The sequence below is a fragment of the Halobacterium sp. NMX12-1 genome, from assembly GCF_040435975.1.
Classification (GTDB): domain Archaea; phylum Halobacteriota; class Halobacteria; order Halobacteriales; family Halobacteriaceae; genus Halobacterium; species Halobacterium hubeiense.
This window is the reverse complement of record NZ_CP159205.1, coordinates 115,343-170,563: the sequence shown is the minus strand read 5'-3', so window position 1 is coordinate 170,563 and position 55,221 is coordinate 115,343. Positions and strand designations below refer to the sequence as shown.

The window sequence follows — 55,221 nt, the reverse complement described above, 5'->3', positions numbered from 1 at the left end:
GCTCATCCAACTTGCCGACAACCGCGCCCATTCGCTGACGGGAGACCCAGCGAACGCGCTGCTGGCAGGAGACTACCTCAACTCGGCGGCCTACACGGCTCTCGCCGAAGCCGGCAACCACCACCTCGAAGACGCTCTCCAGGCGCTCATCGCCGTCTCGGAGTCACTCGTGGACGCATTCGACGCGAAGTACGTCCGATCAGTCGACGACCACTCGTTCCTTGATGACACGGTCGGCAGTATTGGTGAGGGCGCCGCGGTCATCGGCATCACGCTGGCAGGCGGGGATACCACCCGGAAAGAGGACTTTGCGACGCTTGGACGCGGATTCAGTACAGCATATCAGATCCGCCGAATCCTTAATGCAGACAGTGACGGCGCCGTGCCGACGATTGCGCCACCACGGTTCGATACGGCGGCACTCCGTCAGCACGGGGCACGACACTTCAGAGAGGCCACGCATGCTCTCGGCCGACTCAGCGATTCGGCAGATATCGAGCCACTTCGGAACTTCGTGAATACTCTCTGTGATCAGGACAACGGGTTTTAACGCGAAGCTGATGCTAGCAGAACGCACATGAGGGTCTTCTCCTCGCGTGAAAACCGACGGCGCGCGCTCTTCATCCTCGTTGTGGGTGTTGCCAGCCTGGCCGCCCTCTATGTAGCTATCCGTCGATATGCGCCGTTCGTGTTTGATGTCGTTGCACTCCGGACGTGGATCGGCCAGTTTGGTGTGTTCGCGCCGCTCGTCTTTGTTGTGGTTCAGGCCGTTCAGGTGGTTGTCGCGCCAATTCCTGGGCAAGTTGTGGCGCTGGCCTCAGGGTATCTGTTCGGCTCCATTCCGGGGACCATTTACAGTCTTACTGGCGTCCTGATTGGGAGTGCTGTCGCGTTCAGTCTCGCGAAGCGATACGGACGATCGCTTGTCGAAGAGATGCTCCACGAGGACGTGGTAACGAGGTTTGATGGGTTTGTGTCGCGAGTTGGGCTTCCGGGCCTGCTTGCGTTTGTACTCATTCCTGGCCTTCCGGATGACGTAATCTGTTTTCTTGCTGGGCTCACCACGTGGCGCCTCCGGACGTTTATCGCAGTCATCAGTATCGGTCGTCTTCCAGCGTATGTTCTGACGGTCTTTGCGGGCGGTGAATTCGCAGACGGCCAACTAACGAGTGGGCTACTCCTTGTGGGTGTGGTCGTTGCCCTCTCCGCAATCGGCTATCGTAACCAAGACACGATCCAAGACCTCGTCCAACAATTCGAAGCACGCCTCCCATTCTGACACTGGATTCAGCAGTGACGGATTCATCCCACGACTGTAGCCGTGGGTTTTCTCCTGTATCTCGTTTGAGCTACCCACCGCTAAAGCGGTGGGATTCAGCATGGACTCCCGTTCTGGCCGAAATCTCGGCAGGTGATTCATACTCACCGTTCACGTTCACCATCCCGCTGTTCAAGCGCACGCCCAAGGGTGCGCCTTCGTCACCCCCAGTTTGGTTGCGACGAAGATACCGCAAACCGATGTTCTTCGCGGCGTTGTAATCGGCGTGGTTCTCGTAGCCGCACTTCTGACACTCAAACGACGCACTCTCGCGGTTATCAGGGTGCGTGAATCCACAGTGAGAACACCGACGTGACGTGTTCTCTGGGTCCACCTGTTCCACCGCGATGCCGTACTCTGCGGCCTTGTATTCGACGTACTCGTACAGGCGATTGAACGCCCACTTGTGACCCCACGACGCGCCGGTACGTTCACGGATGTTCGTTAAGTCCTCGAACACAATCACCGAACACTCGTGATCACGAACTTCATCCACCAACTCGTTCGCTATCCGGTGAAGTGTCAACTTGAACCGTCCTTCCTCTTTGCGCCCGACAGCCTGCGTATTCTCATGCGCCCAGCGCGTGCCACACTCTTGTAGGTCACCACGTCGCTTCTCGTATTCGCGCCGCCAGTGGTCAAACTCGTCACCCGTCCAGAACGCGCCTGTTGAAGTGACGGCGAGGTTGTTCACGCCGAGGTCAACCCCGAGAACCGTTCCGTTCTCAGTGATTGCCTGTTCCGGCGTGTCAGACTCCATCTCCTTCTTGCAGTGGATGTGAAGTTGCCATTCGCCGTGCTTTCGATGAAGTTCTGCCCCGGTCGTCTCGTACTCGTCGGAGAAAAGGTACTCGGCGTGGGGTGTGTCGCTGTTTTCATCGGGTAGCACGTAGTCGGCTTCGATCCGACCATCCGTGGTGGCGAGAGACACGTAATCGTCGTGGAATGTGGCGGTGCGGTGGTCGTAGACGACGTGCGGTGAAGTCATACGCGGCTTCGACGCCTTCTTGTCGTTTTTCCAGCGTTCAACCACGCTCTTGCAACCTTCAGCGGCTTTGTTACGGGCGTTTTGGACCAACCCCGTATTCAGCGGCGTTTGCTCGCACACGTCGTCGTAGGTTTCGTCTTGGAGCTGACCTTTGCTTGTCGTGACGTATTCGCCTTGGAAAGCGTAGTCAACCACGTACTGTGCCGCGAACAGAAATTCGTCTACGGTGTCGCGGAGAAGTGCGTCGTCATCACTGTCCACGTCAAGCGTGACGGGGACAGTCCGGCGCACTTCCATAGATTAGATGTGATACGGGTGATTTATGAAGCTTAGGGAGTCAGGGTGGCTACGTCTGGTGGTTTGTGGAACGGCGCTTACGGATTCATCCCACGGCTAAAGCCGTGGGGTTTCTCCTGCATTTCTCTAAATCACTCCCGAATTTGATTATTCCTGGAGCGTTCCAATCACTGTAAGGTTGGAAGATGCCAATCGTACGTGACCGCGACTAACCGTATTCCGACAGTCACAACTGCACACGCGCCGGCAGCCGTACTGTCACTCGCGCCGACTACGCCGGTCAACCAATATGCCGCGCCACCCAGAACGGCGCAACTCGCGTAGAAGTCTTCGAAGAGGATGAACGGCACTCTATCAAGCAGTATATCAGCGAATGCTCCGCCGCCGACAGCGTTGATCATCGCGATCGCAACGACACCAAACGCTGAGACACCTGCATCAGTCGCGACGATAGCGCCCGTCGTAGCGAAGGCAGCGAGGCCGATTGCGTCTGCGACGAGCGTGACCGGATGGGTGTCCGGTGACTCTAAGACGACGCTCAGCACCATTGCTAACCCGACGCCGAGTAGTCCCAGTATGATCTCGATTGGGGACTGCAGCATTAACGGCACTCGTGTGACGAGCAGGTCGCGGGTTGCACCACCGACAAACGCCATCGCTAACCCCACGATAGCAATCCCGAACACGTCGAACTCTTCGCGAATCGCCTTCGAAGATCCGACGAGGGCGAACGCTACTAGCCCGATTGTGTTCATCACCGCGAACGGATCGCCGAAGAGAATTGAAATAATGCCCTGGCCCACTGCGCCCACCTATGATAGTGAGTATGTTGAGTGCGACGTATCAATACACTTCCTGTGGCGAACCTTGCTCAGATACCTTGTCCTCGGTTAGATCACCGTAGCTGATGATGTGAAGACACCAAGAGGACGTAGAGGCGCTGGGCTTGCTGCGCCTGTTGGGAACCGCAACACCTACTCGGTCGCTAGTCCATATCTTCTATATGGACCGGCGTCGGTTTCTGAAAACTGCGGGTGGGCTGGTTGGCGTGGCCGGCGTCTCCGGGTGTCTCCGGCGACTCGGGTTCGAGACGCAGTCCGCGTGGCGCGACCCCCCACTTGTCGAAGATCGACCGGATGGTGTCTACCACCCTGCGATTGTTGAAGGGATGGGCGTGTACGAAGCGACGACCATCGATGGTATCGGGGTCGCGTTGATGCACTCGTTCCCCCACCGATTCTGGACGGTGACCGGGACGAACAAAACAAAAGTCGTTGTCTCGTCGAACGACTCGCTACATTTGATGGCGAGCGTCTGGGATGCCAAATCCGAGACGGTGCTCCCGACCGCGGTGTCAGTTGATGTTCGGAATGAGGAGGGTCACGTCTCTACGACGAATCTCTGGTCGATGCTATCCCCAAATATGGGGTTCCACTACGGGGATAATGTGTCACTTTCGGGGAGCGGCGAGTATGAGGCGACAATCCGGATTGCGCCCGTTCAGGCAGCACGGACTAGCCCGTTCAAGGGTCGGTTTACGGAGATGCGGACCGCGCAGTTCCAGTTCACCTTTGAGCCGGCGGAGACGTACGACCTTCCGATTCGTCGGCTCAGTGAGAAGGCAGGCACCCGCGGGACAGTAGACTTGATGCAGATGGATGGCGTGCCAGCTCCGGTCGCGCCACCGAAAGAACGACTTCCCGGACGGCTACTTGGGGAAGCCTCAGCTGACGACGCGCTGTTCTACGCAACTCTCGTTACTGACGAGCAGCGATTTTCGAGAACGGATAGCTCACATCTCGTTGTCTCTCCGCGAACACCCTACAATCACGTTCTCCTGCCGGGGATGTCGCTCTCGATGGCCGTCGAACGCGACGGGAAGACCGTATTGGAAACCGGACTTGATGGTATACTCGACCCCGACCTTGGGTACTACTACGGAGCGACTGCGGATCGCGTCGAGCGCGGTGATACAGTCACAATCGGAATTGAGGCCCCGCCGCAGATGTCTCGCCACGATGGCTACGAAACCGCATTCATGGAGATGACCGCCGTCCAATTCTCGATCTGAAACCTACCAACGAACCCTACCCGAGATACGGGATCGTTGCGCCCGGTAATGAGAGCAGCCAGAGGCTGACGATGGTGTATCCAATCATCACAAGGACGAAAGGATACTGGCTGCGGATGGCGGCGAGCCGGCTTGGGAAGAGGTCGTATGCGGACGCGTGCGCCTCCCAGATGGCGAGTAAGTGGCCTCCGAGCACGAACGCGATGCTGAGGGCAGTGAACCAGTTGGGTGGCGCGAGTACGAGTGGATTCGCAGGCGGTGACAGCGGCGACACCACTGCCATTGTCAGCGCCGGACTCAACGAGACGAGCAGCCCTGCGTAGTGGGCGAGGTGGTATCCAGCCGCGATCGCCAGAAGCGGAGGAGCCAGCCGTAAGGCAATCGAGCGGCTCGTAACGTAGGTATTAGTGAGACGGCGAGCGATGGTACCAGCATACCAGTACGCCGCGAGGAAGACGACGTATCCGATAACGAGGAGAGTCGTATAGGCCAGGACAGCGAGCGGCGTGGCTGGCATCACCGCACTAAGCGGTGACCCAACAATCGTTGTGATGGTCTGTGCGCCGGCTGCCGTCGTGATGAAACCGCTGTACGTGAGCTCCCAGATGAGCGCGATGATGAAGGCGACGTCCGAGGAATCGGTTACGACATCTGATTGCGCGAGGTCGCTCCCCGGGAGTATAATCTCCGCGGACCCGTCACGTAGCTGGATAGGTGCAACGGCACCGTAGAACCGGAAGAGAACCGATATTGGGTCCGCGTGCTCGAACCAGGCGTCGGAGCCGAAGACGACAGCGCCAGCGATGGTGTACAACGAGTACCCGAGAATAGCCGTTGCGAGCACACGCGGAACAGTGCTAACAGGGAAGATGACCTCGACCCATACGAGCGTGAGGACGCCGGCGACGGCTGGCCACCTGCCGAACGAATCGGGGTACTCGTAGAAACCGGTTGGGAGAATCGTTGTAATGGCGCGCCAGGGATTCAGAGCGGGCCATGGGTTGCCGACGAGATACGCAATAACGGGGAGACCGGCGCGAATGCCGACGAATGTGACGAGGACGGTAAGACTAGCCGATGGCAGCTGTGGACCGGTGTACCCGAGGAACACCATGAGACATAGCCCGACCACGGCCAGCGTCTGGCCAAGGACACTAATCCACCGCCGAACCGCGGGCATTCTTGGAAGAGACACAGACTGGGAATGGAGCGAGTAGATGAACGCGCGATCAGTGACGAAGCTCGCAAGTAGTGCCGACGCGCCAATTGTCGCACCGCCCGTCGCTAAGTACAGCCATCGAGGGATAGCGAGCGCCTCACGTGGTTGCTTGGAGAGGGTCATCCCGTTCGCGGCGGCGACACTATCGGCGAGAACGGTCAGTATCGCTATCCAAGCCAGTACTTGCGCGCCGAAGCGGATGCCAAACGACGGCGTCGCGTTCGAATTGGTGTCTGCTGGAGTGGTCGTCTTCGGCGTTGGTTCGTCTGCAGTAGAGCTCTCGGCGCTAGATGGCATAGATGGCATAGAGGAACAGGAAGACGAAGTACACTGCGACGATACACGCGAGGGCCCGCAGCCGAAACGAATTGAGGGCGTCGCGTTCGTTCGCTCGCGCATCGTGGAAGGCGGTTCGTTCAGCCTCAGTGAGGTCTGACCAGTGGTTGAGGCCCTTGTGGAGAGTGAGGCGGTTCTCAGTCGGGAACGGCTCATCACAGTACTGGCAGACCGCTGGGGAATCGCCTGGTGGAACGGCTGATTGAACAGTGGACATACCCTCGATAGATCACGTTGTGCTACCGTACCTCCGCTTGAAATGGTTCTGCTTCTCGCCTGGCAGCCTTGACATCCTTCCCGATTTGACGGGCGGGGGATCCCGGCCGTCGTTGGGATATTGTTGGTCACGCTTTGTAATCAGTCCTCGTGGGGGCGAAACAGCCATCACGACGGTTGAATGACATCCTCCGCGCCGTAAACAGCGCGGTTTCCTCCGTGGGAGTCTCGGCTATGCCGATTCCCCGGACGCAACATTCCCGTTGTGGTGGACGGTACTCGGGTCTGTGCGCTGTTCTTTGGGACGATGAGAGTGTGATATCTCCAGCCATTCGTGGCTGTCCCACTGGAACCGCACGGGCCGTGCCATCGGCCTGACTGCTTTCTCTGTATGCCGCGTCAGGAACGTTTCTGACGCCGTAAGATCGGCGTGCCCCTCGAACCCACATGGACAGGTGAGTGTGTCCTGATGCCGTGTCGTTCGGTCTGCCGAGCCGCATTGCGGGCACTCCTGACTGGTCCACGCTTCCGACCGCACCTCGACCGAGATACCGTATTCCTCGGCGGTGCAGACCAGTCGCTCGGTGAATCTCTTGAATGCCCAGAAGTTGTGGGTCTTGGCGTTGGTTTCGACCGACCAGTGCGTTTCGAGTACGTCGGTCAAACCACCGATATACACCGTGTCCACGCCCTCGCCATACAGTCGTTCGAGCAGGTCACGACACAGTGCTTCTTGTGCGTGGTCGCGGCGACGAGTCCGTTTCCGATACAGTCGCCGGATGCGCTCGCTACTGTATCGGCCTTCCCGTAGCTTGGACTGTAACCGGGCGATTTCTCGCGTCGTCTCGCGGAACCGCTGGAACAACTCGCGGCCGTCGTAGAGGTATTGCTCGCCGGTCGTCGTGGTACAAGCGACGAGATTGTTCGCACCAATATCCAGAGCGGCCGTCTCTGAGGCCAGTGGAGTGTCCCGTGCATCATCAGACACAGTCACGGGTTGCGAAGCCCGGAAGGTGCAATCAGTCTCGTCGTACCACAATTCCAACCGGCTCTGATCTTCGTAGTCAGGCCAATTCGGGTCGCCAACGATTTCGAGCCGAAGACGGCTTTTCGGGCTGTTGTGCCTATCACGGAGTTCTTTTCCGACGACCATCTCAAGTCGAGAACGGTCGCCCCATTCGACGGTGTAGGCATCCTTTCGGACAACGCCTTTGAGAACACGTCCGTCGTCCTCGTTACCACGGAACCCCGGCGGTTCCGGGTGTTCCGTGACCGACGTGTTCGATTCGTCGTGATACGCCTTCTTGTTCTCGAAGAACCCGCGCCACGCTTCGGTGTTTGCTCGCCGGACAGTTTGAGCGGTAGACGCACCGAGAACGCCTTTGTATTTGCCTTCGAGAGCGCCGGTATCGGCGTCCCACACGTCTTCGCCCTCGAAGCCGTCCTCGTCGTTATAGCGCATGAGGCGCTGGTAGTTAATCTCGTTCCAGAGAGCGGCGGAAGCGTCCAACAGGTCGCGTAGCACCTGCTCACCATCGTCGGTGAGTGGTCGAACGGCGAACGTGTTGGTGCGCTTCATCCAAAGTATAATCAGTCCTGATGTCTAATAAGTCCAACGATGAGGCCAAACATCGACATTGACTGGGCAATCCACGGACGAATCAAAGACTACGCAGAAGCGAACGACCTGAACCTCTCGGAAGCCTATGCAGAAGTGTTAAAAGCTGGTCTGGAAGCGTTGGAGACTCAAGACTAGCAGTGACGTGGCGGTTTCTCACCGGAGCGTACGCGATTCACTCCCGCCCTGTTCGCTCCTCGGTTCCGACTAAGCGTCGGAACGCTCGTCACTCACGGGAAGGGCGGGATTCTCTCGCTGAATCAAGATAGAATGCCGCCACACCAACACTATGCTTTCTGATCGGCTCCGCCCAAAAAATAACTAGAGGATTGATTCCGTCCATGTGTGCCCACATTCGCTACATTCGAAGAAATGGACTGCCTCCTCATCGACGGTCCCTTTCCCCGTCGTTTGTGCTAACGCGAATCCACATTCTGGGCAGTCGGACACAGCCACTACCTGTCGTTCGGGGAGCGACACGAAAAAACTGAATGGCCGCTTATGATAGATACCTGTCCGTTCTCACGCAGCCATAACGTACGGCCTACGGTACCGAAGTATCGGATGTCATGACACCCTCAATTAGGCTCGTTCATTTGGGCGAGCGTTGGAGTGTGTTGTTCGGGTGACTGCAATCCGGCAAACAAGCGTCACGAGCACGGCTATTGCGACTCGCGTAACGGTCGCCAGTGAGAGGCTTGCGAGTGAAGCCAGCGTGGTCGTCAATAAGAACATGACGACAACAGGTAGCACCCAGCTGACGGCCAGCATCCATGGCGTAGCGAACCCACGGAGGCGGCCAGCGCCAGTCTGGAATTCCGCGACGGCATCGTCGCGGAGTATCCAACCGGCGATCGCGAGGAACGCAAACAGGCCAATCGTCAGCATCACGTCGACGACTGGGCCGGAGACGAACCGGAACATTGGTCCGGCAAGTGCTAACCCACTGCCAGTCACCGCAATCATCAGCGTCATGAGCAGCGTTGCCCGTCGCCGGGACATCCCATAGTTGTCGACGAGCGTCGCAACGGGGGTTTCGAGCAAACTGATGCCGCTTGTTACAGCTGCGAGCAGGACGGTGAAGAAGAAGACGGTTGCAACGAGGGCGCCGCCGGGCAGCGAACCGAACGCAGTTGCGAGTGCAACGAACAGCGCGCCAGGGCCGCCCTGTCCGGGGCTGATCCCCTGGGAGAACAACAACGGCAGAACAACGAGCCCGGCTAGGACACCGATGACCGTGTTCGAAATCGCGATAACGAGCGTGTCACGCGGGAGAGAAACCTCCTCGTCAAGGTATGAGGCGTACGTAAGCATCGCGCCGGCACCTAACGAGAGCGTGAATAATGCCTGTCCAGCTGCCGGGCCGAGGACGTCGAAGAAGTGTGCCGCGAGATAGTTGCCATCGAAGTCCAGATAGAAGGCATAGCCAGCAGCGGTGTTGGGCTGAGTGGCTGTCCAGACGGCGAGGCCACCAAGTAACACGACGACTGCGGGAAGCATAATTTTCGAGACGCGTTCGATCCCCCGACTCACGCCGAAATAGACGATGATGGCGACAATCGTGAGAAACAGCAAGTGGAACCCAACTGCCGGCAGGCCGTGGCTTGCGTGGCTAAAGTACTGCTGGGGCTGCGTGAAATATACGCCGGTCGGTGACAGTAATGTGTATCTGAGAATCCAGCCGCCGACGACCGAGTAAAACGACAGCATTACGACGGTTGTGATGACGTTGAACGCGCCCAGTGGCGTCCCCCATCGAGAGCCGATGAGCGAGCGGAGCGCACCGATTGGGGTTTGGCGGCCACGTCGTCCAAGCACGAGTTCAGCGAGCAACCCGGGAACACCAACGCCAACGACGAGCAGCAAGTACATTACGAGGAAGGCGCTGCCGCCGTTTTCGGCAGTCAACCACGGAAACCGCCAGATGTTCCCCAAGCCGGCTGCGCTGCCGACGGCTGCAAGCATGAATCCCACGTTCGAAACCCACGAATCACGATCCATCAGTGTACATAACTGGCTCCTGTAGCAGGAAGTTCGTGTCGATTCAGTCGCTTAGAAGAACCTTAGATATCAGCACACCGCACCCAGATCAAGTTAGTTTGGTTCCGATCCAGAGAAGAACTAGAATGGGAAGCAACGGTAGGAGTAGAACTCCCAATGCCGTAGCGATCAGATACCCGACGACGCTCATCTCAGCGTTCGAGTAATCCGTTCGACGACGACTTACAGCGGTACTGTTCAGATAAGGTCTGAAGGATGAGGCGGTCTAAGATGTGAGTGGCTAATGCTCGATCCTGACCGCCTCACCGGGAGTATCGGCCAGATCGAGTTAGAGTTTGTGGAGCGAGAGGCGACACCGGAGCCGCTGATGAAGCTCAGTATCCACCTCCATTCGGCTGGACTATCACTTTCAGATACTATCTCAGTCTTAGATAGTTTCGGTGTCGAACGAGCTCGATCCACCGTTCACAACTGGGTGCAGAAAGCCGATCTACAGCCCACGTCAGGACGCGATCCGGATCACGTCGCGCTTGACGAAACCGTGATCCAACTCGACAACGAACAATACTGGCTGTACGCTGCTGTCGATCCCGAAACCAATGAATTCCTGCACGTGAAGCTGTTTCCGACACGAAACACTGCACTCACAAAGCTGTTCGTGCAGGAGCTTACCGAGAAACACGACGTCGAAGACAGCCTGTTTCTCATCGATATCGCACCGTGGTTGAAGACGGCACTGCACGATTTCAACCTCCGGTTCCAGACCGAATCAAACGGGAATCGGAATGCCGTCGAACGTGTTTTCAAAGAACTAAAACGTCGGACGAAACAGTTTGCAAATCATTTCAAACACGCCGAAGCTGAGACCGCCGAAAATTGGCTGCAAACCTTCGCCTTCACATGGAATCAGCTAATCTGAACAGTGCTGGTCAAATCAAGAGGAGAGTTGAAGACTGACTACAATACGTGTAGATTCAGGTGTGAGTGGTAATAACTAGCTGCTTAGTGCCCGCCCGAAACAGCATGTAGACCAACGATCCCGACGACAATCACACCGATGAATGATATGCGGGCGAGAGCGGCGGGTTCATCAAATAGAATGATTCCAAGCGTGGCCGTCCCGACTGCACCGATACCTGTCCAGACAGCATATGCTGTCCCGATTGGGAGGTCTTTGACTGCTTGTGCCAACAGTACCATACTGATGACGAGGGCGACAACAGTGCCGACCGTTGGCACTGGTTTCGTGAGTCCGTCCGAATATTCAAGTCCGACTGCCCAGCCGATTTCGAACAGGCCTGCGAGTATGAGAATATACCACGACATTACAGCTTCGCCTACCTATCCAATCAGTCTATAGCTTCTGCTATCCATCAGACAAGACAGATTTAGCCATATCTATCCGTTTTACCGATGGTGCGACGCTCGGTTTAAATCTCATCTGAACCCGGATGTCCTACTTCTACCGAATCCAACAGAGACAGTATTGGCTTATTAGAAGCGGGTTGATGGCTGGGCCTGACGTGGCAGTGAGCGTTCATACTTTTTACAGGGCTCGTCAGGGGGTAGTAATACCAGGTGAACTAGAATATTCGCTACCCCGGCACTGTCTAGTTGAGTTAGTTTGAGAAGTGAGCAGGTCGTTGAGTAACTTGTTCAGAGATGCTCGCAGACCTGCTCAGTGAGAGCTATGCGGCGGATTTAGAAGAATCTTGGGAGAATGAGCGGACGGCGACGCCCGTTAGGGCGTTCGCCGTCCGCCTCCACCAGACCGGTTGTTCGCTCCGCGAGACAACAACGATCTTAGCGGAATTAGGCGTTGAACGCTCGCATGGAGCGGTTTGGAACTGGGTACATCGGCTAGCTGACAGCGACTGCGACCCGCCTGAGGCGCAGCCGAAGCGGGTCGCCGTTGACGAGACTGCTGTCAAGATTAACGGTGAGTGGTCTTGGTTGTATGCTGCAATAGACATCGACACAAAATTGATCCTGGATGTCGCGTTATTTGGGCGGCATGGCACTGATCCAGCGGCTGCATTTCTGCAGAAACTCCAAGAGAAATATGATCTCTCGGAGGCTGAGTTTCTCGTCGATCAATTCGGTTATCGGACTGCCCTTGCTCGATTAGGATTGAGCGGTCGGGTCAACTATACCGACCGAAACCTCATCGAAAAGTGGTTTCACACGCTCAAAATGCGGGTCGACCGCTTCCATAACTCGTGGGTGGGCAGTCGGTCAAGCGTCCGAGAGTGGCTTGAACAGTTCATGCATTACTACAACTGCCACAGACCGCATCAAGGTCTTGATGGCAGAACGCCGATCGAGGAGGTCCAGAACTAGACAGTGCCTTCCAACGATCTATATCTCTATCCAAACATATCATTTAAAAAATATATATGGCGGTCCGGGTGCTACGTAGAACTGTGATGAACGAAACGACCCAACTCCGTGTGATGGACTTCGACTGCCCGACCTGCGCGAGCACCGTTGAACGCGCCCTCTCGAACGTCGACGGCGTCCAGAATGTGGAAGTCCACTACACGACCGGCCGAGTCGAGATCGAGTACGACGACGACGTCGCTGACCCCGACGCCTTCGCACAGGCCATCGAAAACCAGGGCTACACGCCCCAGCCCGCCTAGATCAATGAACGCACAAACGATAACACAGTACTACCGGAAGAACCGGAAAGCCATCGTTACGGCATCCAGCGGCCTGCTCTACGGTGGCGGCTGGAGCCTCGGCCACTTCACCGGCTTCGATACCGCGAGTGCCGGTATTCTCATCCTCGCGGCGATCATCGGCGGCTACGACATCGCCAAAACCGCCTACTACGAGGTCACCAACCGAACGCTCGGCATCAAGACGCTCGTGACCTTGGCGGCCATTGGTGCCATCGTCATCGGCGAATACTGGGAAGCTGCCGCCGTCGTCTTCCTGTTCAGCCTCGGCAGCTACCTAGAAGGCCGGACGATGCGGAAGACCCGGACGGCACTCCAGGAACTTCTGGAGATGACGCCCGACACGGCGACCGTCCGTCGCGACGGAGACCTCCAAGAAGTACCTGCCCGCGACGTCGAGGAGGGTGAAGTTGTCATCGTGAAACCGGGCGGCAAGATTCCGGTCGATGGGAGCGTCGTCGATGGCGAGAGTGCCGTCAATCAGGCCCCGGTCACCGGCGAGAGCGCGCCCGTTCACAAGGCCGACGGTGACGAAGTCTACGCGGGGACGGTCAACCAGGAAGGCGCACTGGAGGTCCGGACGACGGGTGCGGGCTCGGATACGACGCTCGAGCGCATCATCCGCCGCGTCGAGGAGGCCCAGGAGGCCCAGTCGCCCACGGAGAGTCTCATCGACCGGTTCGCGAAGTACTACACCCCAGCCGTCATCGTGCTCGCAATCGGCGCGTACGCAGTCACGCAGAACGCGATCCTGTCGCTCACCTTGCTGGTCATCGGCTGTCCGGGCGCGCTGGTCATCGGACCGCCGGTCAGTATCGTCTCGGCCATCGGGAACGCCGCCCGGTCGGGCGTCCTGATGAAAGGTGGCGAACACCTCGAACGTGCCGGCAAGATCGACCTCGTTGCCTTCGACAAGACCGGCACCCTCACGAAAGGTGAGACCACCGTCGCCGGTATCGAGGGGTTCGGCGTCGACGACGACGAGGTAATCTCGCTCGCGGCGACTGCCGAGAAGAAAAGTGAACACCACCTCGCCGACGCCATCGTCGACGCAGCACGCGATCGTCCGACCGCCGCAACCGATGGCGGAACTGCGATCGCCCATTCCGATGCCGCGAGCGCCGAACACCGGTCGGTTCCGGATCCGGATGACTTCGACGTGGTCGCCGGCAAGGGTGTCGTCGCCCATACGGACGGCCACGAGGTCGTCGTTGGGAACCGGGCGCTGCTCGACGACCGCAGCATCGACATCCCGGATCACATCGCCGAGTACGTCCGTGGCCGCGAGGAACGCGGTGAGACGGTCGTCCACGTCGTGCGAGACGGCAGCATCATCGGCGTGATCGCGATGCGCGACGAACTTCGAGAGGCCGCTCCTGGCGTCGTAGCGGCGCTTCAAGATGCCGGCATCGAGACGGTGATGCTCACCGGCGACAACGAGCGGACGGCAAGTGCCGTCGCAGGGGAGGTGGGCATCGACGAGTACCGCGCCGAACTCCTTCCCGAGGACAAACAGACCGTCATCGAAGAATACCAGGCCGACGGCCACGTCGTTGCGATGGTCGGCGATGGCATCAACGACGCGCCGTCGCTGGCGACCGCCGACGTCGGTATCGCGATGGGCGCTGCCGGCACAGACACCGCCATCGAGACGGCGGACATGGCGCTGATGGCCGACGACCTGGAACGCATCCCGTACGCGGTCGCACTCAGTAAGGCGACGCGCTGGAACGTCCTCGAGAACGTCGGGCTCGCGGTGCTGACCGTGACCGTCCTGCTCGCTGGCGTGCTCACCAGTTACGTCACGCTCGCCGCCGGGATGCTCGTCCACGAAGCCAGCGTTCTCCTCGTCATCCTCAACGGGATGCGACTGCTCCGACACTAATCACCACAACCAATGACAACAAATTCACCTGCGACTGACGCGACGCACACTAGCACCGACTGGCAGGTCGACTACGACGCCGACCCGATCGAAATCCGCGACCCCGTCGCGGAGGCCCTCGGCGTCCTCACATCAGGCGATCCGTTCGTCGTCACCTACACGGACGCGGTGAAAGAGGCCGGTCACTCCTGTCCGACTGCCTCGGGCGCCTACCGGATCGTCCAGCTCGGGCTCGATGCCCTGTATCCCGACGACTATCCAATCCGAACCGAAATCGAAGTCCAGGCAGCCGGCCCGCGAGACGATGCTGCGTACGGCGTGATGGGGCGCATCATTTCGTACGTGACTGGCGCGACCGAGGACGACGGATTCAGCGGGCTCGCCGGTGGTCATGGGGGGCGCCGTGACCTCCTGCACTTCGACGCATTCGATCCAGACACGGCGGCGCCGACGTTCCGGTTCCGGCGAACCGATACGAACGAGACCGTCGAAGTGACCTACCATGTTGGCGACGTTCCTGACGGGGGACCCGCAATCGGGAATCTCCAGGAAATACTGGATGGGTCAGCAAGCGATCAACAGCGGGAGGCGTTCGCTGACGCCTGGCACCACCGGGTACAGGTCGTCCTCAACGACGACTCGCTGTTCACCGTCGAAGTGGTGTGACCACGTCGGTCCACCCCCACACTCGAAAAAAATTACTCCGGTATACTATCGATCTCCTCGAGCGCCTCAGTGGCGACATCACCAAGTTCTCCAGCCTCAATATGTGAATACCGTTCTCGGACCATCTCTTCGGAGTTATCGAGATACCGGGCCGCCACCGTGTATCCGAACGCTCGGACAAGTACCTCGCCCATGCCACGACGGCCACCGTGCGGAGCAAGATAATCGTGTTTCGGATGGGCGATGTCGATTTCGGCGGCCTCCGAGAGTCGTTGGAGAATCGACCGTGCGCCGTCCGTCGTGATCGACGGCGGCCGAATGTCCTCATCGAGCGCCAGCAGCAGGTCGCGAGCGTACTCCGCTCGGCGTTCAGCGATTGCTTCTGGGCGTTCCCCTCGTTCGGCGAGGTTTTCCCGGACGAGCTCTGCGAGCGTCCGTTGGTCGAACGTCGGAAACACCGGCCAGCGCTCCGTTGGTGGGTCCATCAACTGGCGATAGCTTCGCAACGGCGAGATCACCGGATCGGGAAGGCTCGCGGCATCCCATTGCTGTTTCTTCCGGTAGACGTCCATACTCCCGTCGTCGACGGAGAGGTCCTCCCAGCGGACGCCGCGCCGGCGCGGGTCGTTCGGATCGCGGAGGAGTTCGCCAACGCGGACGGCGGTGTACGCGAGGACAAACACCAGCGCCCGGTCACGAGCCGCCTTCAACGCCGCGTAGCGTGCTCGCTGCTTGTCGAGGGGATCAGTATCCTCCGGGAGTGTCGTGTACGCCTCGACGGCGTCGCGGGCCCGTTCGTCGACGTGACGGGTGAGGGCGTGGCGCTGTTCGGACGTCCAGGCCTGCTGGTCGCCGGGCTTGCGACCGTCGTCCTCCGGCAGCGGCGCCATCGCACTCGCTCGCTGCGCGTAGTGGGCCTCAAGATATCCCTCGTTGACGCACCACCCACACCAGTGGAAGTTGAGACTACACCGGGTTTATTGGGCCTGTGATGCGTGGTTTCGGCTGAATCGACGAGTAGAAACTGCTTCAGATCGCTCTCTGAACGGCCATTCCTATCATATTTCCAATCGGACGGGCGAATTTCGTCGACTCCCGACAGTGTTACCACTCAGACGGCGCGGAAACCCTGGCTGAAGGCTTTATTACCCGATTCCGGTTTCCTTCTTCAGCAACGTCAGTGTATTGTCGGCCGTCACGAGTGGCGAATGCTCGTATTCTCCGGTCAGTTCGACCTGCACGAGCAAGTCGACAGCCCGCCAGGTCGAGTACAACAGGCAGGCAAATGCGAAGTAGAAGAACCGCAGCCCGAAATCCTTTGACGTCGTCGCGGCCATGAACCGCTTTATCGATCTGTAGCCGCTCTCAATCTCCCACCGATACCCGTACTCTATGAGATGACTACTCCCCCGATTCGTCATGAACACCGAGTACTGCCGATGATCGTCGTGCTCTGAGTCCTCTTTCTGCCGGTAGATCAGCGTCGTCTCGTGCCACTCGTTTTTCCCGAGGTGGAGCATCCGGTCGGTCTCGTATCGGTCCTGGTCACTCTGGAGCAACCGCTTGGCCTGGGCTTTCTCACTGGTCTGCATCCGCTTTGGCACGACGTAGGAGAGTCCGCGCCGGCTGATCATCTCCAAGACGTGCTGGCTATCGAACTCCCGGTCCATTAGCACGTTATCGACGTGAACGAGGTCCCCGGCGGAGTTGAGCAGATCCTCGACGATCTCCTTGCGTGACTCGCTTTCCGTACCGGCGGGCATCAAGGTCGAGCAGGTCGGCGACGCCGACGACGCGGAACTGCCCGCCGACCGGGAGGCCGCCGAGGTTGCGGTGCGACATCACGATGCCGGGCGTGACGACGAATGCGGATGGCATGACGGCCTTGATCAGCGAGAACTCGAACGCCTCGATGTCCGTCTAGAAGACATCCGACTTCGCCACCCCGGAGGCGGCGAATGCCGCGGCCGCCGACTGGGCGCCGTTCCCGCCGCCGCTCAGCGCCGCGAGGATGCCGGCACCGACCAAAAGCTCCGGGAGGAACGTCCCGCCGGCGAGCGCCGGCGCACTTTCCGCGACTCCTGTTTAAAACCCCCAGCGAAGATGTTCTGCCGCTTCCTGTCTGCGTAGAATTACGGACGGTCTACTATAGCGGGAACCTCCTCGCCCCACGTGTTGACACGGCGAGGAACCGACGACGACTCGCGACGCACAGTCCGACGCCTCGAACCAGACCCCGAACCCAACCATGAGACGTGAAACGCTCGTCATCGCACTCGTCATCGGAGTGGTGCTGGTGCCCATGTGGTACGTCGGCCTCCAGGGGGAGCCGCCCTCCGAGGAGGTCGAAATCGACCAGTCCGTCTCCGACATCCGGCCGCTCGGGAGTATCATCGACACACCGAACAAGCTGTCACCGAACCAAGTCGGTGTCATCGTCTGGGTGGCGCTGTTCGCGCTCGTTGGCGCGCTCGCGGCCGTCCACCGGTTCATGAACCGAGCGGTCAGGCCGCCCGAGCCGCCGACCGCCGAGCCCGGCGACGACGCCGCGGTCTCCCCGTGGTTCAGGACCGACGACAGGTGGCTGGCGACCTACCACGACGCGCCGGACAGCGTTGAGGGCGTCGCCGCGATGGGCGGGCTGACCGTCCTCGCAATCGTGTTCGCCGCGCTGTTCACGGGCGAGTACCTCACGCTCGCCCGCACGCAGTACTTCGGCACGTACGCCGCGGGCCTGTTCCTGTCGCTGGCGCTGCTGACAGTGAGCTACTACGCGTGGTTCCTCCCCCACGCCGAAGTCGCGGAGGAACGGGGGCACGGAGAATGAGCGACGACTGCGAGGAGTGCGAGACCTGCCAGAGCTGCGAGGACGCCCGGCCCGAGCGGCCGTCTATCTTCACGGACGCCCGCGCCGAGATGAGCCGCCGCGACTACGGGAAGCTGTTCGCTACCGTCGGCGGACTCACGGCCGCGAGCAGCCTCATCGCGCCGCTCGTCGGGCTCACACGGGTGTTCGAGCGGTCGTACACCGGCCCCGTCTACGGCGACGGCATCAACCTCGTGGACGGCGACGGCAACCGCGTCACCGAGGACACCCTGGACGTCGGCGAGAAGCTCACGGTATTCCCGGAGCCGCGCCCCGGAATCGAGCGCGCGCCGACGCTGCTGGTGCGCTTCGACGAGAGCGACTACGGCGGCGAGACCAACTTGGAGAGCACCGTCTCCGGATACGCCGCGTACTCGAAGGTCTGCACGCACGCCGGCTGCATGGTGTCCAATGAGGACGGCGATATTCTCGTGTGCCCGTGCCACTTCGGCGAGTTCGACCCGACGCAGGGCGCGTCGGTCGTCGGCGGACCGCCCGGCCGGCCGCTCCCACAGCTCCCGCTCACGCTGTCCAGCGACGGGAACATCATCGCCACCGGCGACTTCGAGGGGCCTGTCGGTCCCGGAGGTAGCTGATGTCTCGCCTTGACGACGCGTGGGCGTACGTCGACGACCGCCTCGACCTCGAACGCGACCGAGGATTCTTCGGGAAGGCGTTCCCGGCCGAGGACTCGTTCCTGCTCGGCGAAGTGGCGCTGTTCTGCTTCGTCGTGCTGGCGCTGACCGGCGTCTTCCTCGGGATGTTCTTCGAGCCCTCGACCAGCAAGGTGACCTACGAGGGGTCGGTCGCGCAGTTCCAAGGACAGGACATGCCGGAGGCGTTCGTGAGCGTGCTCAACATCACCTACGACGTCCCCTACGGGATGTTCATCCGGCGGCTCCACCACTGGGCAGCCCACCTCTTCGTCGCCTCCATCGGCCTCCACATGCTCCGGGTGTTCTTCACCGGCGCGTACCGCAACCCCCGGGAGCCGAACTGGGTCGTCGGCACAGGACTGGCGGTGCTGGCGATGGGCGCGGCGTACACCGGGTACGCGCTCCCGTTCGACGAGTTCGCCAGCACCGCGACCGGCATCGGCTACAACCTCTCCAACTCCATCCCCGTCGTCGGTGGCCTCGTCGGGAAGGTAGTGTTCGGCGGGGAGTTCCCGTCGAGCGCGACCATCCCCCGGCTGTACTTCCTGCACGTGCTCGTCATCCCGGTGCTCATCACCGGCCTCATCGTCGTCCACATGGCGATTCTGCTCCGGCAGAAACACACCGAGCGCGCCCGCGATGGCAACGTCGAGACCGAGCGCGGCGTCGTCGACGCTGACGACGACGACACCATCGTCGGCCTGCCCGCGTTCCCGAACCAAGCGGCGGTGAGCGCGGTGGTGTTCTTCCTCACGCTCGCGACGCTGTCCCTGCTGGCGGGCTTCCTGCCCGTGCACAACGTCGCCGCGTACGGGCCGAACAACCCCGCGGGGACGCCCGAGCTCATCATGCCGGACTGGTTCCTGATGTGGGTGTACGGGTTCCTGAAAATTCTCCCGCAGTGGATGGCGTTCACCGTCCCCGGCACCGGCGTCCACGTCTCCACGGAGTTCGTCGGCGGCATCGTCCTGCCGACGGCCGTCATCGGCGCCGTGGCGCTGTGGCCGTTCGTGGACCGCCACGAGGAGCCCACGCACTTCACCGCCGATCCCCTCGACCGGCCGTGGCAGACCGCGGTCGGCGTCGCTGCGGTAGTGTTCGTGATGGTCGCGTCCATCGCGGGCATGAACAATCTCCTCGCGGACGCCCTCGGGACGTCGACGGGCGTCGTCAACCCCGTCCTGCTTGTGGGCATCGTCGTCGCGCCCGTGGTCGGCGGGCTGCTGACGTACCGCGTCCTCCGGGACCGCGCGGGGTCGGCCCGGGGCTCGGAGGTGGTCGCAGATGAGTAGCCGCGAACTGCCGGCGACGCAGTACCGCCGGCTAGACCGCGTGAGCAAGCTCGTTGGCCTCGCGCTCGTCGCCGGCGGGCTGGCCGTCGGCGGCGACACCGCCGTGGGACTCGCGCTCGCGATGATTGGCGCTGTAATCGGCGTGCTGACCGTATTTATCGAGCAGTCATGACCGACGGAATCCAACAATCAGACGGACGGTCGAATCGGGACGCAGACGACGCGAAGCTGGCGCGCCGGGACTTCCTGAAGGGGGCCGGCGCCTCCGCAGTCCTCGGACTGACGGGGCTATCGGCGGCTGACGACGGCGCGATGAACGGCCTCGAGGTCATGGACGACCCCATCGGGTCGTACCCCTACCGCGACTGGGAGGACCTCTACCGCGAGCAGTGGGACTGGGACTCGGTCTCCCGGAGCACGCACAGCGTCAACTGCACCGGGAGCTGTTCGTGGAACGTCTACGTGAAAGACGGGCAGGTGTGGCGCGAGGAGCAAGCCGGCGACTACCCCCAGTTCGACGAGGACCTCCCGGACCCGAACCCCCGCGGCTGCAATAAGGGTGCGTGCTATCAGGATTACGTGGACGCCGAGCAGCGCGTCCTCCACCCGCTCAAGCGCACGGGTGAGCGCGGCGAGGGGAAGTGGAAGCAGGTGAGCTGGGACGAAGCGCTGACCGACATCGCCGAGCACGTCGTCGACGAGGTGGCGGCGGGCCGCTACGACGCCATCAGCGGCTTCACGCCGATTCCCGCCATGAGCCCGGTGAGCTTCGCCAGCGGGTCTCGGCTCATCAACCTCCTCGGCGGCGTCAGTCACTCGTTCTACGACTGGTACTCGGACCTGCCGCCGGGCCAACCCATCACGTGGGGGACCCAGACGGACAACGCCGAGAGCGCGGACTGGTACAACGCCGACTACATCATCGCGTGGGGGTCGAACATCGACGTCACCCGCATCCCGGACGCGAAGTACTTCCTTGAAGCCGGCTACGACGGTGCCAAGCGCGTCGGCGTGTTCAGCGACTACTCCCAGACCGCCATCCACACCGAGGAATGGCTCGCGCCCGACCCCGGGACGGACACCGCCCTCGCGCTTGGGATGGCCCGCACCATCGTCGAGGAGGGTCGCTACGATGAAGCCCACCTGAAAGAGCAGACCGACATGCCCCTGCTCGTGCGCGAGGACACCGGGAAGTTCCTCCGTGCGAGCGAGGTGTCGGGGCTCGGGTCTGGCGTCGACGACCCCGAGAAGACGTTCGTGTTGCTTGACGCCGACGGCGAGCCGCGGGTCGCGCCCGGGTCGCTTGGCGACCGTGACGGCCAGAACGACCCCACCGAGAGCATCGAACTGGACTTCGACCCCCGACTCGACGTCGATGCGACCGTCGGCGGCGTCGCCGTGCGGTCGGTGTGGAACCGGTTGAACGACGAACTGGAGACGTACACGCCGGACTACGTTTACGAGGAGACCGGCGTCGGCCGCGAGACCCACCAGCGCATCGCTCGCGAGTTCGCGGACGCCGAGAAGGCGAAAATCATCCATGGGAAGGGCGTCAACGACTGGTACCACAACGACCTCGGGAACCGCGCCATCCAGTTGCTGGTGACGCTCACCGGCAACCTCGGCGAGCAGGGCACGGGCCTCGACCACTACGTCGGCCAAGAGAAAATTTGGACGTTCCACGGCTGGCAGACGCTGTCGTTCCCGACCGGCTCGGTGCGCGGCGTCCCGACGACGCTGTGGACGTACTACCACGCCGACATCCTCGAGAACACCGACGAGGAGACGGCCGCCCGCATCCGGGAGGCCGTCGACGAGGGGTGGATGCCGGTCTATCCGTCCGAGCGCGAGGACGGCACGCGCCCTGACCCGTCGACGATGTTCATCTGGCGGGGCAACTACTTCAATCAGGCGAAGGGTAACGTCGCCGTCCAAGAGACCCTCTGGCCGAAGCTCGACCTGATAGTCGACATTAACTTCCGGATGGACTCGACGGCGCTGTACTCGGACTACGTGCTGCCGTCCGCCAGCCACTACGAGAAACACGACCTTTCGATGACGGACATGCACACGTACGTCCACCCGTTCACGCCCGCCGTCGAGCCGCTCGGCGAGGCGAAGACCGACTGGGAGATATTCCGCCTGCTCGCGGAGAAGATTCAGGAGGTTGCCCAGCAGCGCGACCTCGACCCGATTCCCGACCGGTCGTTCGACCGCAACATCGACCTCCAGTCGGTCCACGACGACTACGTCCGCGACTGGGCGTCCGGCGAAGAAGGCGCGCTCGCGGAGGACCGCGCGGCCGCCGAGTACATCCTCGAACACTCCGAGGAGAGCAACCCCTCGGATTCCGACAGCCAGATCACGTTCGCGGACACCGTCGAGGAGCCCCAGCGCCTCGAAGCCGCGGGCTCGCACTGGACGTCGCCCATCGAGGACGGCGAGGCGTACACGCCGTGGAAGAACTTCGTGCAGGACAAACAGCCGTGGCCGACGTTCACCGGCCGCCAGCAGTACTACATCGACCACGACTGGTTTCTCGAACTCGACGAGGAGCTGCCGACGCACAAGACGCCCGTCGACGAGAACGACCCCGACGAGTACCCGCTGCGGTACAACACGCCCCACGGCAGGTGGTCGATTCACTCGACGTGGCGGGACAACAAGCGCATGCTCCGCATGAACCGCGGGGAGCCGGTCGTCTACCTCAACCCCGAGGACGCCGAGCGCAAGGGCATCGAGGACGGTGACACCGTTCGGATGTACAACGACCTCGGAGAGGTACAGGCGCAGGCGAAACTCTACCCGTCCGGCGAGGAGGGGACCGTCCGGCACTACTTCTCGTGGGAGAAGTACCAGTACCCCGACCACCAGAACTTCAACGAACTCGTCCCGATGTACATGAAACCGACCCAGCTCGTCCAGTACCCCGAGGACACCGGCGAGCACCTCCACTTCTTCCCGAACTACTGGGGGCCGACCGGGGTGAACAGCGACGTCCGCGTGGACGTCGAATCCATCGAGGGAGGTGACGAGTCGTGAGCTCGAACACCCAGACGCAGGCCCAGACGGAGACGGAGCTCGCGGACGGCGTCGAGCACCAGGTCGCGATGGTGATGGACCTCAACCAGTGCATCGGCTGTCAAACGTGCTCGATAGCCTGCAAGACCCTCTGGACTGACGGCGAGGGGCAGGAGTACATGTACTGGAACAACGTCGAGACGAAGCCCGGCGAGGGCTACCCCCGCGGCTGGGAGGAGTCCGGCGGTGGTTGGAAGTCGGACGCCCACAGCGAGCGCCAGCCCGGCGACATCCCCGAGAAGGAAGACTACGGCGCCGCGTGGGAGTTCAACCAACAGGAGGCCATCGTCGAGGGGGACGCGCCGCTGCGCCCGCAGGGGACCGACCCCGAGTACGGCCCGAACTGGGAGGAAGACCAGGGCGCTGGGGAGTTCCCGAACTCCTACTACTTCTACGTCCCCCGCATCTGCAACCACTGCACGCACCCGTCCTGCGTGGAGGCGTGCCCGCGGTCGGCCATCTACAAGCGCGAGGAAGACGGCATCGTGCTCGTCGACCAGGACCGGTGTCGCGGTTACCGGTACTGCGTGGAGGGCTGCCCGTACAAGAAGGTGTACTACAACGAGGTGACCAAGACCTCCGAGAAGTGCATCTTCTGCTACCCCCGCATTGAGGGTGAGGGGCCGGATGGCGAGGTGCACACGACCGCGTGCGCCTCCGAGTGCCCGACCCAGCTCCGCTACGTTGGCTTCCTTGACGACGACGAGGGCCCGATTCACAAGCTCGTGAACCGCTACGAGGTCGCGCTGCCGCTGCACCCCGAGTACCGCACCGAGCCGAACGTCTACTACATCCCGCCGTTCGCTCCGCCCCAGCACGGCACCGAGGGCGAGACCCTCGACGTGGACCGCATCCCGCCGGAGTACCTCGAAGAGCTGTTCGGCGAGGACGTCCACGACGCCCGCGAGACGCTCCGCCGGGAGCGCGAGAAGGTCGAGCGTGGCGGCTCCAGCGAACTCATGGACATCCTCACGACCGACGACAACAGCGACCAGTACCGATTGGAGGTGTTCGACGATGCCTGACGACGCCCGGAAGCTCGCGGTCGCGGCGCTGCTCGTGTTCGGGATGGCGGTCGCACCGGCGCTGGTGAGCGCGCGGCCCGCTAACGAGATTCCCGTCGAGCAGGTCGGCGGCGACTCCAATCTCTCCGCGCCGACCGCGGACGCGTGGAGCGACGTCGCGCCGGTGCGCGTCCCGCTGTCGAGCGCGCCCAGCGGCGTCGTCGACGCCGGCGACACGTCCGCCTCGACGGCGCGCGTACGGGTCGCCCACGACGACGAGTCGCTGTACGTGCGTCTGCGGTGGCCGGACGGCAGCGCGGACGGGAACGTCTCCGGGCCGCGCGGGTTCGCGGACGCCGCGGCGGTCCAGCTCCCCGCGAACGCCAGCGATAACCCCGCCATCGCGATGGGAAGCCCGCGGGCACCCGTGAACGTCTGGTACTGGAACGCCGAGGCCGGCAGCGAGGAGCTGCTCGCGGGCGGCCCGGGCTCGACGACCGAGTTCGCGGATCCCGCCGTGCAGACGCGGACCACCCGCGAGAATGGGTCATACGCGCTTGTCTTCGAGCGGTCGCTAACCGCGGGCGGGCAGAACCGTACGAACGTCACGCTGGCCCGCGACGTCGACGTGGCCTTCGCCGTCTGGAACGGCTCGAACATGGAGCGCTCGGGGCGGAAGGCGGTCAGCGAATGGTACCACCTCCCGCTCGGCCCGCAGCCAAGCGGCCCGCCCTACCAGTCGATTCTGTGGGCGGTCGCGGGGCTGGCTATCGTCGCAGTGCTCGCCATAACCGTGGTCGCCGTCCGGAGGGCCGACGATGAGTGACACGAGCAGGCGGGACCGCGACTGGGACGCGCTCGCCGCCGACGTGGACACTGACGCGGCGGCCCGCGCGGCTGTGTACGAGCAGATCGCAGCGACGATGACCGAGCCCGACGCCGACCTGTACGCGGCCCTCGACGACGGCCGGTTTGGCGCGGAGCTGCGGGAGCTGGTCGGCCGCACCGCGCTTGACGTGTCGGTGCCCGAGGTGGGGACCGACGACGACTACGACACGGCGTGCGCGCGGTTCAACGACCTGTTCCACGTCGGGACCGGCAACGGCGGGCCGCCTGTCCCGCCGTACGAGACCAGCTACCGCGACGACGTGTCGTGGCGGGACGTGAACGTCGACCTCGCCCGCGCCTACGACTACTTCGGGCTGGAAGTGGATACGGAGACCCGCGACCACCACGACCACGTCCGCCTCGAACTGTCGTTCGCGGCCTACCTCTGCCGGCGCGAGGCCGCCGTAGGGGACGGCGCGGCCGACGCGCGATTAGACTTCCACGACCGCCACCTCGCGTCGTTCCTCGATGCGTTGGCCGACCGCGTCGCTGACGAGCCCGGTGCCGGTGTCTACGAGCCGCTGCTGTCGTTCGCGGCGGCGTTCGCGGACCGCGACCGCGCCGACCTCGCGGGGAGGGCGGGGCCGTGACCGCCGCTCACGCCGCGGGCCGACAGCGCCCGCTGCTCCCCGAGCAGCACCCGCAGCGCGTCCGCGTCGCTGCCGTCGCCGCCACGCTCGCGGCCGTCGTCGCGGCGGCCGGCCTCCGCATAGCGGGGAACGCGCCGCCGACCGCAGCGACAGTCCCCTCGGACGCACTCGACGCGGCGGCGACCACGTCACTGGTCATCCCCGCAGCGGCGGCCGTCGCGGTCGCTGTGACGACCGACGACAACGTCGAGCGCGTCGGTCTGCTGTCGGTCGGCGTGTTCGCCGGGCTGACCGCCGTGTCGGCGGCCGCGACTGTCCCGGCTGCGGGCGCCATCGCTGGCGGCGGCGCACTCGCTGTCGGGAGCCGCGGAACGTGGACCGACAACTGGCGGGCGGTCCGACGCGCGCTCGTCGCCGGCGTCATCCTCGCGTCAGTCGCGTTCTCGCTCGGCGGCGCAGTTGGCCTTGCACCGACGTTCTCGCGGCCGGTCGGGTCCGAGTTGTACCTTGTCGGCGTCGCCGGCGCCGTGCTGTTCGCGCGGCCGGGCCGCGCCGGCTGGATCGTCGGCGGCCTCGCCGCTGGTGCGGTCCTATACGCCGCGTCGGCTGCACCGTTCGCCGCCGGCGCCGCGGTGCTCGTCGCGGGGGCCGCCGTGGACGTGAGCGGTGCGCTCCTCGCGGCTGGCGTCGCCGGCGCGACGGCAGCGACCGTCGGTGGCCTGCGCGCGCGGAACGTGCCCGCGGCGGTCGGCGCCGCAACCGTACTGTTCGCGGGCGTTCCGGCGACGCCCGCGCGCGCCGCCGCAGTCGTCCTTGGCATCTCCCTGCTCGCGTGGGCGACCGACCCCGCGCCAGGAACGGGGGTGGGCGTCGATGAGTGACGACGTGCCCGAGGACGTGCGAGAGGCGATGGAGGAGTCCCCCGACCCTGACCTGTCGCCGGCGGCGAGCCCCGGGTTCGGGGAGGACGTCGACCTCGAAGACGTGGACGTCGGCCGCGACGTGACGCTCGGTGAGGCATCCCACGAAGAGATGACAGCCGCCGACACCAGCCCCGTCGAAGACGACGACGTGGCCACGCTTGTGGCGCGGCTCCGCGAGGGGGACGTGCCGGCGCGGCGGCGCGCGGCGCTCGCGCTTGCGGAGCGTTCCGAACCCGGCAAGGACGCGCTGAACGCGCTCGCAGCGGCCGCGACCGACGACGAGGACGATGATGTCCGACAGTTCGCTGTGGAGGCGCTCGGCGGGCTGGGCGGGGATCGCGCCCGGGAGGCCGCACTCGCGGCGGCCGACGACCCTGACCCGTGGACGCGCGCGGAGGCGTACGTCGCCCTCGACCACCTCGACCGCGCGGCCTACGAGGACGTGCTCCGCAGTGGGCTAGGCGACGACCACCACGCCGTCCGGCAGACGGCCGCCGTCTCGCTGTTCAAGCACCGCGGCGTCGATGCGGCCGACGCGCTGCTGGAGCTCGTGGACGACCCGAGTAGCAGAGTGCGCGAGTGGGTCGCGCACATGCTCGGCGGCGTCCCCGGGGAGCCCGCGGCCGACGCGCTGGCGACGCTCGCGGCCGACGACGACGACGTCGTCGCGCGCACCGCGGAACGCGCGCTCGACGTCGACACGGGAGCGTTCCGGCGCCAGTTCCGCGGCGCGGCCGCGGGCGGCGCGCCCGGAGACGACCCACTGAACCAGCCACCAGATCTCTGAGATGACACTCGACTACCCATCGACGCCGACATCGGACCGCGAAGCACAGCTCCTCGCCGCGTTGGAGGGCGTCCAGCGCCCCGACACGGGCGAGTCACTTGTCGACGCCGGGCTCGTCGCCGGGGTCGACATCGAGGACGACCGAGCGACCGTCGCCGTCGACCCGGACGCGCTCGCCGGGGAGGACGGCGAAGCGCTCGCTGCCGCGTCCGTGCGAGCCGCTCGCACGGTTGAGGGCATCGAGAGCGCTCACGTCGAGCCAGCGAGTGGCGGCGACAGTGAGACGGCGGCCCCTGACGACACGCGGACGACGGGCGTGGAGGTGTTCGACCACGTCGTCGCCGTGGCGTCGACGAAGGGCGGCGTGGGGAAGTCGACGGTCGCCGTAAACCTCGCGTGCGCGCTCGCCACCGACGCCGACGTGGGCGTGTTCGACGCGGACGTCTACGGGCCGAACGTCCCCACACTCCTCGACGTAGACGCGCCCGTCCACAGCACTGACGCGGGCAACCCCGTCCCAGTCGATGCGGGTGGCGTGGAGGTGATGAGCGTCGGGCTGATGGCCGACGACGCGCCGCTGGCGTGGCGGGGCGCGATGGCCCACGACGCGCTCGCGGACCTGTTCGCCGACACCGCGTGGGCGGCCGACGACGTGCTCGTCCTCGACCTGCCACCGGGCACCGGCGACACCGTGCTCACGACGCTCCAAGAGGTGCCGGTGGACGGCGTTGTGTTCGTCACGACGCCGTTCCACACGAGCGTCGCCGACACCGAGCGCAGCCTCGACCTATTCCACGAGAATGACGTCCCCGTGCTCGGCGTCGTGCGGAACATGCGGTCGTTCGAGTGCCCGTCCTGCGGGGACGAACACGCGATGTTCCCCGGCGAGGACACCGGCCTCGACGCGCCCGTGCTGGCGTCGCTGCCGTTCGACCGCGACCTCCAGGGCTCTCCGACGCCCGGCGACCCGCCGGCGGCGTTCATGGAGCTCGCCAGCGAGGTCGCCGACCGCATCGAGTCCGCGTGGGAGCCGGACGTGCCCGCGGACGCAATCGACCTGCGGTCGGTACCGCCGGACGGTCGCCGTGACCGCGTCCGAGAGGCCGTCGCGGCCCGCACGTCCGGCGACGACCTCGTGCTGGTGAGCGACCGCGACCCGACGCCCGTGCGGTCGTTCCTCGCGGACCTCGCGGACGTCGACCCGGAAGTCGTGGCACCGTTCGAGGTCGAGCGGGCGACCCCCGAGACGTGGGTGGCGCGCACCGAGCGACCATGACCGACACGTCCGTCCTCGTGGACGGCGACGGCGCCGTGCGCGTGACGCCGGACGGCGACTGGGAGACGACCACGCGCGTTGTCGGGTTCCGGTGCACCTCGGGCGACTGGGTGGAGGCGGCGTGGACGGGCGTTGACCTCGCGGCGGCCCTCGATGCCGCGGGCGTGCCCGCGGAGACCACGCACCTCGTCGTCGAGAGCGACGACGAGTACCGCGTCTGCCTCCCGGTGGCGGACTGTCTGGACGCGCTCGTGGCGTTCGACGGGGAGACCGAGCCCGAGTCCGACCGGCCGACCGCCAACGAGGGGACGTTCCCACGGGTGGTCGCGCCCGGCATCGACGGCCCACACACGCCGAAGAACGCGGCGCGAATCGAGCCCGTCGCGCTGGACGCCGGCGAGGACCGCGCCGACCGCGAGACACTTCCCTAGACACCCTTGCTCATGAGATGCGAGCGCAGCACATCGGCGTCCTTGTTCGCGGCGCCGGTGTTCAGGATGACGACCGTGTCATCCTCGCCGAACGCGCCGTCCTCGGCGAGCGCCGACGCGCCCGACGCCGCAGCCGCGCACCTCTATGAGGCGACAGAACTGGTCGATTCGGTCTCAGTCGACGACGGCGAGCCGGTAGTCAGCCACGAGCGCGGGGAGACACAGGGTTACGCGCTGCGGTTCCTGACCGGTGACATCGAAGGTGAGCGACTGGTGAAGGGCGTCAGCCGAACCGGCCTACTCAGCCTACCGGCCGATGCGGATCCGGGCCGGTACGAAACAGTGACCCACGAGGATCCCGAGTATAAATGAACGACGATAGTCGCCAAGACGACTGCAACCGCAGGGCCGTGTCGGCCACGCCTATCGTGCTCGCCGGCGGGGAGAGCGAGCGCTTCGGCCCCGAGCCGAAGGCGTTGGCGACAGTCCAGCACCGGCCGTTGATCACTCGTATCGTCGACGTAGTGCGGACCGCGACCGATCGGACGCCAATCGTCGCCGTCGGCAATCCAGAGAAACAGTCCGTCGTCGACCCGGCGCTCTCGGCGACGGTTCGATATCGATACGACGTCGAGTGGGGACACGGCCCGCTCGCGGGAATCGCTGGAGCGCTTGATGCAGTCGAGACGGACACAGTGTTCGTCTGCGGCTGCGATATGCCACGACTTGATCCTAACGCGGTCAAGTGGCTTATCGCCGAATACGCGAGCCAATCTGCCGCCGCGCTCGTCCCGACGAGTGGGGGCCGAAACCACCCGTTACATGCTGTGTACGACCATCAGGCGCTAGAGCGGTACTGTCGACAGCAACCCACGGACCTTCGCTTGCAACGACTCGTGTCCGAACTCGACGCGTCGAGGGTTCGGGCACAAAACACCCCTAAAGACATCCCACTTGACCATTCGGTGTCGAATACAAACACACAGGACGAACTATCCGCGATGCGAACGCAGATAGGCGATTGACCACGCAGGAACAATCGCTTTACTGGCATTTGTGTGCATGTCCGATTCCAGTCCAGCGAGCGAGGTCCGATCGTACAGCGGTGTCGAGTCGTACACAGGCCACTCAGCGCACGAACGCTGAGCGATACGCCGAAAACAGTTCGCTGAGAACTACGAGCCGATGCCTCACGCTAACTTGATCGAGGACGGAGAGGCCCGCAAGTTCGTCCTCGCTCGTGTTCTCGAAGACATCTCGGTCGATAGACATCGTTGAGCAGAGAGGCGTCGTCTACGGTGAAGAGTGTCAGGAGTGAAAACTACGAAAATATTGAAGGGATATTTCGTCCGTAGCCACGAAGCGATTCGAGAACCGTATGCATTGGGACAACCGGTCTCACCTATCGGCGGCTTCACGGAGTTCACAGTTTCGGAGGGTGGGCCGATATTGGTCGAATCTCCGGCGATTCTGTGTCTAACTCTATCAGAGCACTCAACTCCTGCCCATCCGGAACGAGATAATCGAGCGAACAGGAGGCGAATTCGGGTGCTCCTACAGAGCTATCGGGCGAGCGAAGTCTTCGAGATAATCAACAAGCCGATTGACCAACTCTATATTTTGGACCTGATCAGAGCGGGCCATATGCATTGAGAAGGGCGGCCTCACTACTGCATCTCCCGGGGCGCTGAGACGACAGTTAGCGCGTCAATCGAGGATCGAATCGAACAGGCGATGATGGTCGTCAAGCCACTCGATCTCGTGGTGGGTCACATCATACTGAATGTCGTATTCAAGCGGGAGTGGATCCGAACGGTGGGCTGTAAACGTGAGGTTGATTTCGACACAGGGGCCGTGCTCGGAGACGCATTCGAAGCCATCGTCAACGGGGTATACAACGCTAAACCAGCGAATCTGAAAGCCAAAGTGGTCACACACATCTCTGACGACGGCAGCGTCACAATAGGGCGTGTGGACCCACAGTTCCCCGCCAGCGTAGGCCTGATCTTTGACACACCAGACTGCATCAAAGAAGCGGAGAAACTCGGCAGCGCGATTGTAGTGCGCTTCAGTCAGGCGGTCCCACCAGTGGTACTCCTCGACGTCGTCAACGAGGAGCTGGAGGCAATCTCCACACACATCATACGCCCGCTCACCAAGAGAGACTTCGTGGAGTTTGTCGTACTGGGTGGTGTCACACGCATCGCACGGCGGGGAAGCACTACTACCCTGGCATCCAGTGGATGATCGCTGTTCGGTGTGGTTGGAACACCCGCTGTTTGCACTCCCTGGCTTCTGAGATTCGTTTGAGTCGATATTCTCGGTCATTGGTATCTAACCGAGAACCGTCAGTCACGCCGTGTGACTGGGCTCCCGGCTAGCACCGGACCGACGGTCGGCCACTCATCTATCGCCACAGAGAGCAGGTTGGTGTAAATATTTTCTGTGAATCCAACCGAGGACACCGGCCAGCACCCGGCTATCGACGACAGCCGATCCTAGACGATGAACGTCGTATGTAACCGTATCTCGAAGTGAGACTGCCGTGCCTGTGGGTAACACACCCTAACTAATTTTAATACAATTGCCACGATATTCCAGGTTGACGTCCGATACACCCCTCAAACCGAGAGAGTTCAACACGATGATCATCACTCGCCTCACCCCGCGGCGTGCTCGTTCTCACTTAGCCGCGGGTTCCGTGTTCGGCGAGTGCCTACAAGATCAGCGTGCGAAGAGCCCGGGCGCAAACCGCCGGATCCACGTCGACTTCGAATACGAGAGTTCGACGCAATCCGGCGACGTCCGGACACTCTCACCCGCATAACTCGGCCCCCATACGGACTACCCGTCACGGGTCGGGGAACACGGGATTGCCGCCTGCCTGTGCCCAGTACTCGCTCAGGACACAGCCTGATGTGAGTGCGGGGTGCCAGGCTCGCGGCTGATTGGTTTCCGTTCGTTCGATACAGGAGCGAGCGGACTTCGTCCGCGCTGAGCGTACGGAAGTCGTTAGCCAACAGCCCCGCAGCGAGAGCTGCGGCTACGTCGAGCCCCGGAGTCTCCGCTGGCGAGGGACGCCGGACTTTGAATCCGGAGGTCGCCGGTTCGATTCCGGCCGGGGCGACATGCCGACGTGGTGTAATCCGGCGAGCATACGGTCCTGTCACGGCCGTGATCCGGGTTCAAATCCCGGCGTCAGCGTGGATGCGTGGCGTGGCCACGTGGGGATACCCATCGAGGTAGGCAGCCCGTTGGTGCGATCAGCTGGATCGTTCCGACGATGCTGGGCCCAGCAGGGTCTGCAACCTACATGAGCCGGTGTGGTATTCCCGGGAGCACCCGAAGTACGCCCCCGCGATGAGACGCGCAACCACGACTACTCGGTCGCGGTTGCGCAGTTGGAAAGTCGTACAGATAGATAATCAACTGCCGAACGCTCGGCAGTCCAGTGAGCCGATGGTCCAGCGGACGACGATCTGTGCCTTGGGCGCACAGGACCGAAGTTTGAATCCGCGTCGGCTCACTGTGCCGCGACTGGGTATTGGGGAACCCAGCGGCCTGCTATGCCGTGGCCGTCTGCTATCGGTCTCCCGGTTCGAATCCGGGTCGCGGCGTCATGACAACGAATGTCTGCCCTACCTGCGAGGAGGAAGCGTTCCGTCACGTCCCGCTCGGTGAAACAACGTCTATCGACACGATTGGAAGCGTGGAAATCTGCGTCACCGAGGACGGCGCATACTTCCACGGAACGAGGTGACACCATCCCTGCCGTGACTGGATGCTGATGAACACATTCGCCTCGGTAGTAAAGCTCAGAAGCTGAGTAATGCGCGTCTTCCGGTGTCCTGGTGAGAAACGCGAGGCGGGCTCATCGGAGCAAGTTCCGACGGAGATGGTGAGACATGCGGATAGGCGACCGCGCTCGGTGTGAAACCGAGAGCCGCGGGGCTTCGGAGTTCGACTCTCCGTCTCACCGTTGGCGGGGTTTCCCTAGGTTGGTCAAGAGACTGCGTTGGAACCGTAGCGTCCGCAAGGACACGAGTGTTCAAATCGCTCTCCCGCCGCTGCGTACCGAAGTGATTCGCAGAGTCGCTGGCGATTCTCGAATTGCGCCGCCATGCCAGAGTGGTCAAACGGACACGGTCGAGACCCGTGTGGTTAGTCCTTCCCAGGTTCGAATCCTGGTGGCGGCATCCGGCCACCGTGCCGGGAGACGATTCTCGCTTCACCGTTCCGTCGCCGTACTCAAGTGGTCAACGAGAAGTGGCTCAGACCCGCTGGCGTAGGTCCTTCCGAGGTTCGAATCCTCGCGGCGACATTTTCTCCCTGTGGTCTAGCGGCTACGATACCTCCCTGTAGAGGAGGAGACGCACGTTCGAGTCGTGCCGGGGAGACTGCGGGACGGTGGAAGAGCCTGGCATTCACACACTCTCGCCGAATTTTCACCGGAGATCCGGTGCGACGGTGAGAGTTCCTTCATCTCACTTGTAACGAGAACACGCAGGTTCGAATCCTGCCCGTCCCACTGGCCGATGACCCTTCCAAGGAGAGGCCACCCCGCTCCAGTGGAGTAGCGGCCAAACTCACGGCCCTCTCACGGCCGAGCCCCCGGTTCGAATCCGGGCTGGAGTATTCTCCAACAGTCCGAGACCTCTCACTTCCAGCCGACGAAACTGAGGGACGGACAGCTGTGGAGAACTGAGAGATGTCCATGAGTGAGTTCCGAATTGTGTGCTGCGGGATAGGATAATGGCAGTCCACGGGGGTCATATCCCCGAGGCCTAGGTTCGACTCCTGGTCCCGCAATGGAGGACAACAATGGGACTATTCGATACAGTCGAACTCTACGACGACGTCCACCTGCCAGAGTACCCCGAAGGGATTGCTCCTGCCGAGGACGTCGACTGGCAAACGAAAGGCATCGATCGACCGACTATGACCACATTTCGGATTACGGCGGACGGTCGGCTCCTCGAAGAGGAGTGGCACACCGAAGCGGTCCCGCCGGAAGACCGGCCATACGCGAGCCGTGACGACGTCGACGAGGAAGATCTCCTCTACATGGCCGGCTGTCGGAACCGAGTCCACGACGGCTGGATCGAACGAGACGACTACCACGGCCGCTTCAAGCTCACACACTCCTTCGAGAATCTCGATACACTCGTCACGTATCAAGTGACGTTCACGCACGGGCAACTCGAGGGCTTCGAACGGCTGCAGTGACCCGTGCGTGCCCACACCTCGGTGCTTGATTTACTCTACAGCGCTCCTGGAGTCTCCGTTGGCGAGAGACGCCAGTTTTTCAAACTGGAGGCCAGGGGTTCGATTCCCCTCGGGAGCACTCGGGGGGCTGGCTCTGACAGCGTTTTCCCGTGTCTGACATAGCGGGCAGCCACGGATCCGTGACGCTGTCACGGTCGGCTTTCCCCAAGCGTGTGGTCGTCGAGGTGGTGCGTTTCTTCGCCCGCAAAGCACACCAACGGGAGCCATAGCCCGTCGCACCACCGGTTGTCCGACCGCACGTGGCGACCGTCGAGTCGGAGCGTTGCTTCGCTAGGAACTCACAGGTTCAAATCCTGTCGGTGGCGCAGTCCATCGAGAACATCCCGGACAAAGAGCGTACGAGAGGACGCTCGACACCGGTCCCGCTCCGACAGTTTTCCGGTCGCCGTGTCGCCAGTGGCCGTCGATCTGGAGCGCTACGTCGATGGCACTCTACGGGTTCGAATCCCGTCGTTCGCTCCAGAAATTGTCCGGCCACTCGTGTTCCCGTAGCTCAGTCAGGACAGAGCACCGGCCTTCGAAGCCGGGTGTCGCACGTTCGAATCGTGCCGGGAACGTCCAGCCGAGCGAAGCGAGGCTGGTTCGGGACGTGTCACTCCCGATACTCGCTGCTCACAGAGCGTGTGGGCAGCTGCGATCGGAGTCGCCTGTTACGGCTCCGGGTGATAGGATGGAATTCAACACGCCAAAGCAAACGGTCGCGGAGGCAACGCGGACCACCAACTACGAAGGTGGGGAAGCGTTCGAGCCTGCCGACCCCCGACTCGCACTGTACAAGCGCACGATCAACCAACTGCTGGAGGGCTCGTTCTACGAGACCGATGACGAGCAGCTCGCTGCTGTGGTTCGCCAGTTCGATGCCGCCGCAAACGAGAACCCGGAGTTCGTCCTGAAGCTCGCGGCCTATGCGCGCCAAGAGCTCTACTTGCGGGACATCCCACAAGTACTGCTCGTGCTGGCAGCCAACGACGACCGATTCAAGGACGACTCCCCCGAGTCGCTCATCCGCGAATGGGCGCCGGCGATCATCCAGCGGATGGACGAGACGGCCACCGCGCTCGCGGTACACGATCAGCTGTTCGGCGGGACTGCGCCGTGGCCGCTTCGACGCGGGATCGAGGACGCGCTGGTGGAGATGGCCGACGCCTACACGCTGGGCAAGTACGAGCTGTCGCGGCGTGAGGTGACGCTGCACGACGTCTTCAACCGCGTCCACCCCACGCCCGTCGACGCCGAGCAGGAAGCGCTCTTCGAACGGTTCATGCGCGGCGGCCTCGACGACTATCCCGACGTCGACCCGTTGCCGTCGCCCAACACCTGGGAGACGGTTATCTCCGAGCACGGCAACACCCAAGCCGCCTGGGAACGGCTCATCGAGGACGACGAGTACACGCTGCCCATCTTCGCGTCGATCCGGAACCTCCGGAACATGCTCGAAGCCGGCGTTCCGGAAGACACGGTCGTGAATCACCTCGACCTGGAGGCTGTCCGACACGCGCCGCTGTACCCGTTCCGGTACTACCAGGCCTACACCGCGCTGCAAGACGCGGATGTCCAGGCACCAGCGGTCGAGCAGTGGCTCGAAGACGCAATTGATGTCGCGGTCGAGACGGTGCCTGGCGGATTCGGCGATACCTTTGTCGCGGTCGACCTGTCGGGATCGATGGATCAGCCGCTGTCCGCGAACAGCACGCTCCGACTGAAGGAGATCGGTGCGTTGTTCGGTGCGATCCTGGCCGACCAGGGTGCCGACGTCGGCGGGTTCGGCGACGACTTCCAGACCGTTCCGATGCACGTCGACACGCCAGTACTACAGCGCCAATCGGCGGTGTTGGCGATCGACGAGAACGTCGGGAACTCGACGAACGGTTGGAAGGCGATCAAGCACCTCCACGACCGAGGGGATGCTGTTGAACGAATCGTCGTCTTCACCGATATGCAGATCTGGGACAACACGCCGTTCACGGCCCGCGATTCCCAGACGGTCAGGGACGCGTTCGATGCGTATCGGGACGAGGTGTCTGCGGACACCGCGCTGTATCTCGTCGATCTCGCGGCCTACGGCGACCTGGTGACGCCAGAAGGCTACGAGAACGTCTACAACATCTCGGGGTGGTCGGAGAACGTCCTCTCGTTCATCGAACACGCCGAGAAGCCGAAGCAGGTCATCGATGAAATCGAGGCGTTCGAGCCGACCTAGCCCTGTCCGTATCTTTTGTTTGAGGATGCGCGAGTGGTGGAGTTCGGAAACACGCGGTCGTGCCACGACCGGGACGGGCGTTCGAATCGTCCCTCGCGCACTCGGAGCACAGCTCGTGGACCAATCAGCCCGTGAGGTGTTCCTCTACGGAGATGATAGAATGGCTGTAACCAATACCAATGACTCAGCTTCGACGACAACTGCTGTCGTGATGATCCGCGTTCCCTGCGGCGCAGACGGTGATCTCGTCACCGATGCCGAGGAGCGCCTCTCACGGGTGGAAGACGTGAATGCGGTCACGATTGACGAGCTCCACAGTATCGATCCGAAGCTTTCGGCCACGATCATCACGGTCAAAATCACGCTTCACTGGACGGCGACGATGACGGATGAAGAGATCAGCGACCGACTTGCCGAGGTCTCCGGCCTGGAGTCAATCCAGTGGGCCAAATGAGTCCGTCGGCAAAGCCCCTCCTCAACTTCTAGTCTGTGTTTAGTAGGGAATGTGACAAGCTATAGAAATTCATATAGGTATACCTAAAGGCCAATTATGGCTCAATTTTGTAAACTGATATCCTGTATCGTTTATAAGTGTACAGTGAATATTGTTTCACAGTGCTCTCGAAGGGCGAACTCACGATCGTCGACGCACTCATCACGGGCCGTGAAGCGACTCCTGAAGAGCTCGCAACAGACACGGGGTATACACGCGACCACATCTACCATCTCCTCGACGAGCTGATCGACACCGGGCTCCTTCGTGAAACGCGCCGACATCACAACCAGCGAGTGGTCCAGATCACAGAGCACCCCGTTATCGAGCAATATCGGAAGCTCACAGCGGAATTCAGTCACGTCGACTGGCCGGAGCTACTCACTCCCGCGACGATCCGCATCTGTTGGTATCTTGATGAACCACGCCGTATCACATCAATTGCGGACCGGCTGGAGATCTCTCGACAAAGCGTCCACAAGGCGTTATCGCCGCTGAAGAACCGAGCGCTGTTGTCCCCAGCTGGCCCGGAATACGCACTCAGTGACAGCATTCAACCACTATTGGAATTCATCCAGGCAGTCGTGGTTCACGATCACCTGAATCGCGCTCGAAACCTCGCTCCCAGCACCACGGTCGAATGGTGTGACCCCCACCGAGCACTCATTCGTGTCCAGGAACGGCACGATACAGAGTCACTCTACGCGGCCGAAGAGTGGGAAGTAACCGGCCTAGCCCGGTTCAAGCAGTTCGGGTTACAGTTCTTCCTCGCTGGAGAGCCCGCGTTCTGGTATGCCCCAGAAGAGACGCTGACGCCGGCCGAAATCGTCTGCCATACCCTTGTCCTTGACAGCGGATCGCGACGAGTGAGTTACTCCCTCCTACTGATCGAGGCAGAAGCAATCGCCCAACAGGAGCTGATGGACGTCGCAGTGTGGTACGGGTTAGCGGATACTATCTCAGAGATGTATCGGTACTTAGCTGGTGAAAACGAGCCACCAGCCGCAGATGGAATTTATTTGCCGAGTCGAACGGAGTACGAAGCACTCAAAGAGCAGTACGGAGTGGCCTAGGTAGTGACCTTAGCGGTAGATCCAAAGTTTGTCCTATAGGATTTACTATTGCTAAAACTATAGGGAACTCTAGAGACCCTTTGTCGCCTGTTTCCGGGCCGCTTCGCGAACCGCTTCGAACTCCTTGGGAGCAGCTTCCTGGAATCCAAGGCGGAGGGCAAGGCGGAGGATTTCACTCCGGTCAACGTCACCCTCCTCGATATCTAGCTGCCGCTGAAGCGCGTGGCCGACTTCCTCCAAGCGGTCAGGATTTTCCTCCAGCGCACGAATGAACGCCGCAAGAGGCCCGTCCCACACGCTGATGGTCTTCTGTTTGTCGCCGGCGTCGATGGCCTCCAACTCATCGAGGATGTCCTCGACGAGATCACGCTTTGCGTCTTCGGCAGCCGCCTCTTCGATTCGGTCACCGTGGGACGTCTGTTCGCGAAGGGCCGTAAGATCGTCGTCGTCCTCAGCCATGGTGTTCACCTCCGAGCCGTTCGACAAGCGTTTCAGCGGCAGCGAGATACGCCTCACGGGCCCGGCGTGCTGTCGTCGACGGCTCTTCGAGCGCAAACGCAGTCTGGCCGCGGTCCGCAGCGTTCCGAATGTCTTGCGAATACGGGACGTAGTCGGGCGCGATAGCGTCCGGATACTCCGACTCAAACGCGTCCAAATATTCCTCGGCGAGATTCGTTCGGGTATCGACCTTGTTCGGAAGTACGAGCGCGAGCTCGATGTCGACGGCGAAATTGTCGGCGATCTTCCCGAGGTCGCGACGGAGGGCATCGGCCTGCTCGGCCTCGAACGGCCCCATCTCGACGGGCGTGATGACGTGGCGGGCGGCCCACAGCCCGTTGTACGCGACGTTGTTTGTCATCCCCGGGAGGTCGACCAAGACGACGTCATAGCCGAGCGGGTCCACGTACTCGTCGAGGAACTGTTCGAGACGACTATAGCGCTCACGCGCATCGTCGATGTTCCCGAGTTCAGCGTCAAGTGTGTCGAGTCCAGGGTGTGCCGGGATCAGGTCGGGTCCTTCGTCAGTGGAGACAACGAGATCAGCCAGAGTGTCGTCGCCGATCTTTTCGGCGATCGTCCCCCATGCGTCGTCGAAGACCGTGCTGATGTTCGGCCATGCCTCGTCGGCCTCGATCCGAGCCTGGTACTCGCCCCAGACGCCGAAATGCTTCGCGAGATCGCCCTGCTTTCCAGCGAGGTCAATAAGCAGGACCTCGTGACCGAGCTCCTCGAGGGCGACGCCGAGGTGGGCCACGGTCGTCGTCTTCCCAGTGCCGCCTTTGTCGAGGAACGCGGCGGCGCGCAGTGTTTCGCTCATCGTAGTACGCCTATAGTGTCTCCTATAGAGAAGCCTGTAGTCTTAAAACCACGTCAGACATCGGCCCTATTCAGACTATAGGATTACCTATAGACAATATGAAACAGTTCTTGCGCAGCTCAGTGGAACGGGAGCGTCTCCTTACTCACCGGCTGCGTTCAGCGCACTGTTCAGCTCGAAAAGCTCCTGAACAGCATCGCTCTTGGCGACTTGATACCGGCGGGGTGACGAGTTCGCTACTTCCTCAACGATCTCGGTTTCTACCAGAAGGTCGATGTACTTGCTCACTGTCTGCCGAGTAACGCCAGCATGATCCGCGAGCTCCGTCTTGGTGAACTCTCGGCCCGGGGGGAGCGTGAGAATGGCGTCGATGAGGATTGGGACACTCTCGTGCTGAAAGAGATACAAGACACCGCTCGGATTCTCCAGGCGGGCCTCCTTGGTGTCCTTCTCCGCTGCTGGGTGGTTCTGAGGTGATTCGCTCATACTGCTGGTTTACTGGTGATAACACATAGCTGTTGTCTCAGACGTGATTACGCGTTAACACACTTGTATGAGCGGGCCGTCAAGTAGTCCACCGAAACGGGAGCAACAACCACAGTTTGTGACGAACATTCTTGAACGGTGGCTCGACGAACACCCCGCCTAGCCAGCCAATATCTTCAAATTAGAACCCGAGGGCAGCCGGAATGACGTGCCGTGTCGATTCAAGATTTGCGTCAGTCACTTTCGAGAATGGCAACAATATCGGAAAGATCGAAGAGACGGAGGTCATCACGCTCGTCTACAGCTTCCTCAACGGAGCGTTTGAAGCCAGACCGACTGAACAGGGCGAATTCATAGGTCGGCTCATCACCTCCCTTGGGTGTCCAGTCGATGTGCTCCACGTCGTCTTCGAGATTCGAAAGCACATCATAGCCGAGGGGCGTGCTGGTGAATTTCGCTTCGCCAGCGATGAGCGTTGACTCATCAGTTGGAGCGACGACATCTACCTCTCGGCCCTTGTACCACCACTGGCGTGGCACCTGCGTGAGCTGGTAGTCTGCATAGAGCGCCGGCACCGCCTGGTGACAGAGCAATTCGAACGTTTCGCTGACGAAGTCGGGCAATTCCGGTTCGATGAGATCCGCGTAGGCGTTCTCGCCGTAGAGTTCGTACTGCCCCCCGCGGCCGTAGAGATACCGGAAGTAAAACCGGAATACGGGATCCCGAATCTGGTATCGCGTCCGCTTGCTGCGTGCCGGGTCGGCGAGTGCTGGATGGTGTTTCTCGATGATCTGGAGCGTTTCCAGCCGATCAAAGTAGTACGACGTGTTGGTACTCTCGATGCCGGCTCCCTGGGCGATCTCGTTTCGACTGCGGTTCCCGCTGGCCATCGATTCCAGTACCGAAAAGTACGTGTTCACCTCGTTGAGTTCCATCTGGAGGACGGTTTCAGGCTCATCGTGGAGTGGGCCATCCGGGTCGCACAGCAGCCGCGTGATGTTCTCCCCGAGGTTCTCTGATGGATCGAGTGGGCTGAGATATCGGGGTGTGCCGCCGAAGATGCCATAGACGAACACCCGTTCTTCGGGATCGTACGTCGGCACGAACTCTTGGATGGAGCGAAACGGCAGCTGGGCGAGTTCGAGACGGCCATTCGGTGTCTGAGATACCCGGCCGTAGAGTGGCGCACCGCCATCGAGGACGTGGGTATGAATCATACCGATTGCAGAGCCAGTGAGTACGAGCGTTGCCTGACTCTCGTCGACAGCCGTATCCCACAGGTGTTGAATGACCGACGGAAGCCCCTCATTCGATTCGATGAGGTACGGGAATTCGTCGATGACGATGATGGCGTCTCTGTCGGTGAGGTACGTCAAGAGCGGTTCCCATTCCTCTTTGACGGCCGTGATGTCTGGATAGGTCGTTGCTGCTGCCTCGACAAATCGCCTGAGCTGTGTCGTCGCCGTTCCCTGAACTGCCTGATAGTACACAGCATCGTCGCGGTCGGCAATCGATTGGCGGACGAGTTCGCTCTTGCCGATCTGGCGGCGCCCATAGATAATGGCGAGTTCTGCAGCGTCACTCTCGTAGAGGGCCTGCAACCGATCGAGTTCATCGAGACGATTGACGAACTGGTCCATACTCCCAGTCGTGGCGGAGAGAACATACGTGTTTCGAAGTTAGAGGTAGAACTATAATAGTCTGTACGATAATATTTTGAGCTCTAATTTAGAAGGCCAATGATTCGACGAAGGTCAGAATGCGCCTGTGTGGGCTCAGAAAACTCAACCAACAGATCAGAAAATACCACCCTTGCGTTGTTAACTAGTTAGAGCGAAGACAGTCGTCGATCATCCCCTTACAGACAGAGAATTATTATGCTAATTCCTCGTTCATTTACCTATGGACACCGGGGACGCGAATCCATTCGCAGAGCAACAGCGGTTATTTGAATTTCTCTCACAGGACACCCGACAGCTCATCGTCCAAGAACTCCTCGGCCACCCTACTCACCTTATGTCCCTCGCGGAACTCGAGTACATGACGGGAAAGAACCGTGCGACAATCAAGAATCATCTCGACACGCTTCGCGACGAAGACATCCTCGCACAGTACATATTCGAGCCGAACAAGGAAACTCGGGAACTCCCAGCGCAGTTCTATGGGTTCACGGAGCGTGGTGTCGAGATCCTTCACGACTATAAATACCTCCGAGGGGTTCCAGTTGCTCGAGCCCTCTATGAGAATACCCGGAAAACGGAGAAGATCCAGCGCCACGAAGCGGCGCCACGTCCGGACCTGCCGCCGGCTGTTGCGAAAGCACTCGAGTTTGACGAACCAGATCTCGACATCGACGACGTCGACGTCAGTACGGGTCGATAACTTGCCGACAATATAATGCGCTATCGGAGGTAGAATCCCTAAATGGTATCCTATAGGTTCTAATATAGAATTATCTATAGGAGAACCTATATAGACGAATTAACTGAAGAGAACCCTTCAAACGAGTAGAACCGAGAGCGTTCGTTACCAGATTGTCGTCGTAGGACGAAACGAACAAGGAGAGCCCAGTAGTCAAGCTCAGCGTCTGACTCGTTTCTCGACTTACTCGGTTACTTGTCCCGGACGTGGCGCTTGTGCATACCTATCGATCTCGGGCGTGGTATCCAGCCGCGTATACATATCCTGCAACGTTGCTTCGGCTCGCAAGAGGCCCGCCTCCGACAGCAACGCTCGTCCCTCCTCAGTAAGTCCAAAGAAGCGCCAAGGAAGATCACGCTGTCGACGGTCGTCGGGAAGCACCCGCTCTTCGACGATATCTTCCTCGATCAAGATCTCGAGATGCTCCCGGATCGTACTCTGGCTCTTGCTGGGGTTCACCTAATTTGAGGCGGAGGTCCCACCCTCAAGGAGCACCGGGCTTCCGACCCCGGCGGAAGCACAAGCGAGTAGAGTGGGGAGGAAGCCGACCCGGTAGTGACCAACCCCAGTCCGTAGCTCACTAACTCCCAACCATTAACCAACTACAAGGACATATGTGAAAATATTGTGGAGTACCGTCGTACCGCCGTTATCAAGCTCGATACACCCGAAGGAGCGGATACACACCTGCGGGAGACTGTCGAGCAGTTCCAATACTGCGCCAACACCGCGAGCGAGTGGTGCTGGCACGGTGACGACGGCTACCACGTTACATCGAAAGCAAAAGCCGAAGATGCACTGTACGACAAGCTACGCGCGGACACAGGGTTGACCGCGAATCTCGTCCAGAAGGGGATTTGCCAAGCCGTCGAAGCCGTCAAAAGCGGCGTCGAACGGCTCAAAAACGACCAAGATACGTCCCGTCCGACATTCACGGCTGATACCGCCGTCTATGACAAGCGAAGTGCCACGTTCCACCGTGACCACGTTTCGCTCTCGACACCGGACGGGCGTATCGAATGTGGCTACATTCTGCCTGACGATACCGACACACCGCCGACGAAGTATGTCGCCAACGAGGACTACGAGTTTCGGCGGGCAACACTCCATCAGCGCGACGGCGACTGGTATCTTCATGCGTCGATGCTCAAAGAGGACGACGACACCGAACCCACGACCGGGCACAAAACAGTCCTCGGTGTGGACCTTGGTGTGAATCAACTCGCAGTTGCTTCGACCGGACGGTTCTGGTCGGCAGACGAGTTTAACCACTGGAAACGAGAGTACGAAAAACGGCGTGGCGACCTGCAACAGTGCGGGACACGGGCGGCACACGACGTGATAGCAGGTGTCGAGCGTAAAGAGGACGGACGCTTCGAGATATTCCTGCATCGTGTGGCCAACGAAATCGTCGCCGAGGCCGTCGAACACGACTGTTCGCATATCGTGTTCGAGGACTTGACCGACATTCGTGAGAACGTGCAAGAGGCGTCGTGGCACCATCTATGGGCGTTCCGCCGTCTCTACGAATACGTCGAATACAAAGCCAGAGAACAGGGCGTCGAAGCCGTCCAAGTGGACCCACGGAACACCTCGAAGCGGTGTTCGACCTGTGGATTTACCCACGACGACAACCGCCACAGCGAGGACTTCGAGTGTCTGGATTGCGGCTACCAGAACCACGCCGACTACAACGCGGCGAAGAACATCGGCCTCCAGTATCTCCGTCGCCGGCAAAACGCAGACGACGGAGGCGCACCCGTAGACGTGCGCTTGAATCGCGGGACGTTGAACGTGAGCGGGGAGTACGTCCCCCCTGCCTCTGCTGTGGCATAGAACGGGAGTCCACGCGAAAGCCCTCCCCTCAACGAGCGAGCGGGGCGATTACCCCCGAGCGAAGTAGGGGAGGGTAGTTTACGTAGCTGAGTTCCTTCAGTGAGGGAAGCTGCTTCGGATGGGACAGGATATTCTGAATCAAAACGAAGCGGGTCTCCTGAGTGACGGTGTTGAGACGCTGGCGCTGAGTTTCAACGGTGCTGTCTAGATCGGAGATCGTCCGTGGCGTATCCGAGTTCGAGGGATCAGATGGCATAGTAGGCGTTCGGAATCATAGGCCGACTGTAGACTCACCCCAGGCTATGGCCGCTTGAACATTAACTACTTTGGCAAGCACCAAATTGGTATAGACCGAGCTAAACGGAGACGATCACTCCGTGACCGCTCCTTTGTACTCCCAGTCGAGACTGTCCCCTTGTCGGCGGACGATGTACTTGTAGGGGCCATGGAGCTCGCCAGATTGGCACTTACAGTTGTCTTTGCCACAGCTGACTTTCTTGATCACCACGGTCCCACCACCCGATTCTTCGACAGCTTCGATCGATTCACCCTCGCCGGCGTCGATATCCTCAGCGGCGACATCCTGGCGGTACTCGAGGAGATCGTCGATCCAGTCCTGAAGAGCACGCAAGTCTGTGTCGTCCTGCTTCGGGATGCCCTCGACGAGATATTGCGGCAACCCCTCTGGAGCTGGTGGCCGTGTCGGCATTATCTTACCAAACACTAAGCCCCGTTAAGAAATAAATGTTTGGTAAGATTCGGGAACACCCCTCCAGCGTTTCCGAAGTAAACACCGTTGACGTCAACGCTATCGTGTGATTATCACGAGTTTAGTAGCAGCGGAAGAGATGGATCCATCGGCTGAGCCACCCCTCCGTCGGTTCCGGAGCTAATGGTTGTGACGCTGATCCAATCGTTCCGAAGGCTGATGTGACGTACACAGTGACGGCTGTCGTCCAAGGAGTCGTTGACCTCGATGGAGACTCACACTCCCTGCCACGCAGTATGAACTGACTCGGAGCTGAGAGACGCTCGAGGGGAGAAGCCGCAGGACAAATCAGAGAAGATAGAGTCCACGAACCCTCCACTGTTTCCGAAGCTTTTGCTGACGGCCAGTAACGCGAACCCTCACTCCACCATTTCCGGAGCTATCCACGTGAAAAGGAAGGGGGCCACGACAGAGACGGCAGAGATTGCCGAGAAGACGATCCGCTCCACAAGTTCTGTCCTTTCACTCCAAACATATTCTTTTTCTAGAGTGTTGTTTTTGCGGTATTGCGGTTACTGTTTTTCGGTAAGTGTCTTAGTTCTTTTGTCTTGTATAGTGTCTCTGCTGAATGGTAGCCCCACGTCATTTCGATAGCTTCGGAAACAGTGGAGTGAGAGGGTATTATAAAGAAACGGAGCATCGGAACCGCCGGTGTGGTTATCTTTTTAAATGACCGAGCTTCGGACGCTCCGGAAACTAAGGAAGCGGTGGTTTTATTAGATCGTCCCGTGTGGCGGTTTATCATGGGGATGTTCCAACGAGACCGTCAGGTGTTCGCTGATGCCGAACCACTTGACGACTCCTATGAGCCCGAGGATATCCGGGAACGGGACGAGGAACTCGAGAAATATCAACGAGCCCTCCAGCCGATCATCGATAACCGCCCGACGTCGAACATCTTTCTGTACGGCAAGACTGGAACGGGAAAGACCGTCGCGACGAAGTTCATGCTGTCCCATCTCGAGAACGACGCGGCCGAGTACGACGACGTCGATCTCTCGACCGTCTGGGTCAGCTGTGAGAACCTCTCCTCGTCCTACCAGGTCGCCGTCGCTCTCGTTAACGAACTTCGCGAAAGCCAGGACAAGGACCGCATCAGCACCACCGGCTACTCTCAGCAACGGGTCTTCGACATCCTCTACGAGGAACTCGACGCGCTCGGTGGGACCGTCGTAATCGTCCTCGACGAAATCGACAACATCGGCCACTCCGACGACATCCTCTACGGGCTCCCACGAGCACGGTCGAACGGCTACGTCGACGACGTCCGCCCGGTAATCGTTGGCATCAGCAACGACTTCCAGTTCCGGGATAACCTCTCGCCGAAGGTCAAGGACACACTCGCCGAAAAAGAGATTCTCTTCCCCCCATACGACGCGAATCAGCTACGCTCGATTCTCAACCCACGTGCCGAGAAAGCGTTCCACGACGATGTCCTCGCCGAAGATGTCGTCCCGCTCTGTGCGGCGTTTGCCGCCCAAGACACGGGATCGGCCCGGCAGGCGATCCGACTGCTCCGTGAGGCCGGCGAGCTCGCGCAAGCCGCCGATTCTGACACCGTGACCGAGGAGCACGTCCGGGACGCCCAGGACGAGCTCGAAAAGAACCAACTCTACGAGGGGATGCAGGAACTCACGACACAGGGACACGCCGTCCTCTGTGCGCTCGCGTACCACCAGGCGCTCGATGACGTCCCCCTCCGCTCTCGCGATCTCTACGAACGATACGTGAAGATCTGCGACCGACTTGACGCCGACAGCGTGAGCGAGCGCCGTGTTCGCGACCACCTCTCGGATATGAATATGCTCGGGCTCATCAGCGTCTATGAACGGAACGAGGGGCTTTCGGCTGGCCGGTATCACGAGTATGAGCTTGACGTTCCGCTGAAAGCCGTGCTCGAGGTCCTCCTGTCGACGACCCGCTTCGAAGAACTCGCGAACATCATCGAGTCGACGGCCGACGATAACAACCTCCTCCAGTCGGATATCTCCGACTACTGAACCGGGATTTCGTGTTTTCTAACGTGGTACTGAGTTCCTGAAAGCTCCGGAAACGACGGAGGGTGAGGATTGTCCTAAAACTCCGAAAATAGTAGAGTGAGAGCGTATACCACTAGGAATATCTTACCAAACAACTTGAACCAATAGTGCTGAGGAGTTTGGTAAGGCTAGTCGAGATGTATAGTGGAAGCTTCGGAAATGGTGGAGGGGTAGCAAAGCTTCGGAAACACCGGAGGGGGAGTCCTCATTTCGGTCAATTTGAAGCAGTACGTATAGAGACCGCAAGACAATCGACGTACGGGCTGGCCGTGTTGTATTCTGCTGAATAAGATGTCCGGGACGTCTTGTCGGAGATCTTTCGCGTGACGCTGAATGGGAGGTTCTAATAGAAATAGGCAGATCACACCCACACCACCGTTTCAGGAATTCACCCAGAGTAGAGAGTGGGCAAGTACCCAACGGCTAGCCAGCGTGTCTTGTACTGTATCGTGTGTTTGATCTAAAATCGACCGACTCCACCCTTTCCCACGGGAATTGCTGAAACGGTGGTGGGGGTCCCGAGGCCATTCGTAACTTCAGCTTCGAGTTACGCACTCAATCTGATTCTGGAGTGTAATGTTCTTCCAGCTAGATTAATTCCTGAAACAGTGGTGGGTGTCTCGCGGATCTGTCCGAACTCGTTCCTTCTGGCTCGGAACAGAATTCGTGAACTGACGGTGTCTCCTTGAAGATTTGTCTCCCCGATCTTCTGATCGACACTCTCGCCAAATTCGTGAAACAGTGGTGGGTATGTCTTTCCAGATTGCCATCGATCTGTGGGAACCACACACCACTTTTGCAAGTGAAGACCGGAGATATACCGGCTCTATCTACGATTCTCAATCAGTTTCACTTGCAGCAGTGGTGTGTCTGCCGAGATACTCACCTTTGACTCTCATTTGACGCACTTCACTTGCGATAGTGGTGGGCCTCTCACTACGATTGCACAGAATCTTACCAAACAGACTGACTAGAGGAGACGTGATTTGTTAGGTAAGAATGCGAGCCGCTGATAAGCTTCTGAAACAGTCGGTATTGAATGGGAAGCCCGTCAAACGCGTATGAACAGTAGCGATGGTATCGCGGCTAAGCGGTCGAACTGTCGTACATCTCTTCGAAGGCCTGCTCACCTCGGATCAACTCGTCGACGCCGTCAGTGAGCGTCACCTCGCCGAAAACGGTCGCTCGATAATACGTGTACAGGCCGTCCTGTCCGCGCTCCGTGCGCTGGCGTTTCTCGACGAGGCCGACGTCGACGAGCTTGTTGAGATGGTAGTGGAGTGTACTGTCGTCGATGTCGAGTGCGTCCTCGAGTTCCTTCGGACTCATCTCGCCGCTGTGGACGAGCCGATAGAGGATCTCATAGCGGGTGCGGTGACCGACAGCCGCGTGCATATCGAGGTACTCCTCAAGGCTAAGAATGCTCTCCTCGGGGAGCAGATCTGCCGGATCGTCCGGGGCGTCGCCGTTAATCGTCCGCGTTTGATCCGTCGCCATCGTACGTCACGCTATGCGTCGGAGACGCTTAGTCGTTGTCAAGCCGAGAATTCTCAAAAACACCGTCTTTTATATGTTCTTGCTGAATAGGACCGGCTATGCCCGTCGAAATCACGCGCGAGCTGATCGCTGACCGGCTCGGGCGTGTGACATACGACCGGTTTCTCTTCTATCTGATGGGGCCGTACAAGTCGTTCAACCTCAACTACGTCCTCAGCGAGGAGGATCGTCGCGAGATCGACGTCGACGATCTTCCTGGGCCGTTACGCCGGCTCTTCAGGAGCAAGGACGACATCAACGCCGCACAGGGTCTCTTACGACGTGTACAAGGGGAACTTCGAACCGACCCGGGAGTGAATGCGTTTCTCGCACTTGACGTCGACATCGACACAGACGACGTGGATGCGGTGACCCAGAGCATTGAGTACGCACGCTGTAGCAACGCAACCGCGTTCGTGGTGCCGTTTCTTGGCCACAATTTTGGCGTCGGCGAAGAGGCCGGCAGTATTCTCGAAAACCTCGCGGCAACCTACGGGGAGCGGTTGATTTTCGTCCACGAGGATGACGTGACGAGTGCGATGATCCGGTCGGCGTCCGTCCGGTGGGATTTGCGCGTCGAAACCTACGAGACTGAGGACGAACTCGTGGCCAAACTACGGCGGTTCGCCGGCGGAATCATGCATCGCGAACGGCGAGGGGAACTCGATCAGCTGGAGTGAAAACGAATGGATATTTGAAGCTATCTTACCAAATAGAGGTCCCTCAACCACGATATTGATTTGGTAAGACCACTGAGTTCTGTAATTCTCCTCCTTGAGTTGGAACCGAACGTAGCGGCACCACGACCTGGCTCATTCGAGTGCGTCTCGAAAGGCATCAGGGAGTAGCGATCCCGGCTTCTCCGCGTGAAACTCGACGTTTTCGTACGCCTGGTCAATGTGTTTCTGGACGGCCTCATTGTCGTGGTCCTCGGCCAGCGTCTCTAACTCCGTCAGCATCGTCTGGAGTTCGTCATCGGCGCCGATCAGCTCTGCCGTCACGGCCAGCTCTTTGAGGGCCTTGGCTGCGGCGCGTCGGACTCGTCCATCGTCGTCGACGAGAGCGTCTAGGTAAAACTCGCGAAGCCGGCGGCGGTGGGTTTCGATTTCCTCGAGTGTCCAGTCACCCGGTAATGCCTGATCAGTGAGTTCGGTGCCGACTGTTCGGAACGCAAGTCGTGGATACAGCGCGGCCGCAAAGCGAACGACAGACTGACGTTGATACCCATCACCACTCTTGTAGAGCTCGCGACACCGCTCGAAGCAGTCCTCGAAGAGAGCTGCTCGCTCTTGGAGATCCAGATCCTCGATCTCGTTGATCGCACGATTCACACGATCGGTGTCACCCGAGGCCAGCGCAGCAGCGAATACGTCGGGTGTTTGGTCCATAATCGTGTGTTCTCTACCGACCTGTGTAACTCCTCGGACTACGACCGGGAACGAATGGGTTGACTCTTTGTGGAATATTGACCTGGCTGAGAACCGTATACTTCGCTCGTCTGGCCGCCACAGGACCGGGTATACTTGTACGGACAGGGAGTAGCAACTGCTATGGCGGACGACGATGAGCCGGTGCAACACTGTCGACTGGATACGGGTGTGGATATTCCGAATGCGCTCGAGGCAGCTGGGATCGAGTATCTCGACGTCGACGACACCCGGACGATTGTCATCTATCAGAGTGCCATTCTTATGGTCACGGCTACTGAGGGGGACGCATCGGCCGCCCAGGCGTTCGATGTCGCACTCTGGGAACCGCCGGTGGAGGACGCTGATCGCGACCCTGTTGATCTCCTCACGACGTTTATAGACGACATAGTAGCCACCGTGAATGGATCTCGCCGGTGAAACGCACCTGTGTTGGGTGATTGAGATTGGTTTGAGCATCTCAAAATTGGACTGTGCTGTTCGCTACAGCACGGGCGTCTCTTACCAAACAGAGCCACTTCGGCGTGTTAGTCAAGATAAGCCTGGTACAATAGCGAGTCTACTGCTATTTTAACTGTTACCGGAGTATTGGTAACTACCAGATGTACGAGGTACTCGACGACACGGCGGCGCAGATCGTCCTCGCCGTCGAGAGTGGTGACTCTATCCGCCGTGTCGCCCAACACCTCCACACGCCGTACGAGACGGTGCGACAGGCCGTCAATCGGCTGGAAGACGCAGGCTACGTCCATTACGATGATGGTCTCACCGTCGTCGACGAGCGCGTACACGACGCAGCGCTCGAGCTCGTCGCTGCCAGCGCCGGCGTCAGTCCACCCTCCATCGAGGAGGCCTACGTCATCCCACAGTTCAGTGACTGGCCGTTCGCGTTCACGCGAATCGACGCCGTTGATCTGCTGATCTGGGTCATCGAAGTGGTCATGAGGTGCGGTTCGGTCTAGGGGCTCGTATTCGACGTCGGAGTCGTTGGAAAAAGAGCGGTTCACACCCACCCGAGTCCGCTCTGCAATCCTCCGTCGATCGGAGTATATCTCGAGGAGGTCCTCACGGAATTTCACAACGACGAACTCTGCTGTTTCGAGCGGTTGGTTCTCATCCACTTGCCGTTCGACTTCGTCCCGAAGGTGCCGTTTGATTGCGAAGTAGTCCCGACCGTCGAAGGTAAACCGATGCCAAGCCTGGTACCGGCGACTGTCCGACCGTAACTGGTTCAAAATAGCGTCGGCGTCGATGTCATCGAGCGGATCGCTCGGCCTCGTCCCCGATCTGGATTGGGAGTACGGCTTTTTACCGTAGCAGTAGTCGAGAGCGAGTATACTCTTCAGCGAGTCAGGGGCGAACAGGTGTAGCAGTAATACCTGACCGAACTTGCGACCGTTGTCACGAAAATCGGCGTAGAGCTCTTCGAGGTCCGTTCCGTCAACCTCCCCCTCAATCCGATCGAAAAAGTGAGAGATGAATTCCGGCGTTTTGCCGTTACTGAACCAATATGCCGAGCGTAGGTTCATTCCCCACTCTTCGTCATGCGAGAGAATTTCCTCTACTATCTGAGTCTTTTGTCTGGGGGGATCGTCGTCTCGGAAGAGCCGCCAGTAGACCTCTAGTTCCGTACCGACGATCCGTTGGCTGTCGGCGAACTCTTTCAGTTCAGACCTGTACTCGTCGTTCCAATTGTCCTCGATGAGATTTGCGGGAACTTCGACGTCAAGCCAGAATTCCCTGTCAAAATCAACCGTTTGAAGAGTGTCTCCCGCAGACATGTCTTGACCCTCGCGTTCATCCCACATAAAAATACGAGTAGAACGGGGATAACCGAACTAAACCCGCAAACTTGGATAGTGGGAGTATGGAGCTGGTTTGCAAACACTCACAGTCGATATCGTGACCGAGCCACTACACTTTGAGCTAGGTAGCTGAAACGAGAAGCGTATGGCAGACCTGATTGTCAAATCGGCTGTGAAGGACGCACTCGACGACACCAACGTCTCCGCAGACTTCTATGAGGCACTGGACGACGAAGCCGCCGAGCTGCTTGACGACGCTGCACGACGAGCTGAGGCCAACGACCGAAAGACGGTCCAGCCACACGATCTGTAACCGACGCGTTGCGATCAGTCCTTTCTGAGCGGCGTGGGAATCCCGCCTACAGTAAAGCGGGCGACTACTCCGCAGCTGGGACACTCATCGACGAACGCACAGACGCGAAGCGAGGTTTCTAACTCACGAACGTTCCCGCACACGGAACACTCGTACACGGTTCGATACCGGATTGACGGACGGTGGTGTTGCCGTCGTATCCGGGAGTTCGCTGCCGGTGTCGTCTTGCCGTGAGGCGTTGCTGTCGAGGATCGCTCCCGGTTCGTCCTAGACTGCTCGTGATCGAGCCGCCAGGCCGAATCGGGAAGCGTGTCGTAGATGCGATCTGGCTTGCTGATACCCATATCGAGAGCATCAGGCCCAGCTGGTTCGCGTGCGTCATCTGATCGGGATTCATCGACTGGCCTCCCGTCGACGTGTGACGCATCTCGGTGGCCCAGAGGACCCGCCCGTGCCCATGCACCGAGTTCGACGGCCTCTGCCTGCTCGTAGAGCACGCCGTCGATGGCAGCCGCCAGTTCGGCGAGTGGCTCGGAGATCTCGGACTCGCCGTGTTTCTCGACAGCGTGCTCGAACAACCATTCTCGGAGGGTCGCTGCGGTCTCTCTATCGACCGCGTACGATGGGACAGCGTTCATTCGTCTCTCACTCCGCCCCTCTTGGATTCGACAAACCACACACCGTCGCTATCCACGTTGATGAGACTCTATACAGGTGTTAGTGAGGTTGTGGCTGCGCGCGCAGCGACCGCAGGGAGCGAGCACGGAGCGGTGGGTGGGGCGGCGGGGCGTCCACGGGCGGTGGTCGCCAATAAAACGGGGGAGTGCCCCGCTCAGCGCAGGGTGTCCCGTTCCGCCTCGAGGCCGACACCCGGGTCGTCAGTGCCGTGTTCGGCTTCGTAGGCGTCGACGAGCTCCCGACTGTACCGCGCGATCCGGTTTCGGGACGTCGGCACAATCGTGCTCGCCGCCACGGCGACCTGCTCCTGGGTGAGATGCTTGCGCGAGAGCAGCCGATCCGCCGCGTACAGCGCTGACGCCGCGACGGTGCACCGTGGCGTTCCCGGCCCGACCGGCACCTGATCGCCGAGTTTCATCAGGTGTTGAGCCAGTCGCCACGTCCGCACGGCTCGCGCCCCGGGGATGGCGTCGTCATCGAGCGCGTCGACGACCGCCATCACGGCGTTGGGCCTGATGAGCGGCGCGTCGAACCCGCATTCACACCGGATCTTCCGCGCCGCAGCGCACACTCGCTCGTGGGGCGCTTTGGTGTGCGTCGCGACCGCGACGTCGATCTCGTCCCGGTCGACCGATGAGGCCCGCGCGGCCAACAGGACGGCGCCGCCGGCGAGTGCCTCCCAGGCCATCCGCCCGCCCGGCAGCCGTGCCTCCGAGGCGCTCCGGAGGAACTGTGCCGCCATCTTGACGACGTGGTCCGGCAAGTTCAGGTTGCCGCCGATCATCTCGACGTCCCGCAGCCCCTCGTTGAGCCGCTTCGTTCGCTTGCGCTTCTCGCCGAACTGCATCCGCTTGTGCCACTTCCGGAGGCGCTGGACCTTCTCCCACTGCTCGTTGCTCAGGGGATTACCGCGACCGTCGGTGTTCCTCCCGATCTTCGTGTGCAGGCCCTTGTCCGTCCGCAGCGGGTCCACCGTCTCGATGCTCTGGTCGGCGTCTCCGACCAGGCCCAGGTCGTTCAGCGTTGGGCTCAGGTCAACCCACTCGTCGGCGACGATCAGCCCACAGTCCGTGCAGAACGACTGCTCGTCTTCGGTGATCACCTGGCCCTCACACTCGGGACAGGCCGACCGCCCCGACGGCTCGTGTTCGACCGCCGGCTCGTGACCGCGTTCCTCGGTGGTCGTACTCTGTACGTCCGAAACCGTCTTTTCGCTCGCGTTGTTACTCGTCATTGCAGTTTCCCGAAGGCGCTCACCACAGCGCCCGACTCCCCGTGTTCCAGCACGGGGTTTCCTCGACGTCACGACCGACAGAGCCGTCTGCGCGCTCTCGCTCGCGCCTTCGCGAGCGCCCTGTGGGCGCGAGCGAGAGCGCGCCCGCACGGAGGGACCCAACCAGCGCCGCGCGCCGACCCGCCCGGCGCGAGCGGCCAGCGGAGAAAGCGTGGGGGGTGAGCAGCGACGCCGCGCAACCCCCCGCGCTTTCCCGCTGGCGTCGAGGGCACATTCATTTTAGCCCGGAACGGGCGCGGGCGGTGCGGAGAGCGCCCGCACGCCCGGAATGGTCGGTCGCGAGCGACGCGGCGGGCGGCAGTGGCGAGCGGCGCGAGCCGTTCGAGACACACCGGACAGGCGATGTCGTCGATGAGGAAGCAGGCCACTACCTGGTGGACTCAGAAAGGGCGAGGCCGCCTCGACCGTCCCCCGACCCCGTAAGCACCGAGTACAACGAGGCGCGCAGCGTGGGGCGCGGGGCGTCGAGCGGCCGAGGGCTTTCGACGATGATGCTTTACAATTGCGGGCTGGCTATCGACACCCGAATGTCTGGCCTCTATGATACGATTATGTCGTGGGCTGCGGACAGTGAGTACATCGATCCCGAACACGTCTGGCCGCTCGGGATTGGCTCCATCGTCGTCCTCGTTGCGCTCGTCGATGTCCGGGCCCTGGACCAACTGTTGGCGTCGCTTGACGGATTTACGCAGCTCCGACAGTTGCTGGTGATGGCACTGAAGGGGGTTGCCGCCGGGATGATTACGCACTTCGCCTACAGTACGAGCGACATCTCGTTTCGAAGCCGGCAGACACTCCAGAGCAAGGAACGGGCGCTCCTGATCATTCTCGGCGTCGGTGTCGGCGCTGGCCTCCTGATTGACGTCGTCATCCCCCAGCTGGTCGAGCCTTTTCCGTTCGTCGTTGTCCAGACGACCGGCCTCCTGCTCGTAGTCGGTATGTGGTACCTGCATCTGCTGATCGAGAATTGGAAGCTGTCGAACGAGTGGCCCCACGTACTGAGTGGGCTGCTCATCGCCTTCGGGCCCTATGCCCCATACCTGTTGTAGGACGAAGACAGGGAATATCGCGGTAGCTGGCCGTATTCGTGGCTATAGGAATCACTACAGGATTCGCTAACAACCAACGCCACTGTCAGAAGCATACCCCGGACGTTG

The 55,221-nt window shown here is 60.9% G+C and carries 52 protein-coding genes, 13 tRNA genes and 6 pseudogenes (1 of these 71 running past the window's edge); 50 read left to right on the top strand and 21 right to left on the bottom strand.

What is annotated here, in order from left to right; genetic code table 11:
* Both ABSL23_RS16565 and ABSL23_RS16560 read left to right on the top strand, forming a co-directional pair.
* On the top strand, nt 1-550 hold the 3' portion of the coding sequence (locus tag ABSL23_RS16565; protein ID WP_353635457.1) for a polyprenyl synthetase. The gene continues 254 nt to the left of window position 1, outside the view; 550 of the gene's 804 nt are visible here — the last part of the coding sequence; the start codon falls outside the window, past its left edge; it ends in the stop codon at nt 548-550.
* Between the two features lie 27 nt (nt 551-577).
* Complete coding sequence (locus ABSL23_RS16560; protein ID WP_353635456.1) at nt 578-1,279, top strand: TVP38/TMEM64 family protein; 702 nt, start codon at nt 578-580, stop codon at nt 1,277-1,279.
* Between the two features lie 70 nt (nt 1,280-1,349).
* Here ABSL23_RS16560 and ABSL23_RS16555 read toward each other — a convergent pair whose 3' ends face one another.
* Nucleotides 1,350-2,603 carry a transposase gene (locus tag ABSL23_RS16555; RefSeq protein ID WP_353635455.1) on the bottom strand — a complete coding sequence of 418 codons (1,254 nt, stop codon included), beginning with the start codon at nt 2,601-2,603 and terminating at the stop codon, nt 1,350-1,352.
* 167 nt (nt 2,604-2,770) lie between these two features.
* Complete coding sequence (locus ABSL23_RS16550; RefSeq protein WP_353635454.1) at nt 2,771-3,406, bottom strand: TRIC cation channel family protein; 636 nt, start codon at nt 3,404-3,406, stop codon at nt 2,771-2,773.
* A 200-nt stretch (nt 3,407-3,606) separates the two neighbouring features.
* On the opposite strand from ABSL23_RS16550, the gene ABSL23_RS16545 reads away from it, so the two are divergent.
* Nucleotides 3,607-4,674 carry an iron transporter gene (locus ABSL23_RS16545; RefSeq protein WP_353635453.1) on the top strand — a complete coding sequence of 356 codons (1,068 nt, stop codon included), beginning with the start codon at nt 3,607-3,609 and terminating at the stop codon, nt 4,672-4,674.
* A 16-nt stretch (nt 4,675-4,690) separates the two neighbouring features.
* Here the strand turns inward: ABSL23_RS16545 and ABSL23_RS16540 are convergent, their stop codons facing one another.
* The 3 genes from ABSL23_RS16540 to ABSL23_RS16530 all read right to left on the bottom strand — a co-directional run bounded on the left by ABSL23_RS16540 (nt 4,691) and on the right by ABSL23_RS16530 (nt 8,024).
* Complete coding sequence (locus ABSL23_RS16540) at nt 4,691-6,199, bottom strand: hypothetical protein (protein WP_353635452.1); 1,509 nt, start codon at nt 6,197-6,199, stop codon at nt 4,691-4,693.
* Nucleotides 6,180-6,446 carry a DNA-binding protein gene (locus tag ABSL23_RS16535; RefSeq protein WP_353635451.1) on the bottom strand — a complete coding sequence of 89 codons (267 nt, stop codon included), beginning with the start codon at nt 6,444-6,446 and terminating at the stop codon, nt 6,180-6,182. Before ABSL23_RS16535 ends, ABSL23_RS16540 begins: the two co-directional genes overlap by 20 nt.
* A gap of 231 nt (nt 6,447-6,677) precedes the next feature.
* Nucleotides 6,678-8,024, bottom strand: a complete 1,347-nt coding sequence (locus tag ABSL23_RS16530; RefSeq protein ID WP_353635450.1) for a transposase — start codon at nt 8,022-8,024, stop codon at nt 6,678-6,680.
* A 39-nt stretch (nt 8,025-8,063) separates the two neighbouring features.
* Between ABSL23_RS16530 and ABSL23_RS16525 the strand changes: the two genes are divergently transcribed.
* Complete coding sequence (locus tag ABSL23_RS16525) at nt 8,064-8,201, top strand: hypothetical protein (protein ID WP_353635449.1); 138 nt, start codon at nt 8,064-8,066, stop codon at nt 8,199-8,201.
* A 444-nt stretch (nt 8,202-8,645) separates the two neighbouring features.
* Here ABSL23_RS16525 and ABSL23_RS16520 read toward each other — a convergent pair whose 3' ends face one another.
* On the bottom strand, nt 8,646-10,067 hold the full coding sequence (locus tag ABSL23_RS16520) for a sodium-dependent transporter (protein ID WP_353635550.1): 1,422 nt from the start codon (nt 10,065-10,067) through the stop codon (nt 8,646-8,648).
* 280 nt (nt 10,068-10,347) lie between these two features.
* Here ABSL23_RS16520 and ABSL23_RS16515 point away from each other — a divergent pair, with 280 nt between their 5' ends.
* Nucleotides 10,348-10,983: an IS6 family transposase gene (locus tag ABSL23_RS16515; protein ID WP_353635448.1), complete on the top strand. Its 636-nt coding sequence runs from the start codon at nt 10,348-10,350 to the stop codon at nt 10,981-10,983.
* 83 nt (nt 10,984-11,066) lie between these two features.
* On the opposite strand, the gene sugE is transcribed toward ABSL23_RS16515, so the two are convergent.
* On the bottom strand, nt 11,067-11,390 hold the full coding sequence (sugE, locus tag ABSL23_RS16510) for a quaternary ammonium compound efflux SMR transporter SugE (RefSeq protein ID WP_353635447.1): 324 nt from the start codon (nt 11,388-11,390) through the stop codon (nt 11,067-11,069).
* Between the two features lie 336 nt (nt 11,391-11,726).
* On the opposite strand from sugE, the gene ABSL23_RS16505 reads away from it, so the two are divergent.
* The 4 genes from ABSL23_RS16505 (at nt 11,727) to ABSL23_RS16490 (ending at nt 15,296) form a co-directional block, all read left to right on the top strand.
* Entirely contained in the window at nt 11,727-12,404 is a 678-nt protein-coding gene (locus tag ABSL23_RS16505) for an IS6 family transposase (protein ID WP_353633501.1), read from the top strand.
* Between the two features lie 86 nt (nt 12,405-12,490).
* Entirely contained in the window at nt 12,491-12,706 is a 216-nt protein-coding gene (locus ABSL23_RS16500) for a heavy metal-associated domain-containing protein (protein ID WP_089769846.1), read from the top strand.
* 4 nt (nt 12,707-12,710) lie between these two features.
* Nucleotides 12,711-14,630 (top strand): cation-translocating P-type ATPase, encoded by a 1,920-nt coding sequence (locus ABSL23_RS16495; RefSeq protein WP_353635446.1) that lies wholly within the window; start codon nt 12,711-12,713, stop codon nt 14,628-14,630.
* Between the two features lie 12 nt (nt 14,631-14,642).
* Nucleotides 14,643-15,296, top strand: coding sequence for a hypothetical protein (locus ABSL23_RS16490; protein ID WP_353635445.1), 654 nt, complete (start codon nt 14,643-14,645; stop codon nt 15,294-15,296).
* A 32-nt stretch (nt 15,297-15,328) separates the two neighbouring features.
* Here ABSL23_RS16490 and ABSL23_RS16485 read toward each other — a convergent pair.
* Nucleotides 15,329-16,249, bottom strand: a pseudogene (locus ABSL23_RS16485) (site-specific integrase); the annotation flags it as partial.
* A gap of 192 nt (nt 16,250-16,441) precedes the next feature.
* Nucleotides 16,442-17,038: pseudogene (locus ABSL23_RS16480) on the bottom strand (transposase); the annotation flags it as partial.
* On the opposite strand from ABSL23_RS16480, the gene ABSL23_RS16475 reads away from it, so the two are divergent.
* The 13 genes from ABSL23_RS16475 to ABSL23_RS16415 all read left to right on the top strand — a co-directional run bounded on the left by ABSL23_RS16475 (nt 17,028) and on the right by ABSL23_RS16415 (nt 29,090).
* Nucleotides 17,028-17,426, top strand: a complete 399-nt coding sequence (locus ABSL23_RS16475) for a hypothetical protein (protein WP_353635444.1) — start codon at nt 17,028-17,030, stop codon at nt 17,424-17,426. The pseudogene ABSL23_RS16480 and the gene ABSL23_RS16475 overlap by 11 nt on opposite strands.
* A 118-nt stretch (nt 17,427-17,544) precedes the next feature.
* Nucleotides 17,545-18,123 carry a hypothetical protein gene (locus ABSL23_RS16470; RefSeq protein ID WP_353635443.1) on the top strand — a complete coding sequence of 193 codons (579 nt, stop codon included), beginning with the start codon at nt 17,545-17,547 and terminating at the stop codon, nt 18,121-18,123.
* The gene (locus tag ABSL23_RS16465) at nt 18,120-18,758 is read left to right on the top strand and encodes a Rieske 2Fe-2S domain-containing protein (protein WP_353635442.1); all 639 of its coding nucleotides are present in this window, start codon (nt 18,120-18,122) and stop codon (nt 18,756-18,758) included. Before ABSL23_RS16470 ends, ABSL23_RS16465 begins: the two co-directional genes overlap by 4 nt.
* Nucleotides 18,758-20,110 (top strand): cytochrome bc complex cytochrome b subunit, encoded by a 1,353-nt coding sequence (locus ABSL23_RS16460; RefSeq protein ID WP_353635441.1) that lies wholly within the window; start codon nt 18,758-18,760, stop codon nt 20,108-20,110. The genes ABSL23_RS16465 and ABSL23_RS16460 overlap by 1 nt, the downstream gene beginning before the upstream one ends.
* Entirely contained in the window at nt 20,103-20,282 is a 180-nt protein-coding gene (locus ABSL23_RS16455; protein WP_353635440.1) for a hypothetical protein, read from the top strand. Before ABSL23_RS16460 ends, ABSL23_RS16455 begins: the two co-directional genes overlap by 8 nt.
* Nucleotides 20,279-23,152, top strand: a complete 2,874-nt coding sequence (locus ABSL23_RS16450; RefSeq protein WP_353635439.1) for a molybdopterin-dependent oxidoreductase — start codon at nt 20,279-20,281, stop codon at nt 23,150-23,152. The genes ABSL23_RS16455 and ABSL23_RS16450 overlap by 4 nt, the downstream gene beginning before the upstream one ends.
* On the top strand, nt 23,149-24,216 hold the full coding sequence (locus ABSL23_RS16445; RefSeq protein ID WP_353635438.1) for a 4Fe-4S dicluster domain-containing protein: 1,068 nt from the start codon (nt 23,149-23,151) through the stop codon (nt 24,214-24,216). The genes ABSL23_RS16450 and ABSL23_RS16445 overlap by 4 nt, the downstream gene beginning before the upstream one ends.
* Before the next feature lie 43 nt (nt 24,217-24,259).
* On the top strand, nt 24,260-25,021 hold the full coding sequence (locus ABSL23_RS16440; protein ID WP_353635549.1) for an ethylbenzene dehydrogenase-related protein: 762 nt from the start codon (nt 24,260-24,262) through the stop codon (nt 25,019-25,021).
* Nucleotides 25,014-25,673 (top strand): molecular chaperone TorD family protein, encoded by a 660-nt coding sequence (locus ABSL23_RS16435; RefSeq protein ID WP_353635437.1) that lies wholly within the window; start codon nt 25,014-25,016, stop codon nt 25,671-25,673. The genes ABSL23_RS16440 and ABSL23_RS16435 overlap by 8 nt, the downstream gene beginning before the upstream one ends.
* Entirely contained in the window at nt 25,670-26,554 is an 885-nt protein-coding gene (locus ABSL23_RS16430; protein ID WP_353635436.1) for a hypothetical protein, read from the top strand. The genes ABSL23_RS16435 and ABSL23_RS16430 overlap by 4 nt, the downstream gene beginning before the upstream one ends.
* Nucleotides 26,547-27,383: a HEAT repeat domain-containing protein gene (locus ABSL23_RS16425; protein WP_353635435.1), complete on the top strand. Its 837-nt coding sequence runs from the start codon at nt 26,547-26,549 to the stop codon at nt 27,381-27,383. Before ABSL23_RS16430 ends, ABSL23_RS16425 begins: the two co-directional genes overlap by 8 nt.
* 1 nt (nt 27,384) lies before the next feature.
* Nucleotides 27,385-28,659 carry a P-loop NTPase gene (locus tag ABSL23_RS16420; RefSeq protein ID WP_353635434.1) on the top strand — a complete coding sequence of 425 codons (1,275 nt, stop codon included), beginning with the start codon at nt 27,385-27,387 and terminating at the stop codon, nt 28,657-28,659.
* Nucleotides 28,656-29,090 (top strand): molybdopterin-dependent oxidoreductase, encoded by a 435-nt coding sequence (locus tag ABSL23_RS16415; protein ID WP_353635433.1) that lies wholly within the window; start codon nt 28,656-28,658, stop codon nt 29,088-29,090. The genes ABSL23_RS16420 and ABSL23_RS16415 overlap by 4 nt, the downstream gene beginning before the upstream one ends.
* Here the strand turns inward: ABSL23_RS16415 and ABSL23_RS16410 are convergent.
* Nucleotides 29,087-29,230: pseudogene (locus ABSL23_RS16410) on the bottom strand (threonine synthase); the annotation flags it as partial. The gene ABSL23_RS16415 and the pseudogene ABSL23_RS16410 sit on opposite strands and share 4 nt — an antisense overlap.
* Nucleotides 29,231-29,458: 228 nt before the next feature.
* On the opposite strand from ABSL23_RS16410, the gene ABSL23_RS16405 reads away from it, so the two are divergent.
* Nucleotides 29,459-30,115 (top strand): molybdenum cofactor guanylyltransferase, encoded by a 657-nt coding sequence (locus ABSL23_RS16405; RefSeq protein WP_353635432.1) that lies wholly within the window; start codon nt 29,459-29,461, stop codon nt 30,113-30,115.
* Nucleotides 30,116-30,287: 172 nt separating this feature from the next.
* Here the strand turns inward: ABSL23_RS16405 and ABSL23_RS16400 are convergent.
* Nucleotides 30,288-30,362: pseudogene (locus ABSL23_RS16400) on the bottom strand (MarR family transcriptional regulator); the annotation flags it as partial.
* A gap of 462 nt (nt 30,363-30,824) precedes the next feature.
* Between ABSL23_RS16400 and ABSL23_RS16395 the strand changes: the two are divergent.
* The 19 genes from ABSL23_RS16395 to ABSL23_RS16305 all read left to right on the top strand — a co-directional run bounded on the left by ABSL23_RS16395 (nt 30,825) and on the right by ABSL23_RS16305 (nt 38,142).
* Nucleotides 30,825-31,337, top strand: coding sequence for a hypothetical protein (locus tag ABSL23_RS16395; RefSeq protein ID WP_353635431.1), 513 nt, complete (start codon nt 30,825-30,827; stop codon nt 31,335-31,337).
* Nucleotides 31,338-32,141: 804 nt separating this feature from the next.
* Nucleotides 32,142-32,217 (top strand) — tRNA-Gln (locus ABSL23_RS16390).
* A gap of 3 nt (nt 32,218-32,220) precedes the next feature.
* Nucleotides 32,221-32,294 (top strand) — tRNA-Asp (locus tag ABSL23_RS16385).
* 326 nt (nt 32,295-32,620) lie between these two features.
* Nucleotides 32,621-32,707, top strand: a tRNA-Ser gene (locus ABSL23_RS16380).
* Nucleotides 32,708-32,709: 2 nt separating this feature from the next.
* Nucleotides 32,710-32,850 (top strand): hypothetical protein, encoded by a 141-nt coding sequence (locus tag ABSL23_RS16375; RefSeq protein WP_168216049.1) that lies wholly within the window; start codon nt 32,710-32,712, stop codon nt 32,848-32,850.
* Nucleotides 32,851-33,071: 221 nt separating this feature from the next.
* Nucleotides 33,072-33,157 (top strand) — tRNA-Ser (locus tag ABSL23_RS16370).
* A 47-nt stretch (nt 33,158-33,204) separates the two neighbouring features.
* Nucleotides 33,205-33,286, top strand: a tRNA-Leu gene (locus tag ABSL23_RS16365).
* A gap of 42 nt (nt 33,287-33,328) precedes the next feature.
* Nucleotides 33,329-33,411: transfer RNA gene (locus ABSL23_RS16360), tRNA-Leu, on the top strand.
* 4 nt (nt 33,412-33,415) lie between these two features.
* Nucleotides 33,416-33,487, top strand: a tRNA-Tyr gene (locus ABSL23_RS16355).
* Nucleotides 33,488-33,491: 4 nt separating this feature from the next.
* Nucleotides 33,492-33,618: transfer RNA gene (locus tag ABSL23_RS16350), tRNA-Thr, on the top strand.
* A gap of 34 nt (nt 33,619-33,652) precedes the next feature.
* A tRNA-Glu gene (locus ABSL23_RS16345) sits at nt 33,653-33,725 on the top strand.
* A 103-nt stretch (nt 33,726-33,828) separates the two neighbouring features.
* Nucleotides 33,829-33,899: transfer RNA gene (locus tag ABSL23_RS16340), tRNA-Met, on the top strand.
* A gap of 12 nt (nt 33,900-33,911) precedes the next feature.
* A complete protein-coding gene (locus ABSL23_RS16335) occupies nt 33,912-34,316 on the top strand; it encodes a hypothetical protein (RefSeq protein ID WP_353635430.1) in 405 nt (134 codons plus the stop codon).
* 42 nt (nt 34,317-34,358) lie between these two features.
* Nucleotides 34,359-34,434 (top strand) — tRNA-Glu (locus tag ABSL23_RS16330).
* A 424-nt stretch (nt 34,435-34,858) separates the two neighbouring features.
* A tRNA-Arg gene (locus tag ABSL23_RS16325) sits at nt 34,859-34,933 on the top strand.
* A gap of 32 nt (nt 34,934-34,965) precedes the next feature.
* On the top strand, nt 34,966-36,576 hold the full coding sequence (locus ABSL23_RS16320; protein ID WP_353635429.1) for a TROVE domain-containing protein: 1,611 nt from the start codon (nt 34,966-34,968) through the stop codon (nt 36,574-36,576).
* A gap of 27 nt (nt 36,577-36,603) precedes the next feature.
* Nucleotides 36,604-36,676, top strand: a tRNA-Gly gene (locus ABSL23_RS16315).
* Between the two features lie 15 nt (nt 36,677-36,691).
* Complete coding sequence (locus ABSL23_RS16310) at nt 36,692-37,030, top strand: hypothetical protein (RefSeq protein ID WP_353635428.1); 339 nt, start codon at nt 36,692-36,694, stop codon at nt 37,028-37,030.
* A 161-nt stretch (nt 37,031-37,191) separates the two neighbouring features.
* Entirely contained in the window at nt 37,192-38,142 is a 951-nt protein-coding gene (locus tag ABSL23_RS16305; protein ID WP_353635427.1) for a MarR family transcriptional regulator, read from the top strand.
* Nucleotides 38,143-38,211: 69 nt separating this feature from the next.
* Here ABSL23_RS16305 and ABSL23_RS16300 read toward each other — a convergent pair whose 3' ends face one another.
* The 4 genes from ABSL23_RS16300 to ABSL23_RS16285 form a co-directional block, all read right to left on the bottom strand.
* Nucleotides 38,212-38,601 carry a hypothetical protein gene (locus ABSL23_RS16300; RefSeq protein WP_353635426.1) on the bottom strand — a complete coding sequence of 130 codons (390 nt, stop codon included), beginning with the start codon at nt 38,599-38,601 and terminating at the stop codon, nt 38,212-38,214.
* Nucleotides 38,594-39,460 (bottom strand): ParA family protein, encoded by an 867-nt coding sequence (locus tag ABSL23_RS16295; protein WP_353635425.1) that lies wholly within the window; start codon nt 39,458-39,460, stop codon nt 38,594-38,596. The genes ABSL23_RS16300 and ABSL23_RS16295 overlap by 8 nt, the downstream gene beginning before the upstream one ends.
* A gap of 141 nt (nt 39,461-39,601) precedes the next feature.
* A complete protein-coding gene (locus tag ABSL23_RS16290) occupies nt 39,602-39,946 on the bottom strand; it encodes a helix-turn-helix domain-containing protein (RefSeq protein ID WP_353635424.1) in 345 nt (114 codons plus the stop codon).
* A 233-nt stretch (nt 39,947-40,179) separates the two neighbouring features.
* A complete protein-coding gene (locus tag ABSL23_RS16285) occupies nt 40,180-41,586 on the bottom strand; it encodes an ATP-binding protein (RefSeq protein WP_353635423.1) in 1,407 nt (468 codons plus the stop codon).
* A gap of 262 nt (nt 41,587-41,848) precedes the next feature.
* On the opposite strand from ABSL23_RS16285, the gene ABSL23_RS16280 reads away from it, so the two are divergent.
* Complete coding sequence (locus tag ABSL23_RS16280; RefSeq protein WP_353635422.1) at nt 41,849-42,328, top strand: ArsR family transcriptional regulator; 480 nt, start codon at nt 41,849-41,851, stop codon at nt 42,326-42,328.
* A 666-nt stretch (nt 42,329-42,994) separates the two neighbouring features.
* A complete protein-coding gene (locus ABSL23_RS16275; RefSeq protein ID WP_353635421.1) occupies nt 42,995-44,203 on the top strand; it encodes a transposase in 1,209 nt (402 codons plus the stop codon).
* A 76-nt stretch (nt 44,204-44,279) separates the two neighbouring features.
* Here the strand turns inward: ABSL23_RS16275 and ABSL23_RS16270 are convergent.
* Both ABSL23_RS16270 and ABSL23_RS16265 read right to left on the bottom strand, forming a co-directional pair.
* Nucleotides 44,280-44,459, bottom strand: a pseudogene (locus tag ABSL23_RS16270) (hypothetical protein); the annotation flags it as partial.
* A gap of 114 nt (nt 44,460-44,573) precedes the next feature.
* The gene (locus ABSL23_RS16265; RefSeq protein WP_353635420.1) at nt 44,574-44,912 is read right to left on the bottom strand and encodes a DUF6788 family protein; all 339 of its coding nucleotides are present in this window, start codon (nt 44,910-44,912) and stop codon (nt 44,574-44,576) included.
* Between the two features lie 803 nt (nt 44,913-45,715).
* Here ABSL23_RS16265 and ABSL23_RS16260 point away from each other — a divergent pair.
* Nucleotides 45,716-46,972, top strand: coding sequence for an orc1/cdc6 family replication initiation protein (locus ABSL23_RS16260; RefSeq protein ID WP_353635555.1), 1,257 nt, complete (start codon nt 45,716-45,718; stop codon nt 46,970-46,972).
* Between the two features lie 1,125 nt (nt 46,973-48,097).
* On the opposite strand, the gene ABSL23_RS16255 is transcribed toward ABSL23_RS16260, so the two are convergent.
* Nucleotides 48,098-48,508 (bottom strand): winged helix-turn-helix domain-containing protein, encoded by a 411-nt coding sequence (locus ABSL23_RS16255; protein ID WP_251331554.1) that lies wholly within the window; start codon nt 48,506-48,508, stop codon nt 48,098-48,100.
* 98 nt (nt 48,509-48,606) lie between these two features.
* Between ABSL23_RS16255 and ABSL23_RS16250 the strand changes: the two genes are divergently transcribed.
* Nucleotides 48,607-49,227 (top strand): hypothetical protein, encoded by a 621-nt coding sequence (locus ABSL23_RS16250; RefSeq protein ID WP_353635419.1) that lies wholly within the window; start codon nt 48,607-48,609, stop codon nt 49,225-49,227.
* Nucleotides 49,228-49,359: 132 nt separating this feature from the next.
* Here the strand turns inward: ABSL23_RS16250 and ABSL23_RS16245 are convergent, their stop codons facing one another.
* A complete protein-coding gene (locus ABSL23_RS16245) occupies nt 49,360-49,935 on the bottom strand; it encodes a hypothetical protein (protein WP_353635418.1) in 576 nt (191 codons plus the stop codon).
* A 162-nt stretch (nt 49,936-50,097) separates the two neighbouring features.
* Here ABSL23_RS16245 and ABSL23_RS16240 point away from each other — a divergent pair, with 162 nt between their 5' ends.
* From ABSL23_RS16240 to ABSL23_RS16230, 3 genes and pseudogenes are all read left to right on the top strand, one after another.
* Entirely contained in the window at nt 50,098-50,394 is a 297-nt protein-coding gene (locus tag ABSL23_RS16240; RefSeq protein WP_353635417.1) for a hypothetical protein, read from the top strand.
* A gap of 182 nt (nt 50,395-50,576) precedes the next feature.
* Nucleotides 50,577-50,885 (top strand): annotated as a pseudogene (locus ABSL23_RS16235) (helix-turn-helix domain-containing protein); the annotation flags it as partial.
* 1,039 nt (nt 50,886-51,924) lie between these two features.
* Nucleotides 51,925-52,092, top strand: coding sequence for a DUF1931 domain-containing protein (locus ABSL23_RS16230; protein ID WP_353635416.1), 168 nt, complete (start codon nt 51,925-51,927; stop codon nt 52,090-52,092).
* A gap of 14 nt (nt 52,093-52,106) precedes the next feature.
* Here ABSL23_RS16230 and ABSL23_RS16225 read toward each other — a convergent pair whose 3' ends face one another.
* Together ABSL23_RS16225 and ABSL23_RS16220 are read right to left on the bottom strand one after the other, a co-directional pair.
* Nucleotides 52,107-52,730: a hypothetical protein gene (locus tag ABSL23_RS16225; protein ID WP_353635415.1), complete on the bottom strand. Its 624-nt coding sequence runs from the start codon at nt 52,728-52,730 to the stop codon at nt 52,107-52,109.
* A 194-nt stretch (nt 52,731-52,924) separates the two neighbouring features.
* Nucleotides 52,925-54,004: a transcription initiation factor IIB family protein gene (locus ABSL23_RS16220; RefSeq protein WP_353635414.1), complete on the bottom strand. Its 1,080-nt coding sequence runs from the start codon at nt 54,002-54,004 to the stop codon at nt 52,925-52,927.
* A gap of 302 nt (nt 54,005-54,306) precedes the next feature.
* Between ABSL23_RS16220 and ABSL23_RS16215 the strand changes: the two genes are divergently transcribed.
* Nucleotides 54,307-55,113: a hypothetical protein gene (locus tag ABSL23_RS16215; RefSeq protein ID WP_353635413.1), complete on the top strand. Its 807-nt coding sequence runs from the start codon at nt 54,307-54,309 to the stop codon at nt 55,111-55,113.
* The last annotated feature ends 108 nt before the right edge of the window (nt 55,114-55,221 follow it).

Excerpts from the sequence above, each read along its gene's own strand:
- ABSL23_RS16560 (WP_353635456.1), top strand. The coding sequence starts at position 578 with ATGAGGGTCTTCTCCTCGCGTGAAAACCGACGGCGCGCGCTCTTCATC.
- ABSL23_RS16555 (WP_353635455.1), bottom strand. The coding sequence starts at position 2,603 with ATGGAAGTGCGCCGGACTGTCCCCGTCACGCTTGACGTGGACAGTGAT.
- ABSL23_RS16545 (WP_353635453.1), top strand. The coding sequence starts at position 3,607 with ATGGACCGGCGTCGGTTTCTGAAAACTGCGGGTGGGCTGGTTGGCGTG.
- ABSL23_RS16540 (WP_353635452.1), bottom strand. The coding sequence starts at position 6,199 with ATGCCATCTATGCCATCTAGCGCCGAGAGCTCTACTGCAGACGAACCA.
- ABSL23_RS16535 (WP_353635451.1), bottom strand. The coding sequence starts at position 6,446 with ATGTCCACTGTTCAATCAGCCGTTCCACCAGGCGATTCCCCAGCGGTC.
- ABSL23_RS16530 (WP_353635450.1), bottom strand. The coding sequence starts at position 8,024 with ATGAAGCGCACCAACACGTTCGCCGTTCGACCACTCACCGACGATGGT.
- ABSL23_RS16525 (WP_353635449.1), top strand. The coding sequence starts at position 8,064 with ATGAGGCCAAACATCGACATTGACTGGGCAATCCACGGACGAATCAAA.
- ABSL23_RS16515 (WP_353635448.1), top strand. The coding sequence starts at position 10,348 with ATGCTCGATCCTGACCGCCTCACCGGGAGTATCGGCCAGATCGAGTTA.
- sugE (WP_353635447.1), bottom strand. The coding sequence starts at position 11,390 with ATGTCGTGGTATATTCTCATACTCGCAGGCCTGTTCGAAATCGGCTGG.
- ABSL23_RS16505 (WP_353633501.1), top strand. The coding sequence starts at position 11,727 with ATGCTCGCAGACCTGCTCAGTGAGAGCTATGCGGCGGATTTAGAAGAA.
- ABSL23_RS16500 (WP_089769846.1), top strand. The coding sequence starts at position 12,491 with ATGAACGAAACGACCCAACTCCGTGTGATGGACTTCGACTGCCCGACC.
- ABSL23_RS16495 (WP_353635446.1), top strand. The coding sequence starts at position 12,711 with ATGAACGCACAAACGATAACACAGTACTACCGGAAGAACCGGAAAGCC.
- ABSL23_RS16490 (WP_353635445.1), top strand. The coding sequence starts at position 14,643 with ATGACAACAAATTCACCTGCGACTGACGCGACGCACACTAGCACCGAC.
- ABSL23_RS16470 (WP_353635443.1), top strand. The coding sequence starts at position 17,545 with ATGAGACGTGAAACGCTCGTCATCGCACTCGTCATCGGAGTGGTGCTG.
- ABSL23_RS16465 (WP_353635442.1), top strand. The coding sequence starts at position 18,120 with ATGAGCGACGACTGCGAGGAGTGCGAGACCTGCCAGAGCTGCGAGGAC.
- ABSL23_RS16460 (WP_353635441.1), top strand. The coding sequence starts at position 18,758 with ATGTCTCGCCTTGACGACGCGTGGGCGTACGTCGACGACCGCCTCGAC.
- ABSL23_RS16455 (WP_353635440.1), top strand. The coding sequence starts at position 20,103 with ATGAGTAGCCGCGAACTGCCGGCGACGCAGTACCGCCGGCTAGACCGC.
- ABSL23_RS16450 (WP_353635439.1), top strand. The coding sequence starts at position 20,279 with ATGACCGACGGAATCCAACAATCAGACGGACGGTCGAATCGGGACGCA.
- ABSL23_RS16440 (WP_353635549.1), top strand. The coding sequence starts at position 24,260 with ATGGCGGTCGCACCGGCGCTGGTGAGCGCGCGGCCCGCTAACGAGATT.
- ABSL23_RS16435 (WP_353635437.1), top strand. The coding sequence starts at position 25,014 with ATGAGTGACACGAGCAGGCGGGACCGCGACTGGGACGCGCTCGCCGCC.
- ABSL23_RS16425 (WP_353635435.1), top strand. The coding sequence starts at position 26,547 with ATGAGTGACGACGTGCCCGAGGACGTGCGAGAGGCGATGGAGGAGTCC.
- ABSL23_RS16420 (WP_353635434.1), top strand. The coding sequence starts at position 27,385 with ATGACACTCGACTACCCATCGACGCCGACATCGGACCGCGAAGCACAG.
- ABSL23_RS16415 (WP_353635433.1), top strand. The coding sequence starts at position 28,656 with ATGACCGACACGTCCGTCCTCGTGGACGGCGACGGCGCCGTGCGCGTG.
- ABSL23_RS16405 (WP_353635432.1), top strand. The coding sequence starts at position 29,459 with ATGAACGACGATAGTCGCCAAGACGACTGCAACCGCAGGGCCGTGTCG.
- ABSL23_RS16395 (WP_353635431.1), top strand. The coding sequence starts at position 30,825 with ATGATGGTCGTCAAGCCACTCGATCTCGTGGTGGGTCACATCATACTG.
- ABSL23_RS16375 (WP_168216049.1), top strand. The coding sequence starts at position 32,710 with ATGACAACGAATGTCTGCCCTACCTGCGAGGAGGAAGCGTTCCGTCAC.
- ABSL23_RS16335 (WP_353635430.1), top strand. The coding sequence starts at position 33,912 with ATGGGACTATTCGATACAGTCGAACTCTACGACGACGTCCACCTGCCA.
- ABSL23_RS16300 (WP_353635426.1), bottom strand. The coding sequence starts at position 38,601 with ATGGCTGAGGACGACGACGATCTTACGGCCCTTCGCGAACAGACGTCC.
- ABSL23_RS16295 (WP_353635425.1), bottom strand. The coding sequence starts at position 39,460 with ATGAGCGAAACACTGCGCGCCGCCGCGTTCCTCGACAAAGGCGGCACT.
- ABSL23_RS16290 (WP_353635424.1), bottom strand. The coding sequence starts at position 39,946 with ATGAGCGAATCACCTCAGAACCACCCAGCAGCGGAGAAGGACACCAAG.
- ABSL23_RS16285 (WP_353635423.1), bottom strand. The coding sequence starts at position 41,586 with ATGGACCAGTTCGTCAATCGTCTCGATGAACTCGATCGGTTGCAGGCC.
- ABSL23_RS16280 (WP_353635422.1), top strand. The coding sequence starts at position 41,849 with ATGGACACCGGGGACGCGAATCCATTCGCAGAGCAACAGCGGTTATTT.
- ABSL23_RS16265 (WP_353635420.1), bottom strand. The coding sequence starts at position 44,912 with ATGCCGACACGGCCACCAGCTCCAGAGGGGTTGCCGCAATATCTCGTC.
- ABSL23_RS16260 (WP_353635555.1), top strand. The coding sequence starts at position 45,716 with ATGGGGATGTTCCAACGAGACCGTCAGGTGTTCGCTGATGCCGAACCA.
- ABSL23_RS16255 (WP_251331554.1), bottom strand. The coding sequence starts at position 48,508 with ATGGCGACGGATCAAACGCGGACGATTAACGGCGACGCCCCGGACGAT.
- ABSL23_RS16250 (WP_353635419.1), top strand. The coding sequence starts at position 48,607 with ATGCCCGTCGAAATCACGCGCGAGCTGATCGCTGACCGGCTCGGGCGT.
- ABSL23_RS16245 (WP_353635418.1), bottom strand. The coding sequence starts at position 49,935 with ATGGACCAAACACCCGACGTATTCGCTGCTGCGCTGGCCTCGGGTGAC.
- ABSL23_RS16240 (WP_353635417.1), top strand. The coding sequence starts at position 50,098 with ATGGCGGACGACGATGAGCCGGTGCAACACTGTCGACTGGATACGGGT.
- ABSL23_RS16230 (WP_353635416.1), top strand. The coding sequence starts at position 51,925 with ATGGCAGACCTGATTGTCAAATCGGCTGTGAAGGACGCACTCGACGAC.
- ABSL23_RS16225 (WP_353635415.1), bottom strand. The coding sequence starts at position 52,730 with ATGAACGCTGTCCCATCGTACGCGGTCGATAGAGAGACCGCAGCGACC.
- ABSL23_RS16220 (WP_353635414.1), bottom strand. The coding sequence starts at position 54,004 with ATGACGAGTAACAACGCGAGCGAAAAGACGGTTTCGGACGTACAGAGT.